Annotated in this window: 53 protein-coding genes; 49 read left to right on the forward strand and 4 right to left on the reverse strand. The window is 44.8% G+C overall.

Going from position 1 to position 50549, the window contains the following annotated elements; translation table 11 throughout:
• Positions 1-29: 29 nt before the first annotated feature.
• The 22 genes from ACHAL6_RS11815 to ACHAL6_RS11920 all read left to right on the forward strand — a co-directional run bounded on the left by ACHAL6_RS11815 (position 30) and on the right by ACHAL6_RS11920 (position 18355).
• Complete coding sequence (locus tag ACHAL6_RS11815) at positions 30-302, forward strand: type II toxin-antitoxin system prevent-host-death family antitoxin (protein WP_395270926.1); 273 nt, start codon at positions 30-32, stop codon at positions 300-302.
• Positions 295-459: a type II toxin-antitoxin system RelE/ParE family toxin gene (locus ACHAL6_RS11820; protein ID WP_395270875.1), complete on the forward strand. Its 165-nt coding sequence runs from the start codon at positions 295-297 to the stop codon at positions 457-459. Before ACHAL6_RS11815 ends, ACHAL6_RS11820 begins: the two co-directional genes overlap by 8 nt.
• Before the next feature lie 647 nt (positions 460-1106).
• Positions 1107-2771, forward strand: a complete 1665-nt coding sequence (locus ACHAL6_RS11825; RefSeq protein WP_395270876.1) for a glycoside hydrolase family 5 protein — start codon at positions 1107-1109, stop codon at positions 2769-2771.
• Between the two features lie 124 nt (positions 2772-2895).
• A complete protein-coding gene (locus tag ACHAL6_RS11830) occupies positions 2896-3624 on the forward strand; it encodes an SDR family NAD(P)-dependent oxidoreductase (protein ID WP_395270877.1) in 729 nt (242 codons plus the stop codon).
• Between the two features lie 294 nt (positions 3625-3918).
• Positions 3919-4539: a TetR/AcrR family transcriptional regulator gene (locus tag ACHAL6_RS11835; RefSeq protein WP_395270878.1), complete on the forward strand. Its 621-nt coding sequence runs from the start codon at positions 3919-3921 to the stop codon at positions 4537-4539.
• 34 nt (positions 4540-4573) lie between these two features.
• Positions 4574-5455: an ATP-binding cassette domain-containing protein gene (locus tag ACHAL6_RS11840; protein WP_395270879.1), complete on the forward strand. Its 882-nt coding sequence runs from the start codon at positions 4574-4576 to the stop codon at positions 5453-5455.
• Positions 5456-5476: 21 nt separating this feature from the next.
• The gene (locus tag ACHAL6_RS11845) at positions 5477-7090 is read left to right on the forward strand and encodes an ABC transporter permease (RefSeq protein ID WP_395270880.1); all 1614 of its coding nucleotides are present in this window, start codon (positions 5477-5479) and stop codon (positions 7088-7090) included.
• Between the two features lie 441 nt (positions 7091-7531).
• Entirely contained in the window at positions 7532-7912 is a 381-nt protein-coding gene (locus ACHAL6_RS11850; RefSeq protein ID WP_395270881.1) for a hypothetical protein, read from the forward strand.
• A gap of 91 nt (positions 7913-8003) precedes the next feature.
• Positions 8004-8801 (forward strand): TspO/MBR family protein, encoded by a 798-nt coding sequence (locus ACHAL6_RS11855; protein ID WP_395270882.1) that lies wholly within the window; start codon positions 8004-8006, stop codon positions 8799-8801.
• A 259-nt stretch (positions 8802-9060) separates the two neighbouring features.
• Entirely contained in the window at positions 9061-9465 is a 405-nt protein-coding gene (locus ACHAL6_RS11860) for a GFA family protein (RefSeq protein WP_395270883.1), read from the forward strand.
• 415 nt (positions 9466-9880) lie between these two features.
• Positions 9881-10447 (forward strand): hypothetical protein, encoded by a 567-nt coding sequence (locus ACHAL6_RS11865; protein ID WP_395270884.1) that lies wholly within the window; start codon positions 9881-9883, stop codon positions 10445-10447.
• Positions 10440-10637: a hypothetical protein gene (locus ACHAL6_RS11870; protein WP_395270885.1), complete on the forward strand. Its 198-nt coding sequence runs from the start codon at positions 10440-10442 to the stop codon at positions 10635-10637. The genes ACHAL6_RS11865 and ACHAL6_RS11870 overlap by 8 nt, the downstream gene beginning before the upstream one ends.
• A 538-nt stretch (positions 10638-11175) precedes the next feature.
• Positions 11176-12129 (forward strand): hypothetical protein, encoded by a 954-nt coding sequence (locus tag ACHAL6_RS11875; protein WP_395270886.1) that lies wholly within the window; start codon positions 11176-11178, stop codon positions 12127-12129.
• Between the two features lie 415 nt (positions 12130-12544).
• Positions 12545-12745, forward strand: a complete 201-nt coding sequence (locus tag ACHAL6_RS11880) for a helix-turn-helix transcriptional regulator (protein WP_395270927.1) — start codon at positions 12545-12547, stop codon at positions 12743-12745.
• Positions 12746-12762: 17 nt separating this feature from the next.
• Positions 12763-13209 carry a hypothetical protein gene (locus ACHAL6_RS11885; RefSeq protein WP_395270887.1) on the forward strand — a complete coding sequence of 149 codons (447 nt, stop codon included), beginning with the start codon at positions 12763-12765 and terminating at the stop codon, positions 13207-13209.
• A gap of 13 nt (positions 13210-13222) precedes the next feature.
• Positions 13223-13411 carry a hypothetical protein gene (locus tag ACHAL6_RS11890; protein WP_395270888.1) on the forward strand — a complete coding sequence of 63 codons (189 nt, stop codon included), beginning with the start codon at positions 13223-13225 and terminating at the stop codon, positions 13409-13411.
• Positions 13412-13439: 28 nt separating this feature from the next.
• Positions 13440-13682 carry a hypothetical protein gene (locus ACHAL6_RS11895; RefSeq protein ID WP_395270889.1) on the forward strand — a complete coding sequence of 81 codons (243 nt, stop codon included), beginning with the start codon at positions 13440-13442 and terminating at the stop codon, positions 13680-13682.
• Positions 13683-13780: 98 nt separating this feature from the next.
• Positions 13781-14200: a YidH family protein gene (locus ACHAL6_RS11900; protein ID WP_395270890.1), complete on the forward strand. Its 420-nt coding sequence runs from the start codon at positions 13781-13783 to the stop codon at positions 14198-14200.
• Positions 14201-14280: 80 nt separating this feature from the next.
• Positions 14281-14646 carry a DUF2188 domain-containing protein gene (locus ACHAL6_RS11905; RefSeq protein ID WP_395270891.1) on the forward strand — a complete coding sequence of 122 codons (366 nt, stop codon included), beginning with the start codon at positions 14281-14283 and terminating at the stop codon, positions 14644-14646.
• A 209-nt stretch (positions 14647-14855) separates the two neighbouring features.
• Entirely contained in the window at positions 14856-16253 is a 1398-nt protein-coding gene (locus tag ACHAL6_RS11910; RefSeq protein ID WP_395270892.1) for an MATE family efflux transporter, read from the forward strand.
• A 215-nt stretch (positions 16254-16468) separates the two neighbouring features.
• Positions 16469-17344 (forward strand): GyrI-like domain-containing protein, encoded by an 876-nt coding sequence (locus tag ACHAL6_RS11915; protein ID WP_395270893.1) that lies wholly within the window; start codon positions 16469-16471, stop codon positions 17342-17344.
• A gap of 219 nt (positions 17345-17563) precedes the next feature.
• On the forward strand, positions 17564-18355 hold the full coding sequence (locus ACHAL6_RS11920; RefSeq protein ID WP_395270894.1) for a formate/nitrite transporter family protein: 792 nt from the start codon (positions 17564-17566) through the stop codon (positions 18353-18355).
• Between the two features lie 40 nt (positions 18356-18395).
• Here ACHAL6_RS11920 and ACHAL6_RS11925 read toward each other — a convergent pair whose 3' ends face one another.
• Positions 18396-19259 (reverse strand): deoxyribonuclease IV, encoded by an 864-nt coding sequence (locus ACHAL6_RS11925; RefSeq protein ID WP_395270895.1) that lies wholly within the window; start codon positions 19257-19259, stop codon positions 18396-18398.
• A gap of 229 nt (positions 19260-19488) precedes the next feature.
• On the opposite strand from ACHAL6_RS11925, the gene ACHAL6_RS11930 reads away from it, so the two are divergent.
• Positions 19489-19887, forward strand: coding sequence for a hypothetical protein (locus tag ACHAL6_RS11930; protein ID WP_395270896.1), 399 nt, complete (start codon positions 19489-19491; stop codon positions 19885-19887).
• A gap of 145 nt (positions 19888-20032) precedes the next feature.
• Here ACHAL6_RS11930 and ACHAL6_RS11935 read toward each other — a convergent pair whose 3' ends face one another.
• Complete coding sequence (locus tag ACHAL6_RS11935; RefSeq protein WP_395270897.1) at positions 20033-20701, reverse strand: aspartate/glutamate racemase family protein; 669 nt, start codon at positions 20699-20701, stop codon at positions 20033-20035.
• Between the two features lie 259 nt (positions 20702-20960).
• Between ACHAL6_RS11935 and ACHAL6_RS11940 the strand changes: the two genes are divergently transcribed.
• The 10 genes from ACHAL6_RS11940 to eutC all read left to right on the forward strand — a co-directional run bounded on the left by ACHAL6_RS11940 (position 20961) and on the right by eutC (position 29478).
• Positions 20961-21575 (forward strand): TetR/AcrR family transcriptional regulator, encoded by a 615-nt coding sequence (locus ACHAL6_RS11940; protein WP_395270898.1) that lies wholly within the window; start codon positions 20961-20963, stop codon positions 21573-21575.
• Positions 21576-21579: 4 nt separating this feature from the next.
• Positions 21580-22845, forward strand: a complete 1266-nt coding sequence (locus tag ACHAL6_RS11945) for a cation:proton antiporter (RefSeq protein ID WP_395270899.1) — start codon at positions 21580-21582, stop codon at positions 22843-22845.
• Between the two features lie 265 nt (positions 22846-23110).
• Positions 23111-23305, forward strand: coding sequence for a YwbE family protein (locus ACHAL6_RS11950; RefSeq protein ID WP_395270900.1), 195 nt, complete (start codon positions 23111-23113; stop codon positions 23303-23305).
• A gap of 35 nt (positions 23306-23340) precedes the next feature.
• Positions 23341-23661, forward strand: a complete 321-nt coding sequence (locus ACHAL6_RS11955; RefSeq protein ID WP_395270901.1) for a hypothetical protein — start codon at positions 23341-23343, stop codon at positions 23659-23661.
• An 11-nt stretch (positions 23662-23672) separates the two neighbouring features.
• Positions 23673-24122, forward strand: coding sequence for a hypothetical protein (locus ACHAL6_RS11960; RefSeq protein ID WP_395270902.1), 450 nt, complete (start codon positions 23673-23675; stop codon positions 24120-24122).
• Positions 24123-24217: 95 nt separating this feature from the next.
• Positions 24218-24937: an SEC-C metal-binding domain-containing protein gene (locus ACHAL6_RS11965; protein ID WP_395270903.1), complete on the forward strand. Its 720-nt coding sequence runs from the start codon at positions 24218-24220 to the stop codon at positions 24935-24937.
• A gap of 45 nt (positions 24938-24982) precedes the next feature.
• Positions 24983-25939, forward strand: coding sequence for a nucleoside hydrolase (locus ACHAL6_RS11970; RefSeq protein WP_395270904.1), 957 nt, complete (start codon positions 24983-24985; stop codon positions 25937-25939).
• A 15-nt stretch (positions 25940-25954) separates the two neighbouring features.
• Complete coding sequence (locus tag ACHAL6_RS11975; protein WP_395270905.1) at positions 25955-26704, forward strand: nitroreductase family protein; 750 nt, start codon at positions 25955-25957, stop codon at positions 26702-26704.
• A 455-nt stretch (positions 26705-27159) separates the two neighbouring features.
• Positions 27160-28524, forward strand: a complete 1365-nt coding sequence (gene eutB / locus ACHAL6_RS11980; RefSeq protein WP_395270906.1) for an ethanolamine ammonia-lyase subunit EutB — start codon at positions 27160-27162, stop codon at positions 28522-28524.
• Between the two features lie 18 nt (positions 28525-28542).
• Positions 28543-29478, forward strand: a complete 936-nt coding sequence (eutC, locus tag ACHAL6_RS11985; RefSeq protein WP_395270907.1) for an ethanolamine ammonia-lyase subunit EutC — start codon at positions 28543-28545, stop codon at positions 29476-29478.
• A gap of 143 nt (positions 29479-29621) precedes the next feature.
• On the opposite strand, the gene ACHAL6_RS11990 is transcribed toward eutC, so the two are convergent.
• Positions 29622-30818 (reverse strand): FAD-dependent oxidoreductase, encoded by a 1197-nt coding sequence (locus ACHAL6_RS11990; protein ID WP_395270908.1) that lies wholly within the window; start codon positions 30816-30818, stop codon positions 29622-29624.
• Between the two features lie 16 nt (positions 30819-30834).
• A complete protein-coding gene (locus tag ACHAL6_RS11995; RefSeq protein ID WP_395270909.1) occupies positions 30835-31824 on the reverse strand; it encodes a helix-turn-helix domain-containing protein in 990 nt (329 codons plus the stop codon).
• Positions 31825-32084: 260 nt separating this feature from the next.
• Here ACHAL6_RS11995 and hypB point away from each other — a divergent pair, with 260 nt between their 5' ends.
• From hypB to ACHAL6_RS12075, 16 genes are all read left to right on the forward strand, one after another.
• Positions 32085-32750, forward strand: a complete 666-nt coding sequence (gene hypB, locus ACHAL6_RS12000; protein WP_395270910.1) for a hydrogenase nickel incorporation protein HypB — start codon at positions 32085-32087, stop codon at positions 32748-32750.
• Complete coding sequence (locus ACHAL6_RS12005; protein WP_395270911.1) at positions 32750-35524, forward strand: FAD-dependent oxidoreductase; 2775 nt, start codon at positions 32750-32752, stop codon at positions 35522-35524. The genes hypB and ACHAL6_RS12005 overlap by 1 nt, the downstream gene beginning before the upstream one ends.
• 16 nt (positions 35525-35540) lie before the next feature.
• Positions 35541-35882, forward strand: coding sequence for a hydrogenase maturation nickel metallochaperone HypA (locus tag ACHAL6_RS12010; protein ID WP_395270912.1), 342 nt, complete (start codon positions 35541-35543; stop codon positions 35880-35882).
• 16 nt (positions 35883-35898) lie between these two features.
• The gene (locus ACHAL6_RS12015; protein ID WP_395270913.1) at positions 35899-36825 is read left to right on the forward strand and encodes a DUF5692 family protein; all 927 of its coding nucleotides are present in this window, start codon (positions 35899-35901) and stop codon (positions 36823-36825) included.
• A 416-nt stretch (positions 36826-37241) separates the two neighbouring features.
• Positions 37242-38366 (forward strand): radical SAM protein, encoded by a 1125-nt coding sequence (locus ACHAL6_RS12020; protein ID WP_395270914.1) that lies wholly within the window; start codon positions 37242-37244, stop codon positions 38364-38366.
• A 424-nt stretch (positions 38367-38790) separates the two neighbouring features.
• Positions 38791-39477, forward strand: coding sequence for a response regulator transcription factor (locus ACHAL6_RS12025; RefSeq protein WP_395270915.1), 687 nt, complete (start codon positions 38791-38793; stop codon positions 39475-39477).
• 2 nt (positions 39478-39479) lie between these two features.
• Positions 39480-41312, forward strand: coding sequence for an ATP-binding protein (locus tag ACHAL6_RS12030; RefSeq protein ID WP_395270916.1), 1833 nt, complete (start codon positions 39480-39482; stop codon positions 41310-41312).
• An 83-nt stretch (positions 41313-41395) separates the two neighbouring features.
• On the forward strand, positions 41396-42121 hold the full coding sequence (locus ACHAL6_RS12035) for a hypothetical protein (protein ID WP_395270917.1): 726 nt from the start codon (positions 41396-41398) through the stop codon (positions 42119-42121).
• Positions 42122-42409: 288 nt separating this feature from the next.
• Complete coding sequence (locus tag ACHAL6_RS12040) at positions 42410-42994, forward strand: sigma-70 family RNA polymerase sigma factor (RefSeq protein WP_395270918.1); 585 nt, start codon at positions 42410-42412, stop codon at positions 42992-42994.
• A 71-nt stretch (positions 42995-43065) separates the two neighbouring features.
• A complete protein-coding gene (locus ACHAL6_RS12045; RefSeq protein ID WP_395270919.1) occupies positions 43066-44025 on the forward strand; it encodes a DUF2703 domain-containing protein in 960 nt (319 codons plus the stop codon).
• A 362-nt stretch (positions 44026-44387) separates the two neighbouring features.
• Positions 44388-45044: a DUF998 domain-containing protein gene (locus ACHAL6_RS12050; RefSeq protein ID WP_395270920.1), complete on the forward strand. Its 657-nt coding sequence runs from the start codon at positions 44388-44390 to the stop codon at positions 45042-45044.
• Between the two features lie 150 nt (positions 45045-45194).
• Positions 45195-45929 carry a CBS domain-containing protein gene (locus ACHAL6_RS12055; protein ID WP_395270921.1) on the forward strand — a complete coding sequence of 245 codons (735 nt, stop codon included), beginning with the start codon at positions 45195-45197 and terminating at the stop codon, positions 45927-45929.
• 288 nt (positions 45930-46217) lie between these two features.
• Positions 46218-47573: a YjiH family protein gene (locus tag ACHAL6_RS12060; RefSeq protein WP_395270922.1), complete on the forward strand. Its 1356-nt coding sequence runs from the start codon at positions 46218-46220 to the stop codon at positions 47571-47573.
• A gap of 305 nt (positions 47574-47878) precedes the next feature.
• Positions 47879-48544 (forward strand): sigma factor, encoded by a 666-nt coding sequence (locus ACHAL6_RS12065; protein ID WP_395270923.1) that lies wholly within the window; start codon positions 47879-47881, stop codon positions 48542-48544.
• On the forward strand, positions 48541-49662 hold the full coding sequence (locus ACHAL6_RS12070; protein WP_395270924.1) for a hypothetical protein: 1122 nt from the start codon (positions 48541-48543) through the stop codon (positions 49660-49662). Before ACHAL6_RS12065 ends, ACHAL6_RS12070 begins: the two co-directional genes overlap by 4 nt.
• A 311-nt stretch (positions 49663-49973) precedes the next feature.
• Positions 49974-50480, forward strand: a complete 507-nt coding sequence (locus tag ACHAL6_RS12075; protein ID WP_395270925.1) for a GNAT family N-acetyltransferase — start codon at positions 49974-49976, stop codon at positions 50478-50480.
• The last annotated feature ends 69 nt before the right edge of the window (positions 50481-50549 follow it).

Below are 50549 nucleotides of genomic sequence, written 5' to 3' on the forward strand. Positions count from 1 at the left end.
TTCTTTAGATAAATGAGGAGGGATTGATGATGCCTAATATCAAGTCCAGTACAGACTTACGTAACAATTACAATGAAATCTCAAGTTTTTGTCATGAAACTCAAGAGCCTGTATTTATTACGAAGAATGGTCGAGGTGACTTAGCGGTAATGAGTATCGAAACCTTTGAGCTGCTTAGTGGTAAAGTTGAACTATACCAACTGCTTGATGAGGGTAGAACTGCTGTGAAAGAAGGAAAGAAACGCTGGATGCATGAGGTGATGAAGGATATTAAAGCGAGTATAACTGACGATCATGTATAGATTGGATGTTTCAGAACCTGCTGAAAAAGATCTTCTGGACATCGTCAAATATATCGCATTCCGGCTTTCATTGCTCATGTCTGCGGCGCAGATGATGGAGATATTCGAAGAGGCCATTCTTAGTCTGGCTGAATCAACTGAGAGATATCCTCTATAGCAGATGTTCCATTGACACATTTGAAATATAAAAAACTGATCGTAAAGAACTATATCATTTTCTTTTCAACTAATGAAAAGAGAGAGTAGTGGATATTGAAAGAATTCTATATGCAAGACGTAGCTGGAAAAGATTCATCTAAGTCTTCTAAAGCTAAGATTGAGAAAGGATAAGCTGGAGAGATTGAACACATCATTATAAGGTTGGTTTCAGGATCTATACATATTACCGTCACCGTTCTAGAAGTTGGTAGAGAACTTAAGGAACAGGGTGTCGGTATTTTTTCGTAGAACAAAATATCAACATGTTATAAGGGGCGGTGAGAGGATGCTTACTGTCTTCACTTCTTTTGTCTGCGTGATACTGTCTTACGCTGGAAAAAATCAGATTGATATAACCCTGGAAATGAGCTGCAGAAGCTCTTTCCTGAGTTTATTAAACGTTTTCTCAAGATTTACACGTATTACTATCACCGTTTCAAAAGATTCGAGAGAGTTTTAGAAAGTATTATTGATAGCTTATTTTGGAAAACGGTCCAGAGCCGTGGAATCAAAATGATAAAGAAACCGGTTTCGTGAATGTGTGAATTGTGATATCATTGTAAATGAGAAGCTCTGAATAGTATGCCAGAAAGCGAGTGATACGTAATGAAACCTATAGCAGTAAAAATTAAATCCCAGTTGGAAATAAATGAGAAAACGAGTAAAAGTCAGGTCTGTGGGTATCTCAAGGCAAATGGTACATCCATTGTGAATGGAAATGGCGATGAGATTTTGCTGACCGGCTGGGGACTAGGAAACTGGTTTCTCAATGAAGGCTATATGTGGAAGTCCTTTCATAACAGCCGTTTTGATCGACCAAGACGAATTGAACGGGTTATAGAAGAATTGACCGGTAAGGCTTACACGCAGCATTTTTTTGAAGTGTTCAGAAGTACTTACATTACAGAAGCGGAAATAAGAGATCTGGCAGAATTAGGGTATAATTCAGTGCGCATCCCTATTCATTGGCGCTTGCTTATGGAAGAGGATGAGGAAATCACATTTATTGAATCGGGTTTCAAGCTCATTGATCAATGCCTGGATTGGTGTGAAAAATATTCGCTCTATGCTTTTATTGATATGCATGGAGCACCAGGCGGGCAGACTGGTGCGAATATTGATGACAGTATAGATGATGCCCCCAGACTGTTTATCGATGAACATAGCTATCGGCAGTGTATAGAACTCTGGAAGGAAATAGCCAGAAGGTACAAAGACCGAACCATCGTTGGTGGGTATGATCTTCTGAACGAGCCCATCCGACCAGAAAGCTCAGGAATAAAGAATTACGATCATCTGCTGCCTCAACTGATTGCATTCTATGAGGACGTTATTCATGAAATAAGAAAAATTGATGATAAACATATGTTTTCCATTGAAGGCCACCATTGGTCGACCAGCACTAAAGTGTTTGATCGGGTGTATGATCCAAACATGGTCATTCATTTCCACCGCTATGGCTGTAATCCTGATTATCAGGCATTTGAAGAGTTTGTGGATTTGTCCTTGAAAATGAATTTACCATTATGGCTTGGTGAAACCGGAGAGAACATACTGGAGTGGTTTTCTGCCATGTATCCTCTGGCCCTTGAACTGAACATCGGTTACAACTTATGGCCAGCAAAGAAAATGGAAGCAATAAATTCACCGTATTCGATCAAAGAGCCAGAAGGTTGGCATGAGATCTTATCCTATCTGGAAGGTGGTAAGCATCCAGGTTACCAGAAGGCCAGAACAATCTTTGAGGAGCTGCTTCATAACATCAGATTTGAGAACTGTGTAAAGAATACACATGTTACTGATGCAGTGTTCAGACAGTCAGGCACTAGAGTCATGGGAATTGATTTCGACGAATTTCCAGGAAGTGGAGATTCCTACTTGAGTAATTGCTATCATGAAAATGAACATTCGCATAGATGCAATACTGGCATGAAACTTATACCGCATACAAGGCCCGTCCAGTCCAAAATCGGTTTTTATAATCAGTGGGATTTCAATGCGCTCGCCTTGGAAAAAGGAGAGTTTGCCTGCTACACTTTCGCCGGAAATAAAAGTGATTGTGAATGGAAAGTAAGTATACGAGGTTTGGAAAATGGTGAACTGATTGTATATGAGAACGATGAAGTGATCGAAAAAATCCAGTTTGTGAAAGAACCTGATTATAGGACCATTTCCATTTCTGGTGTAAAACAGGATCGACGAGGTGTCCGGAGACTGAAAATAGAAGTAATGCGTGGTGAAGCTGCAGTAGATTGGGTTCAACTTACTTAAGGAATTGATGAATTCAACACATGGTTGGTCATGCGAGAATGATTATGTCTTATAGATTCTTGAATATAATAATAACGACACGATCATCTACTGATAGGAATTTTGTTAAGAAAGGTGAGGGAATATGAATAACTTGAAAGATAAATGGGTATTGGTCACGGGTGCCAGCAGGGGATTGGGACAACTGATATCTGCTTTTATGGCTGAGCAGGGATGCAACATGATACTTCATGGGAGAAACCTGAAGAACCTGGAGCAGACCGCGGAAATGGTCAAAAAACAAAACGTGAAAGTCCACATGGTTACGTGCGAACTATCAGACCTACACGCTATCGATGGTATGCTTCAAGCAATCGACATACTAGGGGTTGATGTGGATCTGGTATTCAACAATGCAGGCTTTCAGATAGGCTATCATGAAGACTACTATAAAACGCCAGATGATGATTTTTTGATCAGTTACAAGGTTAATACAGTGGCTCCGATAAAAATATGCTATCATTTTCTGCCCAAAATGATTGAAAAGGGGTTTGGGAGAATCATCAATACAACAAGCGACATTGCCAATGAACCTCAGCAGGCAGGATACTCTGCAAGTAAAGCCGCTTTAGACAAACTAACGGTTGACCTTGCGGGAAAACTTACAGGAACAGGAGTAACATTAAACCTGGTCAATCCAAGCTGGTGCCAGACTGATCTGGGCGGTCCTCATGCACCCAACACACCTGAAAGTGCCTTGCCAGGATTGGTTCTTCCTGCATTTTCCAGTGATGAGATAAATGGACAACTGATCAACGCTCAGGACTTTAGAAATAGGAGTCTTTCTGATGCTTTGCTGAAGCTAGAAAATTAGCATTGATTAGAATGACGAATAGGACATCATATTCATAAACATTATTTATCTGCGGTTTAGACACAGGTGGAGATAGGATGTCTGCTGACAATAGAATAGTTGTAGAAACCCTTGAGAATGACGTATGTACGTTATTCTCAAGGGTTTCTATTTTGTGATGGAGATTAAAAGCATAGATATTCCGTATGATGACTTGAGCGGAATTTTCTGACATTTATATCTTGACCAGAATGGTCAAAAGAGGTATTCTTTAATTGACCAAGTTGGTCATCATCGAGTAAAGAAGGTGAAATCATGTATACAAACTTTCATAAACTGGCAGATGAGAAGCAAAGGCAGATCATCAACGTCGCTATGCAGGAGTTCATTCAATACGGGTTCGAGAAAGCATCCACCAATGCCATTACCAGCAATGCGAAAATTTCAAAGGGTGCACTATTTCATTATTTCAACACCAAGAAAGAGCTCTATCTGTATTTACTGGAGTATAGTACAGAAGTGATTGAAAAGCTTTATGCGCAAATAGATCTGAGTGAAACAGACCTGTTTGCAAGACTGGAAAATATCGGGTTACAGAAGATGAAAATTCAGCAGAAATATCCTCGTGTATTTGATTTTCTCACCTCCACAAAAGACGAGAAATCGGCCGAAGTGAAGGAAGTCATCATGGAGAAGAAGGACCGTGTCTTTCAGAAAGGGATCGCGAAAATATACGATAAGATAGATTATTCTCCATTCAGAGAGGATCTTGATATCGAAAAAGCAGTTGAAATATTAAATTGGACCATGTTCGGTTTCAGCGAGAAAGCCGTTCGACAGATTGACAGCTTTGAGAACAGTGAACAGATGGGCGAGGAGTTTTTCAGACAATGGAAGAGTTACTCTGAAATCCTGAAAAAAAGTTTTTACAAGTAATCCAATAAAGAAAGAAAGGAAGAGGTGTTCAGTCATGACAAAAATTCTAGAAGTGGAAGGTCTGAAAAAAGCGTTTGGTAAAGTTCAGGCACTAAAAGGTGTGAAATTTACGGTTGATGCAGGAGAAGTGGTTGGGTTTATCGGCCCCAATGGGGCTGGGAAATCTACAACAGTCCGTACTTTACTTGGCATCATAAAAGGTGACGAAGGTCATGCCAGGATCTTCGGAAAGGACGTCTGGAAAGACAGTTTCGAGATCCATAAACGAATTTCCTATGTTCCTGGAGAAGTGGCTCTGTGGGGCGGGCTGACTGGAGGAGAAATCATAGATCTGTTCATGAAACTGCATGGAGGAGGCAATCAGAAGAAAAGAGAGGAGCTCATCAAGCGCTTTGAATTGGACCCCAAGAAAAAAGCCAAGAGCTATTCTAAGGGAAACCGTCAGAAGGTGGGACTGATTTCTGCCCTGTCGGTGGATTCAGATCTATATATTTTCGATGAACCCACTTCCGGTCTGGACCCTCTGATGGAAGCGATTTTTCAGGATGAGATCAGCAAGATCAAAGAAGAAGGAAAATCGATTCTTCTCTCCTCTCATATTTTAAGCGAAGTGGAACGACTGGCCGACAAGGTTGTCATCATCCGACAGGGAGAAATTGTAGAATCCGGCACGTTGGATGAATTACGACACTTGACCCGTTCTACAGTGACCATGGCTGCAGAAGGGAATCTGCTTGAAATGGCTGATGTGAACGGTGTGCATGATTTTAAGCTGAAGGACAATCAGGCCGTCTTCTTTGCGGACAACCAGCATCTTGGTGATATCCTGGCAAAAGCAAGTACCCTTGGCGTTTTGAAGTTCGAAGCGGTTCCACCAACACTGGAAGATCTGTTCATGCGACACTATGAAGGCTAAAGCGAGAGGAGGGGAAACGTCATGAAGGAAAAGATTGCGCGCTGGGGTCTGCTTTTTGCAGAGTATCTGAAACGAGACTGGAAAAAAACGATTCTTTGGATTTTGGGTGTGGGCTTGTTTTCAGCCGCTTATGTACCAGCCTTTGTAGAAATATCAAAAGGGGAAGGACTCCTTGGCATGTATGAGGTCATGCAGAATCCCGCCATGATTTCCATGGTCGGACCCACTCCAGTGGAAGTGGGCAGTGCATATACCATCGGTGCAATGTATGCCCATACCATGACACTGTTCTGCGGGTTGTTCGCCATGACAGTCTCCATCCTGCATGTGGTTGGTCATACGAGAGAAGAAGAAGAGGCAGGCCTTACAGAACTTGTCCGTTCTTTTCAGATCGGTCGTCAGGCCAATTCGCTTGCAGTGACTGTGCAGACTGCACTCATCAATATTCTGCTGGCTGTTTTCATTGGTGTAGTCATGATCAGTTTCAGGGTGGAAGCCATTCCTGCTGAAGGTTCATTTCTGTTTGGTGCATCCATTAGCTTGGCTGGAATGATCGGTGCAGCCATTGCGCTTTTCATGGCTCAAATCATGCCGACTTCATCAGGTGCGAAAGGTGCATCTTTAGGAATAATGGGACTTTTGTACATCATCAGAGGAGTAACGGATGTTTCGAACGTGAAATTATCCATGCTCAATCCTATGGGATGGACTTACTTGACCAATCCTTTTACGGAAAACTACTGGCTGCCCCTGGTTTTCGGACTGGTTTTCTGCTTCGCACTGGTAATGACTGCCTTCACTCTGGAAGGTGCTCGTGACATGGGCGCAGGCTATCTGCCGGAGAGAGAAGGACGCTCCAATGCAAAGAAATCTTTACTGTCGGTTTCTGGACTGTTCATGAAGATCAACAAAGGAATCATCCTAGGCTGGCTGCTCGCTTTTGTTCTGATGGGCATCGCTTATGGATCGATCTATGGAGATATGCATACCTTTATTGAAAGCAATGAACTGGTTTCCCAGATGTTTACCCATGCAGGTGTGACTTTGGAGGAATCTTTCACTGGAACGATCATGATGGTGATGATCGCCCTGGTAGCCATCCTGCCGATTGCAGTTGTAAACAGACTTTATGCCGCGGAAAGCCGCATGTTCTTAAGTCAGCTTTATGCCACGAAGGTCACGCGGAGCAAGTTTTATTGGACAAGCGTCGGATTGGCGATTCTTGCAGGAATAGTCGGCATCTTTGCGGCAGCAGGTGGTCTTGGTGCTACAGCAATTGCTGTGACCGATGGCAGCGGACCCATGCAGCTTCTGGACTTTTTTGCTGCTGGATTTAATTTTCTGCCGGCGGTACTGTTTTTCATAGGTTTGTCTGCACTGGTCTTGGGATGGTTTCCGAAATTGGGAAAAGCAGTCTATCTCTACCTGGGATATTCATTTCTATTAAATTACATCAAAGGTATTGTAGAGCTGCCGGAGTGGATTCTAAAAACTGCCGTACAAAGCTGGATTCCACGGATGCCTATGGAAGCGTTTGATGTCGTCGCTTTCACAGTGATCACGATTATTAGCATCGTACTGATCATCGCGGGGCATATTGGGTATACGAGACGAGATATGGATGAGAAGGCATAAACAAGGGCAATCTTCTGAGATATTTGCTCATCTGGCTCCTTACTTGGACCTCTGATAAGAATCAGCGATACCTATACGATAAGCCCTCTGAACCATAAAACCGTTCAGAGGGCTTGATTTTGTGTCATGTTTTCATGAATTGCAGATGGTGTATTTCAAACATTAAATGAGTGGATACTTCAAAATAAAAACTACTCTGTTTAAATTTCTGATGTATACCATGCTGAATAAAATACCACAGATAAACATTCCATTGCACAGAGGTTGAAACTGAAAATATCCTATCGTATGGACACGCAAATACACTTATGATAATCTCAGTCTCATTGCCATCTAATCCCATATCCATATGGTAAAATAAATATATAAGTTTAAAGTGCATTGAAGATGAATCATGTTGTGCTCGTCAAATTTAGTGTCATATTGCAAGGAGGAATTGTTATGGATCGTAGAAGGAAATCATTGTTCTATATTATTCTTCTGATAATCACTCTATCTGCAGTCGTTGCAGGATGCACCAGTCATTCAGAGGATAAAGACGATACGGATCAGAAATGGGATTACAGGCCTATGATTTCAAAGGAAAACTTTGTCTACGGCGATACAGGCAAAACAGAACAAGCGTTACCTGAAGGGTGTATACTTTTGGGGAAAACAGAAGTTAGAGTTTCTCAGACAGCACCTATGGTAAAAGGAAGAACCTATTTTGTTTCGAATTCACTGCCCGTGGAGACCGATCTATATGGAGATGAACAGTCAGGAGAAATCATCTATGCGGATATCAATGGTTCTTTCATGCTGTATGAACTGATTGAGAAATAGAACCTGAAGAGCAATCACAAATCTTATTACGGATATATTCAGACCACTGTCACTGCCAAGAAGTAAATAAAAGTGAAATGGAGGAATATCAATGGATCGAAAAACAAAATCCTGGATCAATGCAGCGCTGCTGGTGGCAACCCTCATCGTCAATGCTCTGGGTGCAACAGGCATCATCAATGGTCTTTCTCAAAAGGAGATTTCGGACAGGTATCAGACCCTGATCACACCAGCTCCTTCGACTTTCAGCATCTGGAGCGTCATCTACACCTTCCTGATCATTTCCATTGTGGTCCTGGTCATCAAGGCCAAAGACAACTACTATGGGAAAGTCCTGGACGAGATCAGCCCTCTCTTCTGGGCATCCTGTGCCTTGAACATCGTATGGATCATCACATTCTCCTATGAACTCATCGGGCTGTCGACCATCTTCATCTTCGCGTTTCTGATTGTCATGGTTCTTATTGTCAAGCGATTAGGCGGAATTCAGGAGAAAAACCGTTTCTTATTGCCAGTTGCCTTCGGACTTTACGCAGGATGGCTTTTCATCGCCACTGTGGTGAATATTGCTGCCTGGCTTGTGAAGATCCAGTGGGGAAGGTTCGGGATTTCGGAAGAGATCTGGAGCATTGTGATTCTTCTGGTTGCAGTAGGCTTGACACTTCTGGTGCTTCTGGATACGAAAAATGCGATCTTACCGCTTCCCATTGCCTGGGCTTATTTCGGAATCTATAATTTCCTGGGTTCACCGGAAGGCTTTGACGGAGCGTATACCATGCTCCAGAATGTAGCCCTCCTAGGTATGGCGCTTCTGATCGGACTGGCAGCGATTCAGTTCTACAAGAACAAATACAGGATCATGCCGAAGAGTTCTGAAAGTATAATCTGAGGCAGCAAGGATACAATAGTGTGAGTAGTCATGTAGAGTGCTCCTTGATGAAAGCTCTACAGCAGAACAACCGCAGCGTTTCCGGACTTCTGAGTGCCAGCTTGGCACAAGGAAGGAACAGAAGACGTAATGCGGTTGTTTTTCATGGTAATAAAAGATATACTTTTTTCAAGAATGAGTAGTCAAAACAGGGGAGCAGGCGCAGTGAAAGCATTGCTGGCCTGGGTCCTTTGAAATAAAAAAGAGGAGGAGAATGTGTATGAGACATGAGGGTTCCTGTCTGTGCGGACAGGTAAAATTTATTGTGGAAGGAGACTTTGAGCAGTTTTACCTGTGTCATTGTGAGCGTTGCCGTAAGGATACAGGGTCTGCTCATGCAGCCAATCTCTTTTCCTCCACAGCCAGACTGGTCTGGCTCTCCGGAGAAGACTTGCTGAGGACGTATAACTTCCGAGGTGAAGGCCACATTAAGAGCTTCTGCACCCATTGCGGATCCGCTCTGCCCAATCTTCAGATGGAAGGAAAGCTCTTGGTGGTTCCTGCAGGAAGCCTTGACAGTGATATTCCTATAAGACCCCAGGGCCATATCTTTACTGCTCGGAAAGCAAACTGGGATGAGCACCTTGAAGGCATAACAGCCTTTGATGAACTGCCAGTTGAATAAGAGATCGGGCCGGACACTACACGGATAAAAGTGATCGTATGAATGAATGGAGAAGCATAAAAAAGCGCCTGATCATCTGAGTGAATGAGATGCCGTAGGCATAACCTTCGTCGAGTGTCATGATCAGTAGAGCAGTTCCGGATAGTATGTTCCAGAAACGTATTGGATTCATTTTGGAATTTTCATTATCGGTGCTCCTTCATACTAGGTATACGCTTATTATGACCATATACAAAGAATCAGCATTGATTTAAGTCAATGTCTTTTATTTTCTTCTCCATTATGTTCATAATCCCGAAGAAGTTCGGGGTTTCTTGCATGAATTGCATGATATGATAGGTTCATGGATATTGAAAGAATAGAAGTTTATAATAACATAGAACAGCAAAATGAATATTCTTAGAAGGAGCAGTGCATGAAGAAGTATATTCCCGCAGCGATCTTCCTGGTTCTTTTCTTGCTCACATCATTACTCTATACACCGATGCTTTATGATAAGTATCTAGCCATGACAAAAGAACTGACCATGATTTTTGAAATCGATCAATACATGAAGGATCCTGAGGTGCTGGTTCCAACATATGACATGGCTCCACACAATCCCTATCTGCATGTGGCAGGTCAAGCCATATCTCTGGAAAGGAGCAGGCAGTTTGGAAAGTGGGATGGTTATTACATTTACATCACTCCGAACAAGTTATCTGATTCAGAATTTTTCAGTATTTCATTATCATGCAGAAGTTCAGATCAGAATGTACCTACTGAACTGACATGGGAGAAGAAAAATGTAACATCAGATTTCATTTCAGGAGAAAACTATCCGGATGGAGCTTACACGAGCTATATCGGAACATTCCTGAAGGATGGGTATGCTTATGAGATTACAGGGTTTGTTTTTGGGGCAGTTGATAATCTTAGAGACAAGATGATCCTTGAAGAGCTGGAATACATCATTGATGGAATGGAGGTGCAACGTGATTAAATTCAAATCAATATTTTATCTGGTTCTGGCTATAGGAACAGGTGCACTCATGCAGGCTTCATTTTTCCCTGAAAAACCTGCAGCAGACTTTGTTAAAGATGTCATTCTCATGATTCTGTTTTTTGTGTTTCTTCATCTAGCAACAAAGGGCAAGAGAAAGAATTCTCCTTTAAGCACATTCAAGGATTGATAAGCCGCTGCTTATTATTGGTATCCTATCAGCTTTCACTGCAGCAGGTGTATTGCTTCAGTTGATGTTGTTCTGGTAATTGAAGAAGGATGACGCTTTGGATAGAAATTCAAGGCAGGTCAGATTCTGAGACATAGCGACTCTTTCCGCATGGAAAGGTCGCTTTTAAATATGCTGAAAAAAAGAGAAGATATTATATTAATGCAAAATTTCTGGTGAGTAATCTTGAATATTGAATCGATTCATTCGTCTTAATCTGGCACAACATAATTAGATTTTAGAAATTGGACTTTTTGAATAGTACACCTTGTAAATCCCTATAATAAAGACACACACTACAAAGGAAGTAAGAAACAGGGAATTGACGCTCAAATGTTTTTGTGCTATAAATTATAAATAATATATCGAAATTATATTATTTAGCTTAAAATATCAATTAAGGTTCATTCATTATCATTTACTTGATATGCATGTCAAATAAATGCTATAATTAAATTGATTAAAAATTCAGTTAATTAATAAAGAGGGGAGAATTATTATGAAAAAAATCTCTGTGTTTGCTTTGTTGATGATGATTCTATTCGGTTTCACTGCATGTAGTAGTTCGATGGGAGATATAAATGATAAACAGATCAAGGATGAGGTAAGTCGTACTGATGAAAGCAGTACTGACGAAGTGACCGAAATCACGAATGAAACTATCGATGATGAAGCAATTGTAGATGATGAAGTAATTCTGGATGATGATATATCCATTGGTGAACAAGTGATCTATGAGGGGAATGACATCAGAGTGACTGCACTAGGTTTTGATAGTGAAGATTTCTTTGGCCCGGCTATAAAAGTACTTATTGAAAACAATTCAACTAAAGACATTACTGTTCAATCTAGAAATTCTTCAGTTAATGGATTAATGGTTGATGCAATTTTTTCATCGGACGTTGCGGCTGGCAAGAAAGCAAATGATTCAATAGTCTTTTTCTCCAGTGACTTGGATATTTCTGGAATTACAACAATTAAAGATATTGAATTTTCGCTTCATGTGATTGATGCCGATTCATGGGATAGTATTGTGGATACCGATACAATTGTTATTCGAACTTCTGCAGATGAATCATTTGTACAGGAATATGATGATTCAGGATTCATTGCTTACGATAGTGATGGTATTAAAGTTGTAACAAAAAAGTTGAATAGTTCAGATAGCTTCTGGGGATCTGACTTATATTTATATATTGAAAATAATACTGACAAACATATCACAGTGCAAACGAGAGACGTATCGATTAATGGATTTATGGTTGATCCAATATTTTCATGTGATATTATGTCAGGAAAAAAAGCATTCGATGCGATTACATTTATGGAGTCCGATTTGACGGATAATGGGATAACTGATATCACTGAACTTGAACTTAAATTCCATATTTACGATATGACTTCATGGGATACAATAAAAGACACCGATATAGTGTACATTTCATTCGAATAATTACTCAGTTGATTAATATGACTAATTCGTAAAATATGTATATGTTGTCACCTCGATGGCATCATAATATACCACTTTAAGACACTTCAAATGAGGTGTCTTTTTTGCTGAAGAAGATGCTTCAATTTTTCAAAGTAGGTGAGTCAACGTATCTTCGGTTCTTATAGACTTTAGCCGTATGAATAAAATAGAAGATTAAAAATCTCAAGAATCCTCTTGCTACGGGAATGGAAAGAGCATTCTGTAGACTGAGAGGAGTAAGTCTTTGAAATATGTATAATGATTAACCTAGCTTATATTCAGTTCACTATGAATTGATCATGTAATAATTGCAAAGCATACTTGACAATTTGCGCAAAGCTTACTATACTAAAATTGCAAAGCAAACTATGCGGATATATAGAAGGTGATTAAAATCAAAACGAGAATAAGAGAATTAAGAAAAGAAAAGAAATTGTCACAGGAAGAACTTGCCTTGGAAGTTGGTACAACAAGACAGACCATCACTTCTATTGAAGTGGAGAAGTATACAGCTTCACTTGTACTGGCATATAAAATCGCACATTATTTCAATCTGACCATTGAAGAAGTCTTTGATTTTTCGGATATTGAATAGTAAAAGGGGGAAAGGCAATGGAAACATACAAAATGATTGTGAAAAGGAAAATGGTCTTATTAGCAGTTTTCTTTATCTTCATATCAATTCTTGGGGCATACGGTTTTCTGACGGGGAATGCAGAGAAAGCAGACCTATCTAGTGGGATTGTTAAGGGATTTCAGTCAGGACTGATATTCGGGATAGGGATCCTGGTTCTGGTGGACCTGATCAAGCTCAGTTCAGTTGTGAAAGATGATAAGAAGCTGAAGATAGCATACAACAGGGAAAATGACGAAAGAATGAAATCAATACGTGAGAAAGCTGGTATGCCGATGCTTCAGATCACCTCAGTCATGATGCTGCTGGCTGCAGTGACAGCAGGATATTTCAATACAACAGTATTTTATGCATTGGCTGTCGCGGCAATAGGACAGCTTTTAGTAGGAGTCATTGTGAAGATTTATTATATGAAAACTATGTAGGAGGGGGATTTTTATGAACAATAGAGTATTATATCGGATATCCTTAGGAATAATGGTTGCTGCACTACTTATTATGGGTATGAACTGGCTACTTCTTCCTTTGCCGGATTCGGTTGTCAGAGTGATTGGGGTTGGTATGATGACTGATTTAGTGTTTTTATCCTACTTAACTGCTAAGAACAAGAAGAAGAGTATGGTGTGAGAAAATAGATATCGGGAGGTTTCAGATTATGGGAAATACGAGAAAAGAACTAAAAAATGCGGTGATGTTTTTCGCGCTTTTTCAGGTTGTGAATTTCATTTCCATACAAACGGGTAGAGAGATACGGGCATTACATTTCTTGCTGGGCATAATTGCAGGATTGGCATTTTCTGAGTTGATGATAGGACTTCTTTCTGATTCTGTGTATCACAGAATCAGGAGTTTCAAGAAGAACATCAAGCTATGGATTTCTTTGAAACAGAACGTCTGAAGAGTTATTCACTGAATAGAAGAAGACAATTCATAGTGTTGTTAAAAAGTACTGCTAAAATGAAAGGTGTACAAAAAGAACACCACAAGGAGATTGCTATGGAAGAAGATGCGGGAAAGAAAGGCAGAAGATTTACAGTAGATACGAATCATATGGCGGAAGTGCGGACCTCCCTGGCGAGCAGCCGAACGTATCTGGCGGCGGAAAGAACGTTCGCTGCCTGGATTCGGACAGGATTCAATATTTCAGGCGTTGGCGTGACCGTGGGGACTGCACTGAAAGATACCCAGTCCAGGTGGATCTCCTGGACCATTGCTGTTGCTCTGATCTCTGTTGGCATCTTTTCATTCATCTATGGATGGTATCAGTATAAAAGCGTCTATACCTATATCATGACCCACTACACAGGGAAAAATCTTTCCGCACAGTCCTTTTCATTCAATTATCATGCTATGACAATTATTACAGTGATTCTTGTACTGGCATCCTTGATGGGCTTTTTCCTGATGTTCTACTAAGTAAAAGTCAGACATAATAGAGAAAAGTGATCTGAATTATAAGTTGTGATGCACACCGCACGAAGAAAGCAGCAGGATGTATGGCCTGGAATAAAAATGATTATCCGGAATCCATGAAGAATCTGGATGAATCTGTTAGAAACAAAGCGATCGAGATTGCAAACAGTCTCATGGAAGAAGACTATGAGGAAGGTCGGGCTCTATCCATTGCAATCGCTCAGGCGAAAGAGTGGTATGAAAACAGGGGAGAAGAAACCGCGTCCGATATCACACACCATCTTGTATCGGAAGGTGACAAATGGATTCTGAAGTCTGCTGACAGCGAGGAGCAGAAAAAATTCAGCACCAAAGAGGAAGCCATGAAGGAAATCGAGAAGCTGAAGAAAGAAAAAACTATGAAAGTCATGGTGCATGATGCAGATGGAAAATTTCAGAAAGTAATCTGAATGGTTTCCAGAAAGAAGCAGAAAGGGTAAGAAAATCCTATAGACAAGACCGTTCATCAGCGGATAGGGGTGAAGGGTCTTGTCTTTCTGTTTTCGGGGAATGAAGTGGATTCTAAAAACAGTACAGAATCAGTACACCGAATTTCTGTATCTCTTGAAGGCAAAATCAATCGATACAGATGGTATACTAAATAGGTGGGAGGAATTTTATGGCAAGTGAGAATTATGAAAAGCGAAGAAAATACTTATTAAACAACAAAAATCTATATAAAACCGCACTTTACTTAGCCTGGCCGGTGATCATACAGTCCCTGCTTCAGGTGTCTGTCGGGACCATCGACATGAAGATGGTAGGCACCCTCGGGGTGGATGCCATTTCTGCAGTAGGCACCAGTCGAAACATCATCATGGTGTTCATGGTGCTGGTCATAGCGATTTCAACAGGGACTACTGCCATGGTGGCAAGATTTGTGGGTAGAGGGGACCGGGAAGGTGCCAGCATTGCCGCAGGACAGGCCTTCATGCTGTCACTGCTGCTTTCGGCGTTTATTGTTCCGCTTGGCCTTCTGACCAACGAGTTCAGTCTGAAGATCCTGGGTGTGCATGATGGCGTGCTCAGCTATGCCATGGAGTATATGGAGGTCTTCTTTCTGGCGGTACCTTTCTTTCTTCTGCACTTCATGGCCAGGTCCATCTTCCAGGGGGCAGGGGATACCAAGACGCCTCTCTTCATCGACATCATGATGAACATCATCAATGTCATCGGAAATTATATATTCATATTCGGCATGTTCGGCGTTCCCGCCTATGGGGTAGCGGGAGCTGCCATGGGAACAGCCCTTTCCCGGTTCATCAGCGTACTGGTGTCCTGGGGACTGCTCCTAAGTGGAAAGTTTGATGTGAAAGTGAGACTCACTCATATGTTCAAGCCCGTCTGGGAGGCATCCAGACAGATCATGGACATCGGGATCCCTTCAGGGCTTCAGGGACTGTCCAGAAATGCCACGACCTTTGTGATGTTCGCCATTCTGGCAAGAACGCTGGATGCGGAATTTGCCGTGCCTGCATTTGTCATAGGGACCAATCTCAATCAGTACGCACTGATGCCGGGGCTCGCCATCGGAACAGCTGCAGCCACGCTTTCAGGCATGAACCTTGGCGCAAAGCAGTATGACAGAGCGGAAGCCAGCGGAAAGGCCACAGCGATTCTTGGCGCTCTGTTGATGTTCGCCATATCGCTGGTGTTTATACTGTTCTCAAGGTCTTTCATCAATTTCTTCCTTGAGGATGCCAATCAGTCAGTGGTAAGGATCGGGACGATGTTTCTCATCATCATCGGCATCTCGGAACCGCTTCATGCAGCATCCATTATTCTGTCAAGAACCATGCAGGGAGCCGGATACACGAAGAAACCATTTCAGATCACTTTTGTAAGCTGGGTTATCATACGAGTCTTTCTGGCTCTTGTACTAGGACTACTATTGGGATTCGACTCCACAGGTGTCTGGATCGCCATCAGTGCCACCAATATCATTTCAGGTATATGGTCCTATGCAGTGTTTAAAAGAGGAAAATGGAAAAATGTGAGTATTTATGGTGTAAGCTAAGGGAACGGAACCTTGTGAGATCCAGCTCGTTTTTCCGACGCTGATAGAAGCATGGAAGATCGCTTGCATCATCAATCAGAAAAGAGATTGTGAGAAGGAATACTCCGGTCATGATGTTCTGATTCTTAAGGCTGAAGAACCGATGAATCTGTGCACAGATTATCGGATGCACTGAAGGCCTCTCTGGTAATATGGAGGCTGAAAGGAGGCGTTTTATGGATTCGCTACATAGTATGAATCAGGCCATGGATTACATTGAAAAAAACATCACTGAGGAAATTGACTACAGTGCGGTTTCGAAAATTGCACTCTGTTCCGAGTATCATTTCAAGCGAATGTTCTCTTACCTGGCAGGTCTGAGTCTGTCGGAATACATACGAAAAAGAAGGATGACTCTGGCAGCAGTGGATCTGAGAGAATCAGATTTAAGAATCCTGGATGTGGCAGTGAAATACGGATATCATTCAGCTGATGCTTTCTCACGTGCTTTTCAGACCATGCACGGTATCCTTCCTTCTGAAGCGAGAAGCGAACAGGCTGTGATGAAGGCTTTTCCTAAAATGACCTTTCAGTTATCAATAGGAGGAGGATATGAAATGAAGTATCGAATTGTAGAAAAAGAGACGTTTCAGATCGTGGGTTTGAAGAAGAGAGTACCTATGGTTTTTAAAGGCGTCAATCCGGAGATTGCTGAAATGACGAGGCTGCTGACACCGGATATCATCAGAGAACTGAAATCCATGTCGGATGTGGAGCCCAGAGGCGTCATCAGTGCTTCCACCAGTTTTTCAGAAGGAAGAATGGAAGAAAAAGGGGAACTGGATCATTATCTGGGTGTAGCAAGTACAAACAAGGGGAACCACAATTTTGAGGAGCTTCGGGTCAGTGCGGGCACCTGGGCTGTATTCGAAGCAGTAGGACCATTTCCGGAAACCCTTCAGAATATATGGGGAAGAATCTACGCAGAGTGGTTTCCATCATCTGGATACGAAGCAGCAGAAGGTCCGGAAATTCTCTGGAATGAAAGTCCGGATACACAGAATCCGAATTACAGAAGTGAAATCTGGATTCCGGTCAGTAAGAAGAAGTAGAGAAAGACTTAAGATGTATACATTGACAGAAAAGGCAGAAAAACAAATCAGACATACCAGACAGGAAAGAGAATCTCATGCGGATTCTCTTTCTATTTTGGGGTATTTTACGTTCTTCCTGGCAGTGAAAGAAAATCGATTCAATTCCTGATTGTACATTGCGTGAAATTATGATATCATAGCGTTTGGCAATTATAAGACATTATATTGGAGGAACAAATGAAAACGTATAACGAAATCATTGACTACATAACCGCAGCAGGAAAAAGCAAGACGGAAAGAAATGAAAGAGCTCTGATCATTCAGGGCGTACTGGCAGGCATGTTCATTGCCATGGGTGCCATAGCCTACTTCAGACTGATGGCCTATACGGCAGATCCAGGCATCGGCAAGTTTCTGGGCGCGCTGATCTTTCCAGCTGGCATCATGGCGATCCTTCTCGTTGGCGCAGAGCTTTTCACCAGTGACTGCATGGGTATCATGAGTGTGTTCAGGAACAGAGTGAAGCTGGGCAGTTTCATGAGAATGCTGACCATCGTATTATTATCCAATCTGGCAGGTGCTGTAATCATGGCCCTTTTAAGCACTGGAGCAGGCATTTTCAGTGCCGGCATGATCGAAGCCGTAACAGGCAGTGCAGTGGCTAAAACAGCCATGCCCATCAGTCAGATGCTCATCAGCGCAGTTCTTTGTAACATCATCGTATGCAGTGGGGTCATGATGGCCTATAGCGCAAAGACCGTTGCCGGAAAGCTCATAGCAGTCTGGTTCCCCATTGCGGTATTTGTATTAAGCGGTACGGAGCATATCGTGGCCAACATGTTCTATCTTGTCATGGGCTACATCAATGGAGCGGAAATCACCATCGCTGCCATTCTTGTGAGTTTTGTGGTGGTCACCATCGGTAACTTCATCGGTGGAGCACTCATTGTCACAGGAGCGCATTACTTCATAGAAAAAGATATGAACGCAGCAGAAAAGAAAATCAGTGATCAGGGAAGAGCAGCTTAGCTCAGACCCTGGTCACTGATTTTTTTCATATGAAGAAGTGTTATAGAATGCTGTCGCCTCGCAGGAAGGCGATTTCTTCTTTATAGAGATTCGTTTTCTTGTCCAGCCACGGCGTTTCCAGAATGATGGGTCTGTCTTTCACCGCCTCATGATGCACGATGTATTTCAGTGCATCGGCACCGATCTGATCCCGACCTCTGGGGTTGTCCTCTTTCGCACCGATGTTCGCGTGACGATCCTTCTTTGCGCCTCTGGGGTTTAAGGATCCATTCACATGGATGACCTTCAAACGGTCCAGACCGATGATGGTATCGAATTCCCTGATGACACCGTCAAAATCATGGATGATGTCATATCCGCTGTCATGGGTATGGCAGGTATCAAAACAGATCCCTATTTTTTCTTTGTGGTCCACCATTTCAATGATTGCCGCCAGTTCTTCAAAGCTTCTTCCGATTTCCGTTCCTTTTCCGGCCATGGTCTCCAGGCACACGAAGGGACGGGTGCTATCCTCCAGAACCATATTGAGACCTTCTGCGATACGCTTCATGCCATAATCCGCATCCTTGTCTGTAAAGGCCCCTGGATGAAGGACCAGGTACTCTGACCCCAGAGCAGTGGTGCGATCCAGTTCGACTTTCAGAAAGTCCGTTGCCAGATTGAAGATTTCAGGCTTGTAGGAAGCCAGGTTTATGATATAGGGTGCATGAACGACAAAGTCTGTTAGACCATGCTCCTCCATATACTTCTGTCCTTCCTCTATTTTCATGCTTTCTATGGGAGAGCGCCTTGTATTCTGAGGGGCTCCTGTATAAATCATAAAAGTGCTGCTGCCGTAAGTATGGGATTCTTTTGCGGCGCCGAGCAGTCCATCTTTGATGGAGACATGTGATCCGATTTTCATTGTAAATTTCCTCCTGTAAATTTTGTGCTTCTTCCATTATACACGGAAGCGCGAACTTTGTAACAGGTGAACCGTCCGGAGGAGATGTCCGTGGTAAAGCCAAGTGATGAAAAGAATGATTCTTCATCGTGATGGAAGCAGATTCAGAAATATGATTTCTCTTGGCAATCCTTTCTGAAAATGGTATGAATAGTAGAGAGAAAAAATTATGTATGAAAGAAGGGAAGAAATGGAAGGAAAATATGCTGGAATTACTGGACATATACCCAGCCTGGAAGATCATGGATATCTATATATGTATTACGGTCTTCCTCATTCTGATGATTGTTATGTCTATGGTGACGGGGAGGATAATGAATACCTGATACAGTCCTATGAAGGAGATGATTTCTGCAGAAGGGTCGCAGAAACCTTTGAATATGAGTATAAGTGGCTGGATGTCCTGGATGAACATAATATTGAACTAAGCAGAATATTTGACGTGGATGTGGAATCATTGGATCTGGATGTCACAGCCTCTCTGCTGCTTTATCTTGTGACCAGTATCACCTATGAAGATATTTTTATCGATGCCATTGAGAATGGATATCTTCTTAGACTGGTAAAAAGACTTCAGCACTGGAATTAAGTGCAGGTATAATCAGGGAAGAGGATTCTAAGAAGAAGAGAATGTGATGTCACTTTCAGATAGCGTCTTGATCAAGACGTGAAGAATATTTATCCAACATAAAACGCTGAACCTGTAATAAAGTCGGTTCAGCGTTTTAACTTCGTCAAAGAAGATTGATGGCAGGAGTCTTATACTGTTCTCCGATTTTTTTCAGCATGGCTTCAGCGGGGTCCACCAGAGGAAGGGGACTCTTCTCTGAAAGCGCTTTATGAAAATAGGAGAAGTGGGTACAGCCGAGAATCACAGCTTCACAGCCTGCATTCCTGTAGAACTCGAGAAGATCTACAAGCCTGAATTTATGGATGATCTCTTCAGGAGACAGTCCTTCCTCCACTGCATCCACCAGCTTCAGCATTCCGGTGCCGATGACATGAACATCCTCATTATGCTTCTGTATGGATCGTTCAATACCATGGGTGCTCTGGTTGTTGGCAGCCAGTACGCCAAGGCATGTTGACCTGCTGCCCATTTCCACATAGATCATGAGAGGCGTGATGATCTGCAGGGAAAGTTCACTGGCAAGGCTTTCCAGATCCACTGCAGCGGCAATGGAGTTGCAGTAGACAAATACTGTGTCCATTCCCTCTTCTCGTACTTCCATGAGAATTTCCTTCACCATCTGAACCAGTTTTTCAGGGTAGACCACCTGAAGCAGGCTCTGCTCTTTCGGTGTGTCCGATATGTTGTATCCTTTGGATGCCAGTCCGTTCTTCTCTAGATACGCTACCCCCATGGCTGTATCGATAGGGGTTCCAGCCAATACTGCAATCATACGCTGCACCTTCTTTCGTTTTAAAATAATAGTTCTATTTTACACCAGATCAGCATAAAAGCCATAGTAAAAATGAAAAGATGCAGTGGTAATGCAGTTCCATCAGGAGAAAAAAGAAATCGTATGGCGGGTGGCTGGCCTGGAAATGACGCTCCTCAGAAGTGTGCCTGGTAAACATCTGTATTATTGACCGATCGGTCAATTCATGGTAGAATCGTATTATTGACCAGGCGGTCTAAAAAATGGAGGGGGTGAGACCATGAACCGGGAAGAGAAGAACAGACTAACCAGGGAGCAGATCGTAAGTGCTGCAGTGGAGGAATTCGGCATGCACAGCTACAGTGAAGCCTCTTTAAACGAAATCTCGAAAAGAGGCGGTCTATCCAAAGGGATCATCTATCACTACTTCAAAGACAAGGATGAACTCTATCTTGTATGCGCAAGAGCATGCTTTACCAGTCTCCTGGATTTTCTTGGCGGCATGGAGTTCACTTTTTCTCGTGTGGAGGAAAGCATGGAGAAATACCTGTCATCACGGCAGGAGTTCTTCAAGGAAAATCCTTACTATAGCACGATTTTCACCAATGCTCTGCTGCAGCCCCCGAAACATCTAAGAGATGAGATCAGGGACATAACAGGGGAACTGGAGAACTTCAATATGGCATTCTATGAACGGATTCTGGATCATGTGGAACTGAAGAAAGACGTTACGCGTCAGGAGGCAGTGGAATACTTCATGCTCTTTCAGGAGTCCTTCAACCACCACTTTCGAAACAAGGAGTATGAAGACGTTGGACAGCTGTTTCAGGAGCATGAACTTAAGCTGAAGAGGCTTCTGAAACTGATGTTTTATGGAATCGTGAAGGAGGACTAGATTAATGACAAACCTTATACTACGACTTCTCTTGGGAGCCATCCTAGCGTATTTTTCCGGGAAGCTGATTTCGAAACTAAGGCTTCCCGCTATTTTGGGATGGCTTCTGGTAGGCATGATTTTAGGTCCCCATGCCTTTGGCCTTTTAAGCGGAGAACTTCTTCATGCCAGATGGTATCATACGGTCCTGAGTGTTCTGGAATGCGGTATGGGCCTGATGATCGGCAGTGAGCTGGTTCTGAAGAATCTCAAGCAGTCCGGAAAACAGATTATAGTGACCACTGTTTTTCAGTCTCTCTCCACATTTTCCGTGGTGACTCTGTTTTTCGGAGTCATCTTCTATTTTTCAGGGATCCCTCTATATCTTGCACTGATTTTCGGTGGAATCGCCTTGGCCACAGCACCAGCACCGGCCTTATCCATAGTCAGGGAATTTCGAACAGAAGGTCCTGTGACCAGAACCCTTATTCCCATGGCTGCACTGGATGACATTGTGGCCATCATCGTGTTCTTCAGCATCAATTCTCTGATCACCGCAGCCAATGCGGGTAATGGAGCACCACTGTACACAACGCTGGCACTGATGATTCTACTGCCCATAGCCATCGGTATGACGGCTGGATTCTTCGGCGGAATGGTACTGAAAAAAGAAGCATCCAGAAACCGGACGCGGATCAGCACAATGGCCCTGATTCTTATGGCAGCAGGCATGGGGTTTTTCTTTAACAATGTGATCCTTGATGAGCCTGCTCTGAATTTCATGCTCATCGGAATGGCATTCTCCGCCACTTTTGCGAATAGGGTTACTGAAAAGAGACTGGCTGAGATCATGACTGCGTTCAATCCCTTGCTGATGCTCTCTCTCATGGTGGTCATTCTGAATCTGGGTGCTCCACTGGACTACCGCCTGATTCTGGATGGGGGGATCTTCACGGCGGTCTACATCGGATCCAGAGCGCTGGGCAAGTACTCCGGTTCTTATCTTGGGGCAAAGAGAACAGGTTTGCCGGAAACCGTGAAGAAATATCTTGGCCTGACACTGCTTCCCCATTCCGGGGTCTCACTGGTGTTCACCGCCATTGCAGCCACTACGCTGAATACCTTTGATCCTGAATCCGCAGTGATTCTTCAGGGAACCATCGCTGCGGCCGCCCTCATCAATGAGGTCCTAGCCGTCATCATTGCGAAGAAAGCCTTCGAATGGGCAGGAGAGCTTGAGAAACAGCCCTCAGGGAAGACTTCTGAAGCGCTGGGCTTGAGTTCCAGCTGAAGCATCGGTTTTTGGAAATTCCATCAACTCGAAAAGTATAGGAGCAAAATCAATACTGTATCTGAGAAGGCTGAATGTACTGTTTGCAGTATGTATCAGTCTTTCTTCATTCTGCAATGAAATTTCCTGAGGCAGCGTTTCGTTATGCACAAAATAAAAAGGGTTCTTTCATGGAGCGTGGCGGCAACTGGTGAAAAGATGATAGAATAAGTAAGAAAGAGACGATAGAAATGAATCTGGCAATGAGAACAAAGGAGATCAGTATATGAGTGGGACAGTAAGAAATGATATTGCAATCGGAAAAAAAGTGAAGGTTGTGCAGAAGCAGGATCAGAAATCAGGAAAACTGACGGAAGGCGTGGTCATGAAGATCCTCACCAATTCTGCCTCTCATCCTCATGGCATCAAAGTCATGCTGGAAGGGGGCATAGTAGGAAGAGTGAAGGAAGTCATAGAATAGTTGATACCAATCATGGAAGGAGTGTAGTTGAATATATGGGACACTACTGCAGAATATGCGGGAGAACAAGATCCAATGAAAAGTTCTCCGGCAAAGGACATAAAAAGCACATTTGTAAGGACTGTTCTGGAAAAGCGGGAAGGAAGAAGAGGAAGAGCCAGGAGTTTTCGGATGAGTTTGATCCGGATTTTGATTTTCTTTTAGGGGATGAGTTCGAATCCGATGAGACGGAGGATGATTTCAGCTGGCTGTTTCATGATGCACCAGAGCAGATGGAAATGGAGATGGAGCTGGAGACGGATCTCTCTTTTGAAGTGCATGAAGTGGAAATCGATGATTCGGATATTCCCTTTTAGAGGAGCAAGATATGGGAGAGAAGAAAGAGAAAAAACTGAACAAGGATATCCAGAGAATGCTAAAAGGCATGATGGCGCAGGAAGAGGTACGCAGGAAGAAAGCGGAAGTTGAGTTATGGAAGAGGGCAGGAGCGCCATGCCTCTTCTTTGAAGCATTGTCAAGGCTTACCAAACATGAACTGGATGAAATCCGAAAGGCCTCTGGAATTCCTGGCATGAGCGCGCTGAAGAAGGCAGACCTGGCCAAAGAACTGTCAGAGTTCATACCGATGATTGTGAGGACGCTTCTTTACAGATGGGATGAAGAAAGATATCAGGTGCTTGGCAAAGTCCTTTTCCATGGCGGAATCGTTCCTTATGAGAAGATGACGCCAAGAGAAATGGGAACACTTTCCAGGTATGGACTTCTTTTCATGGCATCCATGAAGAAAAGAAAGTTCTTTTCATACCAGAAGACCTAGCTGCTTCTCTAAGAGCCATTGATGGAGAGGAGCTGTCTGAAATTCTGAAGCGTAATTCTGACTGGGTGCTTCTGACCCAAGGGCTGCTTTACTACATGGGAGTGGATGAATACTGGAATGTGATGACAAGGATTTCCGACCTAACCGGTGAGAAAGTGGATCCGATGGAATATTCTGCTGTCATTGGTGAGGCAGCAGGTTACTATGGGGAAATTGAAAAGAGCGGAGCCTTGATTTTCCGTAAAGATGTTCTTAATCTTTCAAAGGTGATGATGGAGCAGAACAAGAGGAAGGATGTTCCACCCTATCCGTTCACCAAAGCAAAACTGAGAAAAGCGGGTAAGCCGGGATACATAGACAAGTCCCCCGAGATGAGCGCATTTCTTCAGACCATCCGGGATGCGTATGCAACGACTTCCTCTCAGGCAGAAGAAATCGGGCGAGAAGTGATTCGAATCATCAATCAGACAGGAGATCCTACACAAGTGATGAAGCATCTGGAAAAGAGGCTTGTGATTCCTGACTCTAGCTGGTTTCAGATGATTTCAAAGCTTGTCATGGACCTGTACAATCATGCATCCCAATGGGAACTGCGTGGCTATGCACCTGTGGAACTATCTGGAAAAAAGAAGGAGACAGGAAATTCTTTCAGTGTTCACTTTCCAGTCAGCTCTGTACCCGTCATGGGTTCAAAAGAGAAACATAAAAACAGCAAAACTGGAAGAAATGATCCCTGTCCCTGCGGAAGCGGGAAGAAACATAAAAACTGCTGTGAAAGAAAAATCAAGGAGATCAATTCAAATCAGGTCCAATAGAGATCATAGAATGTTATTTATCATAATTGCAAGGAGGTAATGACGTTGAAGAAATATCCGCTTATTCTGGACTGCGACCCAGGGGTCGATGATGTGTTTGCGATTCTTCTGGCCCATAGCACACCGGAAATCGACCTGAAAGTCATCTGCAGCGTTTCAGGCAATGCAGGTATCGAAAAGACCACATATAATGCGCAGCTGATCGCGGGACTTCTTGGGGCAAAGACCATCATCGCAGAAGGCGCATCCAGGCCTCTGATCAAAGAAGCGCCTCCTATAGGAACAGTTCATGGTACCGATGGACTGGGTGGATATGCCAAGGGATTCGGGGAGGACAGACTGGCTCCTATAAGCTCCATGAAGGCGCTGGATGTCTATAGAAAGATCCTTCTGGAAAGCGAAGAGCCCGTATATATCGCAGCTGTGGGGCCGCTCACGAATCTGGCGATTCTGTTTCTTGCCTATCCGGAAGTGAAATCAAAGATCGCCGCAGTGAGCATCATGGGCGGCGGAATCAGAAGGGGAAACATCACGCCCTACAGTGAGTATAACTTCTACAAGGATCCGGAGGCTGCAGACATCGTCATGAAAAGCGGGGTGAAGCTTCTTCTGTGCGGACTTGACGTGACTCAGAAAGCGACCCTGTCTGAAAAGGAGATGAAGTCCTTGAAAGAATCTCAGAACGAGTTCTCTGATTTCAGTGTGAAAATTCTTTCTTCCTACATTGCGAAGGATGCAGCCATCCATGATCCCTGTGCGATCCTTGCACTGACGAACCCGGAAAAGTTCATCTATGAGGATCAGTATGTGGAAATCGATACTAGAGAAGGCATCACCCGGGGGATGAGCTATGTGGACAACAGAAAGAATCAGGAAAAGAAACCCAACTGCAGGGTATTTTACGATATGGACCTGGACTTCTTCAGAAAGTCCATGCTGGATGCCCTGGAACATGAAGCATCAAAAAAACCAGATGAGAATAAAAGTCCTAATGATCAATGAAATGGGGGAAATGGAATGAATCAGATCTATGAATCACTCTTAAGCCGTAAATCCGTAAGAGTCTTTGAAAAGAGAAGCGTAGAGGACTCCATCAAGGAAGCAGTGCTGCATGCCGCCTTTCAGGCGCCTACAGCGGGGAATCAGATGCTCTACAGCATCATTGACGTGACAGATGAAGAGCTGAAGAAGAAGCTTTCAATCACCTGCGACAATCAGAGGTTCATTGCAGAAGCGCCTCTAGTTTTCATCTTTCTTGCAGATTCAAGAAGGTGGATGGATGCCTATGAGGAAGCAGGTCTTACAGCAAGAAAGCCAGGAGCCGGAGATCTTCTTCTATCCATTCAGGATGCGGTGATCGCAGCGCAGAATGCGGTCACAGCAGCAGAGTCCTTTGGCCTTGGGTCCTGTTACATCGGAGACATCCTGGAGAATGTGGAAGAGGTCAGAAAACTGCTTGATCTGGATGCTTATGTTGTGCCCATCACCATGCTGGTTCTGGGCTATCCCGAAGCGAAGCAGAAGGAAAGGGGAAAACCTGTAAGGTTTGAGAAGGAGTACATTGTTCATGAAAATCACTATAGAAGGCTGACACCTGTGGAGCATAGAGAAATGTTTGCGAAGCGATCAGGAAGTGAAACGTTTGACTACGATGAATACATGAGAAAGTTCTGTGAGCGGAAATACATGTCCGAATTTTCTCTGGAGATGACGCGTTCCAGTGCGGTCTATCTGAAGGCGTTTCTGGATGAATCCGAAGAAGAATAATATCCGATGGTAGGCGTGACGGGAGAATCTTCCACCTGGATTTTTCATGCCGTAGTATAGGATGGTATTCTCCCTCGGAAATAGATGAATACCTTTACATATTAATTGACAGAAAATTCAACAATTGATACAATGATGTCACATAGTATAGGAAATGACATATTTGTACTAAGCAGCTCATAGAATATTGATTCTATGAGTTTTTTTTGAGATTCTTTCCTTGCTAAACCAAGGGGAAATATCATGCAAGTGGAGACTGAAAGTATCATTAGGACATATTTCATGTTCAGAAAAAGAAGAGGGGGGGTTCACAGGTGCATAAGAGGAATGGATGGAGTATGCACGGTTCTAGGCAATGCGTTCCGTTTGAGAGGATGCGGATGCTGATGAGACTGGTCAGTCAAATGTGATGATAGAAAGCAGTCAGATTGAATACATCATACAAGGAGTAGCTTATGAAACTGAAAACAGTCATTAATGGAAATGTTCACCAATTCAGAGATATCAAGGATGTACTTGCCAAAGCCAACGAACCGAAGTCTGGAGACCGTCTTCAGAAAATCGCCGCCAATGATGAAACCGAAAGAGTTGCGGCGAAAATCGTTCTGTCTGAAATGACCATAGGAGACCTGGTGGAAAACCCCACAGTGCCCTATGAGAAAGATGAAGTCACCAGAGTGAATCTGGACGGCATGAACAAGAAGACCTACGAGCGTATAAGAAACACCACCATCGGAGAACTCAGAGAATATATTCTGGATCACAGAACCACCAATGAAGATCTGAAAAGAATGTCCCGAGGCATCAGTGGTGAGGTGGCCGCTGCGGTGGCTAAAATCATGAGCAGCATGGACCTGGTCTATGGTGCAAGCAAGATTCATAAGATCACCCGCTGCAACACGGAGATCGGACATCCGGGGACCCTTTCCTTCCGAATTCAGGCAAACAGCACCACGGACAATCCGGAAACCATCATCATGGGGGTCATGGAGGGCATCTCCTTCGGCTCCGGAGATGCGTGCATCGGCATCAATCCGGTGGAAGACAACTATGAGAGTACCAATCGTATTGCCCAGAAGCTCTACGAATTTGTCATGAAACATGAAATTCCTACCCAGATTACCGTTCTTTCCCATATCACCACCCAAATGGCGGCTATGAGAAAAGGAACACCGTTGTCCATGATTTTCCAGTCCATTGCGGGCACGGAAAAGACCAACGACAATTTCGGTGTCACGAAGAAACTGATTCACGAAGCCTATCAGGTAGCCTATGAGAATGGAATCAGTTCGGGTCCGAATCTGCTCTATTTCGAGACCGGACAAGGATCAGAGGTATCGGTCAATGCGGACGAAGGCGTGGATGAGATGACGCTGGAGGCCAGAACCTATGGTTTCGCCAGATATTTCGATCCTTTCATGGTCAATAATGTCACCGGATTCATCGGTCCCGAGACCATTTATGATGGAAAGGAAATGATCCGAGGCAACCTGGAAGACCACTTCATGGGGAAACTCATGGGACTGCCCATGGGAATGGCTCCCTGCTTTACGAACCATACACCGATCAATATGGACGATCAGCAGATCGGAACCATGCTACTGACCATGGCAGGTGCGAATTTCTTCATGGGCATTCCCCAGGGGGATGATGTGATGCTTGCGTATCAGGACACCAGTTTTCATGATGATGCCTGTCTGCGTGAGCTGATGAACAGAAAACCTGCGCCGGAATTTCATAAATGGATGATGAAGAAGGGACTCATGGATGAGAACGGAAAGCTGACGCCATTGGCCGGTGACGGATCCATTTTCTTATAAGCATAGGGGGAAATCAGAATGAATGATGAACAGATCAGAGTGATCATTGAGCGGGTTTTAAGTTCGATCAAGGAAAGCGACGATAATAATGTTGAAAACAAAGAGAAAACTGCAGGTAAAGAAAACGGAAGTCTGAAAGAGAGCAGAAAACAAGAAAACACCAGTCATGGAAAAGTTTCATCGGATGAGGATATGATTCCGGATATCAGGCAGGATGACTACAGACTGTATCTTGGCATTGAGAATCCGGCAAACGCGGCTGAGTTTCTTCGCATCAAGAAGAAAACGGATGCAAGAATGGGTTTGGGCAGAAGCGGCCCCAGATATAAGACAAGTGCTTATCTGAGGATGCTGGTGGATCATGCCGGAGCATACGATGCGGCGCTTTCTGAGGCGCCAGAGGATCTGGCGGAAGAAAACGGTATGTTCATGACTCAGACACGATGTATCGATAAGGATGAATATCTGTCCAGACCAGATCTAGGCAGACTCTTCACCGATGAGATGAAGAAGAAGATCGCGGACAACTGCAAGAAGAATGCGGATGTGCAGATCATACTATCAGAGGGATTATCCAGTACCGCTATGGCCTATAATACAAATGATCTCTTTGCGTCTCTCATGCAGGGCCTCAAGATAGAAGGTCTTTCAGCGGGTACACCGATCTACGTCAAATATGCGAGAGTCCCCTCCATGGACGTGATCACAGAGATTCTTGACCCGAAGGTCACAATCATGCTCATAGGGGAAAGGCCCGGACTGTCCACGTATACTTCTATGAGTGCATATATGACTTATAAGGGAAAAGTGGGGATGTCAGAAGCAGGAAGAAATGTGATATCCAATATCCACGAAAACGGCATCAATCCTTCTGAAGCTGGGGCACATCTTGCAAGTGTGGCAAAGAAGATGTTTGATCAGAAGATCTCCGGTACGGAGTTCAGCATGACCTGATCCACGTAAAAAGGACAGAATTATTGATGTTGTCCTGATTTTGAAAAAGCTATGAAAAACATAGGGCTCCTGAAACTGGTTCATGAATCAGTTTCAGGAGCCTTATTTGCTGTCGATGCAGAATGGAGTTTCTATGGACTTTCTTAAAATGTTTCGTTCACGAATTTCTTCACTGAAGCATACAGACTGGAGAGAGCCGGCTTCGACACGAGGGATCCGATGAAGTGGATATCCGATGTCTTCTGGTATGCTTTCAGTTCTCCATACAGATCTTCCTTCTGATGCTGCGGACTGATGTGCGGGAAGATCTGCCACTGTCTGGCGGTGATCAGGTGCCGGATCTTCACACCTGATTTTCGGATGTCTTCGGTGATGCCTTTGATCAGCGCATCATGAAGATTCCCGTAGGCATAGGCCACAATCACGGTCTTATCTTTCTCTTTATGAGTATGAAAGAACTGAATCCGTTCTTTTTCATCGAAGTTGCACCGGTAGTAGGTGGTGGCGATGTTTCGATCTGCCACTTCATAGGCACAGCTCACATAGGGATTGCACTCCAGTTTATTCATGAAGTCGCTGAGAAAACCGTCTTTCAGGATGTCAGGCGGAAGCATTGCCGCAAGAAGCACTTTGTCATAGTCCGTCTCCTCATAGGCAGTGGTGATCTTTACTTTTCCGTTCCCGGGCAGAATCTCTCTGACATCCGCATTGTAGCGGATGTCACTGATCTGCTCGCTGAGTTTTCGGATGATCTCTGATACCCCCTCATTTATGAAGAGGAGCTTGTCTCCCCTGATGAAGGAATGGATGGTGGTAAGATTCAGTATGTTGAAAGCGTAATATGCCATGATTTCTTCACTGTTTCCGAAGCCGTAGGAAGAAAGATAGGGCGTCATGACCGCGCTTATGTACTTCAGGTTATGATTTCTAAGAAATTCCCCCAGAGGAATCATCAGCTCTTTCGATATGAAATAATCCGTGCTTTCTGCTGGGATGAAGTAGGACGCCAGGATGCTTTTCAGCCGCTCAAGCTCTTCCAGAAGCAGTGGAACCTCCATAGGGGAAAGGTGTTCTGTCTTCTGATGGTTCTCATCCAGGAAATGACGATAGGTGAACCGCTCTGTATAAGGAACATTCAGGGAAAGGAGCAGCTCCTGGATCGATTCGCTGAAACAGAAAGCGGTACCCATCTCCACAGGGAGGGCTTTCTGTTTTACTGTCTGACAGTGTCCACCAAGGCTGGCTTCCTTTTCATAGACTGTCACACTGATTCCTTTCTTCTCCAGAAGATAGGCAGCTGTAAGGCCGCTGAATCCTCCTCCGATGATGGCTACATGCATACTCGTTTACCTCCCCTTAATAGATCCGGTCAATGTAGGCCCAAAGTGGCAGAATCCGGCTGCTGCCTGTGACATGACTGTGATATTCCGTGGGCGACATCACAAGCCCTTCATAGCTTATTTTCAGTTGAATGTTGTAGCTTCTGATTCTTCTCTGCAGATGGAGCTTGATCTGGTCAAGGGGTTCATCTGAAAGAAAGAGCGGCATCATGGAAGCCAGACATACTCTGTAATACTCATTTTTAAGCGTCTTGAAATCCGAATTCAGAAGATCATCCTCTTCCAGAAAGAAAAGCGTCATATCAAATCCGCTGGACTGGAGTATTTCATGAATTCCGCTTGAGAAGTCATGGCGGTTCTTTTCGTACAGCGCCTTTCCTTCAGAAAAGCAAAGATACTTTGGACGGAGATCCAGGCTGTGGGCCACAGGAACTGCAGCTGCGGTGAGAAGATCGATGAAACAGGAGACGGAAAGTTCAGTGTATAATCTTGTGCAGGCGATTCTGCTTTTATAATCCATGAGTGTATAAGCATAGACCATGCCGGTCTCCTTGTGGCTGGCGCAGGGTGTCAGAAAGAATAGAAGACACTCACCGCTTTTCAGTGAATGAAGAGGGGGCAGACTGAAAAGAAGCGGACCGGATTTCTTCTTCGCGAAGCGCAAGCGTTTTTCTCTGGTGGAGAGTCCATGTCTTCTCATGATGTTATAGACACAGGATTCACTGATCTTCTTTCCGTAGTCCTCCAGAAGGTAGCAGATTTCTCTTGGTCCATAGGAAGGGTAGCTTCTGATGAGGCCAAGAACCTGATCTGATGTCTCTTCATCGGTGAGGTTGGCGGGAGCCTTGGCCATTCTGCCTGTCTGAAGACCTTTCATGCCGTTAGCTTTATAGCGGCTAAGCCATCGGTAATAGAGCGTTCTTGATATGCCGTATGTGCGGCATGTGAGAGAAACGCCTTCCTTCTGACCTTCTGTGAGAATTTCGTATTTCTTCTTTGCATCCATTTTCATCACCTGCCATTTCTTATCATGCGAATATAATTAAAATTTTAACATACAGGTGTAGGTATTACAATTGATGAAAAATATTTTACTTTGGCAAACTGTTTACATCTCCCTCTGGAGCGGCCTGATGAAAGAAACAGAGAGAGGGTGTACACACTTCGCTAAAGTATTTTTTGTGTTAAATTTCAGACAATCCGCTCTATTGTGGCACCTGAAAGGCATTGATATAATCAACCTGAAATAAGGATAGGGGTGAGTTTATGAATGAACTGAAAGTGTTCTCCATCAGGAAGAATATTCATGAAGACAATAAGATGGTGGCGGATGAAACAAGAGCGGCGCTTCGGGAGAAGAAGGCATACATGATCAATGTCATGTCTTCACCAGGCAGCGGAAAGACCACTACACTGGTTGCAACCATAAAGGCGCTGAAAGACGAGATGAACATCGGTGTCATCGAAGCGGATGTGGATTCCGATGTGGATGCAAGAACCGTTCAGAATGCCGGAGCAAAGGCGGTGCAGATGCATACAGGGGGCTTATGCCACATTGATGCCACCATGGCCAGGGCAGGCGTAGATGAAATCGGCATAGAAGATCTGGATCTGCTGTTTCTGGAGAACATAGGGAATCTCATCTGTCCGGTGGGATACGATACGGGGGCCATGAGAAACATCGCCATTCTGAGCGTACCAGAAGGGGATGACAAGCCGCTGAAGTATCCTATGATCTTCGCCAAGGTGGATGCGCTGCTCATCAGCAAAATCGATACCATGCCCTATTTCGACTTCGATCTGTCCGTGCTGGAGACAAGGGTGCGGGAACTGAATCCGGATATCAGGATCTTTCCCATCTCATCAAAGACCGGTGAAGGCATAAAGGAATGGACAACCTGGGTGAAGCAGCAGATGAAAGGAGAAAACTGATGACGAAAAAGACGGAAAAGACAAACTTCAACAAATCAGAACGGTTCCAGTTCGCCCTGAACTGGGCGGATGTGGACGGCAGAGCCTACAGACAGGAAATACTGGATCTGGCCAACAAAATCGGTAGAACCAAAGCGGGAACCAGCCGCGAGGCCATTCCCTTCGGACCGGAGTACTATGCCCTGGCATCGATTCTGACGCCGTTTCAGGCGGAAGTGGCCATGCATGTGTCCTTCAGGGAGAAAAAGAGTGCGCAGGACATTGCAGCCTCCTGCGGGCACCCCCTCGAGAACGTGAAGGAAGCGCTGAAGCATCTGGCCTGGACCGGTGTCACGTTCTGGAATACGGTGGATGGAACCGATGTTTACTGGCATGATATTTTTGTTCCTGGACATCTGGAAATGATCAACAACAACAGGGAGATCGTGGCAAAGCATCCGGAAGTTGCAGAAGCATTCTACTACTTCGGCAGTAAAAAAGGACCCATGGCTGCAGGCATCATGCCTGTGGGGGGTGGACCCATGAGAGTGGTGCCCATCGAACGCTCCATAGACGGAAACACGAAAAGAGCCACCTATGAGGAAATCTCCAGGTATCTGGAGGAAGCCCATATGTTTTCCGTATCGGACTGCTCCTGCAGAACTTCCCGTGAAGCCATGCATGAGGGCTGCGGACATCTGAAAGAAGACATGTGCATTCAGCTGGACCATGCGGCGGAGTACTACATCAAGACAGGACGAGGGCGGGAAATCACCAGGGAAGAGGCTTTTGAGATCATCCGAAAAGCGGAGGACAACGGACTCATGCATTCTCTGCCGAACCTTGATTCTCCAGGGCATACCCATGCCATCTGCAACTGCTGCGGATGCGGATGCTATGCCATGAGACTGGCCAATGAGTACCTGAACAACGACATCGTCAGGTCCAATTACAGATCCGTCATCGATGAAAGCAGATGTGTAGCCTGCGGAGAATGCGTGGATGTCTGTCCGACAAACGCACTGCGTCTGGGACAGAAGCTTTGTTCCAAGACACCGATTGATGAAGTGATCACAAAAGTGACCCCGAGAAACACCGAATGGAAGGAAGACAAGTGGAACAGTGATTACAGAATCAACCGGAAAAACACACTGGATTCAGGGACTGCACCCTGCATCACCAAATGTCCAGCCCATATTCCTGTACAGGGGTACATCAAGCTGGCTTCACAGGGGAAATACACCGAAGCGCTGGAGCTCATCAAAAAGCACAATCCTCTGCCTGCGGTGTGCGGACGCATCTGTCCGAGACTCTGTGAGGAGGACTGCACAAGAGGGGACTTCGATGAGGCGGTGGCCGTGGATGACATCAAGAAGTTCATCGCGGAAAAGGATCTAAGCGCTGACACGAGATTTGTTCCTGGGAAGAGACATGATTACAGCGACAAGAAAATCGCCATCATCGGTTCGGGTCCTTCCGGACTCACCTGCGCCTACGACCTTGCGCTGGACGGCTACGATGTCACTGTATTCGAGAAGGAGAAGAGACTCGGCGGGATGCTGACTTTAGGCATTCCTTCCTACAGGCTGGAAAAAGATGTGCTGGAGGCGGAAATCGACGTCATTCGTGAAATGGGAGTCCGATTTGAGACAGGTGTCGAAGTCGGAAAAGACATCAGCATAGAAGAGCTGAGACGCAGAGGATTCCATGCTTTCTTCATAGCCATCGGCGCGTCATCGGGCAGAATGCTGGGCATTCCGGGAGAAGAAGCCGAAGAAGTCATGAGCGGAGTGGATTTTCTGAGAAAAACCAATCTGTCTCAGGAAACCGGCCTGAAGGGAAAAGTTGTGGTCATCGGGGGCGGAAATGTAGCCATCGATGTGGCAAGAAGCTCTGTACGACTGAAGGAAGTGAGCGAAGTGGAGCTGTTCTGCCTTGAAAGCAGAAAAGAGATGCCTGCACATGAAGAAGAAGTGGAAGAAGCACTCTCCGAAGAGATTCAGATCAGCAACTCCTGGGGACCCACCCGGATTCTTCACGAAAACGGAAAAGTCACGGGCGTTGAATTCAAGCGATGCACAAGCACCTTCGACGACCAGGGAAGATTCCATCCTCAGTTTGATGAAGAGGAGACGCTTTATGTGTCCTGCGATCATGTGCTCCTGTCCGTGGGTCAGACCTATCATTATGGGCATCTCTTCGAAGGAGAAGATGTGAAGCTGACGGGCAGAAATACCATTATGGTGGATCCGACCACGCTGCAGTCCTCACAGCCGGACATCTTTGCGGGAGGGGATGTGGCCAGCGGACCTAGACTTGCCATCGATGCCATCGCAGCTGGAAAGGAAGCGGCGGTATCCATCCATCGCTTTGTTCAGAAAGGACAGTCTCTGGTCTTTGGTCGCGACAATCACTCCTATATCATGCTGAACAAGAAGAACCTGGAGGAAGGCATGGATTACGATGGTACCGAGCGTCAGAGAACCCTTCATGTGGATGGTAGAATTTCTAAAACCACCTTCAAGGATCTGAGAGGTGTGCTCACCGAAGAACAGATCCGGAAAGAGACGGCAAGATGTCTCGGCTGCGGAGCAACCAAGGTGGATCCGTATCTGTGTGTGGGCTGCGGTGCCTGTACACTCCGATGCAGATTCGATGCCATCAGTCTTGAAAGGGTGTATGACGTCAAAGGCTTTGAAATCGATGATCTGCCGAAAGCGGTGCTGAAAAACGCAGTGAAACGAAAAGTGAAAATCACACTGAACAGAATCAATCCCTTCGTGGAAACAAGGTAGCAGGTGAGGTGCATCCATGCATGAATTAGGAATCGTATATGAGGTGATCAGAGTGGTGGACCGGTTTGCGGTTGAAAACAGGCTGACGAAAGTGGATAAGATCGTGCTTGAAATCGGGCAGCTGTCCCAGGCCATACCCAGGTTTATTGAGGAATGCTATCCTGCAGCGGTCAGTGAAACGGACTACGAAGAGACGAAACTTGAAATCCTGACACTGCCTGCCATGGGAAAATGCCGTGTCTGCCAGGAAGAATACAATGTGGTGGAACAGAGAAGAATATGTCCTTCCTGCGGATCAGATGGGTTTCATCTGATCTCAGGACAGGAATTCAACATCAAAGAAATCGTCGCTTACTGAAAAAGGGGGAATTTTAATGGGTTTTTTGTATGAAGGAATGGGTCTGGACGGATTTGCAGCGCTGGTCGGGTTTATCGGTGTGTTTCTCCTGCTGAACGAAATCGCAAGAAGATCGAAAATGATGTCTGTGGTGCTTTTCTGCGCATTGCCGGTGGTGCTTGCGGTGCTGGTGTTCTACGGACCCTTGGGCTCACCCACGGGCAATACCTGGTTCGGATGGGTGAAGGTGGTCTCTGCGCTCATCGGCGTCTACGGCTTTCTTCTGATCCGATTCACAAAGCTCGGAGAGAAGAAGTTCGCTGCCTATTTCCCGGCAGCCATCCTGTCCATCAACATAGCGGAAGCGGTCTATCGTGAGTTTCAGGTCTATGCCACGTATAAGACATTGACGGTGGATGAAGGGGGAATTCTGGTTCTTGGAGGAACCTGGAACATACTCAATGCCCTGGCTGGAATACTCACCATCGTGACCCTTACAGGGTTTGTGGGAATCAGAGTATCCAAGGACCGCTCCAGAGACATGATCTGGCCGGACATGACCTGGATGTATGTCATCGGCTACACCCTATGGAACTTCGCCTATGTGTACAACTGCATTTCCACCCGGTCTCTCTATGCGGGGTTCGGGATCCTCATTGCAGCCATCATTGCGGAATATGTGTTCAAAAGAGGTGCGTGGCTGCAGCATAGAGCGCAGATCCTATCCCTCTATGCCATGTTCAGTCTGTCCGTTGATTTCCAGGCGGCATCCTATTTCAAGGTTCTGCCCACCTATACGGAAGCGGGTCTTATGGCTTTAAGTGTCACATCCTTTGTGTTCAACCTGGGTGTCTTCGCCTATATGCTCTACACGGTGAGAAAGAGGAAAAGCAATCCCATCACGCAGGAGATCTACGGGCATACGGCTTCCTACAGAAAGACAGTGCTGGTCAACAGCTTATAAGGAAAGAAGGGACAGGAAGTGCAGCTGCATTTCCTGTCTCTTTTCATGATTCAGATGATTGTAAACTAGATAGGAGAATAGGACCGGGACTGCGCCTCAGGGTTTGATTCCCGCAAAGGAAGAAAAGAATGGGTGCGAAAAGAGGAAGTGGATTTTCTGGCAGAAAAATAACGGAGTGCACAGAAAGTGACAAGGAAAAAATAATTAGTTTGATATTTTCTCCGATACTCCTTACAATCAGTATAGACTTCGGATGACGAGGGAACGAATGAAGGATCCACATGAAATTCTGGATACCGGATTCTTCCTGAACAAGAATCATGCATATCGGATCATCCAGAGCGTAAAATGAAAAACTGGAAACAGATAGAATGAAGATGAGTACACATTTTCAGTATCAGTAATGGGAGGACCAGATGAAAATATCAAAGAAAGATGCGCTGCAGTGGTTTGAATTTTTCGCCATGCTGCCAGGAGAAGAAGAGCTTATGATCCGGCAGCAGGAGATCGTCTATGCGACCTTCGCGCAGATCGAGGAAGCCATAGAAGAAAGAAACAACAGGCTCATGGATGAGATTCCAGGTCTCAAGAATCTTGCGAAAAGGACGCTCTATGTGGGAGAGGATGAAAAGTTTCCTAAGGGATGCAAATCCTGTCTTCTGGGCACTGGCCTCAGTGCCATCAGAAAGACCAACAGGTGCAACATCGAGTGCAAGTTCTGTTATAACTACGGAGAACTGGACAACATTCCTCCGGTGGGAGAAGGCATGTGGGAAATTGGCGGAACCAAGTTCTACGAGAAGGATATCGACCTTCTTCTTTCCACATACAGAAAACCTACAGGAGTCTGCTATGTCTACCTGGAGCCTTTCATGGAAATCGAGAAGTATTATTCCATAGTAGGTAGATTCAAAGAAGCGAAGATCTATCAGCATCTCTACACCAACGGTACCCTGGCGACGGAAGAGAATCTGAAAGCCCTTGGAGAAGCGGGACTTGATGAAATCAGGTTCAATCTGGGTGCAGCAGCCTGTTCCGACAAGGTCATCGAGAACATCAGAATCGCAAAGAAGTACATAAAGAATGTGGGGATTGAAACACCTATGACACCGGAGTTCTTTGATGCCTTCATGAAGAAGAAGGATAGAATTCTGGATACGAAACTGGACTTCATCAACTGTGCAGAGCTCCACCTTAATGAAAACAACATCGGCAACTATGAAGGTGAGAACATGTACATCGCAAGACATGGCTATATTTCTCCCATCTGGAGCAGAGAACTGACTCTGAAGTTCATGAAGACCGCGGATGAGGAAGGCTGGGATCTTGCTGTCCATGACTGCTCCAACCATACGAAGTTTGCGAGAAATCTCAATCTCAGCAGCAAGGAAGGCAAGTGGTTCGGTGCAAGCGATTATGTCAGCGAGTTTGCAAGAACACCATTTGAAGCGTTTCTGCCGATCCTTAGAGATGACAGCGTTCAGTTTCTAAGTGAGGAAGAACTGCCGGAAGGATATAAGGCAGGAGAGATGTTCTTCTAGCCTATTGAAAATCTACACAAAGAACATCGCAGGGATGAAGATGTAAAGCTGCATCTCAGAATGAAAGAGGAACATGAAACAGGAACCCTTGAAAGAAGCGGATGAGGTTACGCTTTTTCAGGAGTTCCTGTTTTTTTCGTGAGGTTCATCCCCTCTAGAATAGAAGACGTCGGATCTGGTCAGTGGCATCCCAGACAGCGCCTGATGGAAGAGTGCGTAATCGGGCATTTAATTTTCAGTTCCAGTCATACATCCCGCATGAATATAAATCTTCTGAAATATTTCTCGTTCACATCAAGTTCCTTGTTTTCACACAGTATCATCACATTTCTGACCTATGATGAAAATGTGAAATAATGCAATGCTTTACGTAGAGGGAAGATTCAGCTGATGCTCGGCATCAGATCAGGTGGGAGGGGAGACTATGGACGCACAGGAGATACTCCTGGTGGAAGATGACCTGGATATTATGGATATTGTGCAAGAGTACCTTGGCGCTGCCGGATTGGAGGTGACGGGTGCAGTCAATGGGGAGGAAGCGCTGAAACTGTTCTCCGAGAAACACTTCCATCTTGTGATTCTTGATATCATGCTGCCCAAAGTGGATGGGTGGAAGGTGCTGAGAGAAATAAGAAGAATCTCAACGATTCCTGTAATCATTCTATCCGCCATGAGCGCTGAAGAGGACAGATTGAAAGGGTTCGATTTAGGTGTGGACGATTATGTGGTAAAGCCTTTCAGCCCCAAAGAACTTCTTGCTAGAGTGAGAGTAGGTTTACGCAGAAATGAGGAGATGGATGCAAAAACCCAGCTATCCGGATTCATGCATAAAGGATTTTCCGTGGATTTCGCGTCAAGAAATGTCGCAGTCGATGGAGAAAAGGTGAAACTTACAAGAAAGGAATATGAATTACTGGAGTATATGATCCTAAACAAAGGAGTTGTACTCAGCCGAGAGATGATTCTTGAGGCTGTATGGGGCTACGATTATCTGGGGGATACCAGAACAGTGGATACCCATATCAAAATGCTCAGAGAAAGCATTGGGCCCTACAGGGATTTACTGGTTACTGTATGGGGGACTGGATATAAGTTTCTGGTGGAGGGATAGCCATGAAGAAGATTTCACATAAAATATGGATCGGTATCATGTCTGTGGTCTTATTGCTTTGTTTTCTGATCCTTGGATTCCAGATGTTTCTTCTGGAAGATCTGTATCTTAAGAGACTCACCGAATCCATAACCGGTGATGTGCTTCAGATAGCGGAGGGATTTGATGAAGAGCAGGCAGAAGAGCTCTATTTCAGGATGGATGGTTTAGCCTACAGGAGAAACCTCAGTATGGAGCTTGTGAACAAGGATGGGAAAACCATATATGTGACAGGCGAGAATACAGGAACCCAGTATGAGAGTATGGATGTCATGAGTGATTACGAGGTGACATTCATGAAAAACCTGGGAGATAACAGAGAAGTGATACAGCCGCTCCAAGGGGAAGATGGGCTGGGAATCACAAAAGAAACAGATGGAAATACAGTTGAAGCATTGCAGGGCGCACCTATCGAAGATTCAGGTGCAGGAGCTGGTCAAGGTGAGGAACTGCAAGGTGAAGACAAGGGGCAGAAAGAACCGGCTGAGAGCAGTCAGAATGAAGATGCGCATCAGGGAGACGTGGAAGGCCAAGGTGAAGGAGCGCTTGAAGGATCAGTAGAAGAGAACAGACAGCAGGATAAGGAAATCCCCGAGGATATACCCGTTACAGACGAGGAAACAGAGGGAGACAAACCGGAAAGTACTCAAGAGCCATTGATAAATGAGGAAAATTTCGATGAATTTCAGTTCATTCCGGAAGGAGAAATCAGGGAAACCATGATGGAAGATGTCGATGATGGTGACCCGACAATTGTGGAGACACTGCACCCGAAGTACGGATTCAGACTGCTGATCTTCTCAGTGCCATTCACTTCCATGCAGAACAATTCCTATAAAGCGATGGTTGCGCTTCCACTGGCGGAAATTGATAATATCGTGGATCTTATTTCTCTTGTCATCTTCCTCTCCATTCTCTTCATCCTGTTTGTGGCAGGAGTCGCATCATCTGCTGTCGCCGTGACAGTTTCAAGACCTCTGCGGAATCTCAGTGAAGCGGCTGAAGCCATTGGTGCAGGAGACCTTGATACTAGAGTGGTGATGAAAAGCAGAGATGAAGTGGGGAATGTGGGCAGGACATTCAACGTCATGGCTGAAAAGCTGGAAAAAGCCGAGAAGATGAAAAAGGAGTTTGTGGAGAATGTCTCTCATGAACTTCGGACGCCCATCTCTGTCATAAGGGGATATGCGGAGATCATTCGAGATGTCACGGGAGATAACAAGGAGAAAAGAGAGAAGCAGCTTGAAGTGATTTCCAGTGAGGCAGACAGATTAGGCTTCATGGTGAATGATATACTGGATTATTCGAGAATGACCTCTGAAGGCGTTCTTCCTGAATTTACGGAATTTGACTTTGCTGAACTGCTTCAGAAACTGGTGAATAAGTATCAGCTGCTTGTTAAAGAGAGCAATATCAGAATCGAATATGATCTGCCTGGTCCCTTACAGGGCAGAGCCGATTATGGACTTATGCAGCAGGCAGTGGAGAATCTGCTGCGAAATGCGATCAATTATTCGCCAGAAGGCGGAACCGTGAAAATCATGGCAATGAAAAATGAAGGTGTGATTCAGATTGAAATCAGTGATCAGGGGATGGGCATTCCGGAAAATGAGCTTCCGATGATCTGGGAGAGATATTACCGGACCAAAGGAATCAAGAAAAGAAAGATACTGGGTTCAGGACTGGGTCTATCCATTGTGAAGAGCATTTTTGAGGCACACCATGCGACTTATGGGGTAAGAAGCAGACAAGGAGAAGGAACTGTTTTCTGGTTCCAGATCAATGATAATAGATGAGTTAACAATTCCTTGCTGTTTCTATCACATTTCTATCACAACTCAATTCTATGATGAAAGCGAAGAAAGGAGAAGTGATAGAAATGAAAAAAAGAATCATAATACCCATGGCAACAGCAGCGATATTCATCGTCTCTTCGCTTACAGCAGTTGCAGCCACTTCTGAGCGAGCCAGAGTAGAGAACACCAGTGGTGTGGAAATGCAGACAGAACTGAAAAACATGGAGATGCTGAAGACAGAAGCGAAAGAAATGATGCTGTCAGATACTGAGGAACCTGCACTTGATAGGGAAAGACTGCAAGACAGAGACAGACTGCTGGACTGTGACCCCGATCAAGAAAAATATCAGGTGCGGGACCAGGACAGAAATAATGACTGCGATCCCGACTATGAAAAAGATCAGGCAAGAGAGAGAGACAGGAATGAAGAATGTGAGCCTGATTACGAAAAAGATCAGCTTAGGGAGAGGGATAGAGCAGAAGACTGCGCGCCTGACTGTGAGGGGCAGCAGGTGAAAGAAGGGGAAATGCTTCAGAATCAAGAGACTTCTATCACAGCAGTACAGCAGCAGACAACAACGCAGATGAAAAATGAAGAACAGAATCAGATAATGGTGAAAAATAACGAAGAATCTGATGGAAAGGATGCTGGATCGGAGAACCAGGAACAGGAAGCAATCCAGAACCAGAACCAGACACAGATGCAGCAAAACGAACAGGAGAAACCGGAGGAGCCGATTGGAAATCAGGAACAGACGCAAAGCTATGAAGAGAAACAGCAGTCACGCAATCAGAAGAACGGTGGATGATTTCACTGAAACCGGGCAATGGTAAGACAGCAGGATTTTTGTCCTGCTGTCTTTATGAGTGCATGAAACGAAATTCAGAGGAGAAGTTGCAATCTCTCCTTTTAACTGAACTCCATGATGATCGCAGCAGGTTCATAGAAACTTGTACCTGTTGACATGGACGAGCCGAATCATTAGAATTGTACTAATCAGAAGACTCCGGATTGTCGGAAAATAGACATGAATGATGCTCGAACTTAAGCGCAGCTGACGAGTATGGATTATTCAGAGTCATCTGTCCTTTAGGAGGTGATTGTTCTGTTACAGGAAGAATTATGGGGACTATATGATACAAAGATCAGGAAATACATCAGAAGTAGAGTGTCAGACGCATTTGAAGCGGAAGATCTCTTTCAGGAAGTGGGTTTCAGGATTATTCAATCTGAAGCAAAGATTGCAGGAGTCGAAAATATGGAAAGCTGGCTGTATCGCATTGCGACCAACGTGATTTATGATTTCTACCGGAGAAAAGACAGCGTGACCTATCTGGAAGATATGGAAACAGCCTTAAGTAAACTGGATCCGGTTTCTGAAGAAACCAACTACAACCGTGAGACAGCAGCCTGCCTTCTTGAAATGGCTGAACTTCTGCCGGATACGTACAAGGATGCCCTTATTCAGAGTGACTTCAGAGGCGTTCCCCAGAATGATCTGGGAGAAAAATGGGGTCTGAGTTATTCCGGAGCAAAAAACAGAGTGCAGCGAGCGCGAAGAAAGCTCAAGAAAACCATGCTGGAATGCTGCGAAGTCCAAACGGACCACCAGGGCAATATCATAGAGCTTGTGAAGAAGGACAGTCAGAAGGAAAAATATATCTGCAGAAAATGTGATTGATGCGGGTCTTTTTCTGAACTTCCCCGTCTTATAGTATAGAAGTTTGAACAGACGGCTTAGGGAGGTATAAAATGAAGACTTTGAATATTGAATGGAGACACCTTGATGTTGACGGGGAGACCTGTGATCGATGCTATGATACCGGAGAGAATCTCCATGCGGAAGTGAAACGGCTGAACAGGAAACTGGAGTCAGAAGGTGTGAAGATCGAATGGACGGACACGAAATTAAATGGCAGTGCCCTCATGCACTCCAATACCATCCTGTTTGATGGGATGCCCATGGAAGAAATACTGGATATCAGTGTATCGGAGAATTACTGTGCTTCCTGTTCTACACTGCTGAAGCAGGAATCCTACTGCAGAAGTGTATTCTATGACGGAGCAGAGTATGAAGATATTCCAGCCAAGGCTATCCGTGAAGCGGTCTATAAGGTTCTGGGCCTTGAGGAACAGGTAGCCACCGAGATGCTCCTTCCAGGGAGTAACGGGGGATGCGGCTGTAAACCTGGCTGCTGCGGGGAAGAAGAAGTTTCAGCGCCTCAGGAGAATGTGATTGCCATAGAGCTTCTCTATCTTGATCTGAGCGTCTGCACAAGATGTCAGGGAACAGAGGAAGTCCTTGATGCGGCGTTCTATGATGTTTCAAAAGTGCTGGAAGCATCTGGGAAAAAAGTGCTTGTCAGTAAAGTGCATGTACGAAATGAGGAGCTGGCAAGAAAATATCAGTTCCTGAGTTCTCCCACCATTCGGGTCAATGGTCATGACATTCAGATGGAAGTGAAGGAGAGCTATTGCGAGTCCTGTGGAGATCTGTGCGGGGATGAGGTGGATTGTCGTTTATGGGACTATAATGGGCAGGAATATACGGTACCACCCAAATCGATGATCGTGGATGCCATCCTGAAAGAGGTATATGGTGCTGCGCCTTATAAAGAGGAAGTGAAGGAATATGTTCTTCCTGAAAACCTGAAGCGATTCTACCGCACCATGAAAGAGAAAAGCGGGAAGTCTCATTCAAGCTGCTGTTAGCAGGCGGAGAAAAGCCCAGACAGACGCAGTGCACAATGCCTGAAAAGAATGCTGATAACACGGGAATCAGCAGAAATAGTGAAATGGAAAAGCTTCTTTCCGGAAGGATTCTTGAAATGCGTGAAATTTCAGGTCCTGTCCGCAGAGAAGCTTTTATGATGCTTCAAAGTCCGATTCCGGTACGGTAGGGGAAGATAGCGAAAAAAATTCTGAAATGTCAGTAAATTATATTTACTGGAATAAAGCAATTGATTATAATGTAGAGGGTAAATGCTAGATAAATGATAGTATGTCTTCTTTGCATGAGATGATTGTGAGCAGAGGACTGCATCATGAAATGAAATTTGATAGGGGTGAGGAAAATGAGAAATGAGAAAGAAGACAGGTTCAGGCAGATCATATCACTGACAGGAGCGGCAGGTGTCCTTTTCTATACGGCACATGTGATCCTTGGAGGGTTACTTTGGGAAGGTTATAGTCACATCACTCAGACCATCAGCGAGCTGACAGCGAAGGGGTCTCCTAATGCGGAGATTCCGAGGGTACTCTCGACGATTTACGCAGTGCTTTTGATTGTTTTCTCCTTCTACCTGTTCAGCTTCATGAGAAGAAGAAGCCTCCATAAGGCGGCGGTGATGGGATCCTTTTTTTTCATCCTCATGCAGATCACTTCCTTTATCGGATATTCCCTGTTTCCACTGGATCTTTCAGAGTCCATCTCAGATTTTACGAATGTGATGCACCTGGTGGTGACTTTCATTGTGGTTCTCTGCACCCTTCTTTCCAGTTTTTCCTTAGGGTATGGACTTCGGAAAGAGAAGAAGCATCGAAAAATCGGTAAATTCATACTCTTATGCGCTGTGATCATCACCTTATCAGGAGCACTCACACCCCTATCCATGGCGAAGGGGATTGAAGTCTCTGGACTCTTGGAACGGATCAATATATTCACCCTGCTGTCGTGGGTTTTCGTGTTGTCTGTGTATCTCTTCAGAGAAGAGAGAAGAAGCATGAAGTGAATGATTTCATAAAGATGATCAGGAGTGCTTCCTGAAATATTCATCGGGCTGATGATGCATTGCCTCCAGTACCAGGGAGATTCCGATGCTCATTGTCTGAAGTTCTATGTTATGATAAAGAAAAGAATCGAATTGAAAGAGGTGCAGAAAATGAGTGAAGCCAGATCCAATGCAGACCGGTTCATCTCCTCGTATAATCAGCTGGATGAGTATATGAGACAGAATCTTGGAAATGATAGCCGGAATACCACATATTATCATCGTGTGCACGGAATGGCAGAAAGAAACGCCACATTCCGGAAACACAAAGAACTGCTCCATTCCTTTGGAGAGCTGCGAAACGCCATTGTGCATGATTTCGGTAGAAATGGCATGGAGATCATTGCGGAGCCTCATCTGGAACAGGTGAAGATATATGAGAAGATTCTCATGGAAGTGATGAATCCGCCTAAAGCACTGGATAAGCTGGCGGTGAAGACCGGAGACCTTTATACACTGGAACCTGGATATGATGTACTGAAAGCCATCAGAATCATGGCCAAGGAGAATTACAATTATGCTCCGGTACTCTACAACGATCTACTGGTAGGAGTGTTCACAGAAGAGAGCATCTTCGATTATCTTAAAGATCATGGCTCCGTGGATCTGACCAAAGGGCTTATCATGAAGGATATTGAAGAATACACCAAGCTTGAAGCCCATCGCAGTGAGGTGTTTCAGTTTGCATCCCGCCATGAGACGGTGGCGGATCTGGAAGAAAGGCTGAAAGCGACCCGAGACCGCAACAAGAGAATGGAAGTGGTGTTCATCACGGAAAAAGGAAAGCCTTTTGAAAAGCTTCTGGGCATGGTCACCATCTGGGATCTGGCCAGTGAAATGGTTTAAGGAAAAGAACAGTATAGAATGGATCCAAGTGCTGCAGCTGAAATTGAAAATCAGCTGCAGCGCTTTTCGCATCCGGAGGATTTCAAGAACCTTCAGTGAAAATTCACATCCTTGTAATCAGCCTGAAGTAGTATGAAAGCGGATCCTTGCAAGTAGTGTTCGCAAAAGCAGGCGCAGTGGGGTGTGTCGGAATAATTATACAAAGTATCAGAGAAATATGCAGAAATCTATTGCATCGCTTTTCAGGATGTGTTATTTTATAATCTGCTTAAGAAATGGAGGTTAGTAATGATTAATAAATTGAAGTTCATCTTGTTGTCCATCTTCGGATTCATATTCTTTCTGATGCCTTTTTCCATCAATGGAGAAAGTAAAATTGCCATATCCCATATCGTGAATTTCGTCACGGGGAACATTCTTGATCCCTTCATGACATTCACAGTGGTCGTGGCCTGGATCGTACTCCTTGCGACGCTGCTTTTCATGTTTTATACATCCAGCAGCAACTTTCTCAATTCAGTGTTCAAGGCATCCCCACTGAATGTCGTGCTGCGCGTGGCTGGATCCTTTCTGTATCTGATGGTCGTCAACAGATGGTTTGAAGGCTTCGGCTTTTCCGGCATGATTCTGGATGGGAATACCGGAGGACTCATGGCGGGAGAAGGTGGTCTTCTGACCACGCTATACATCACATTCTTTGTGGGCATCCTTGCACTGCCTTTACTGACTCATTTCGGAATCGTGGAATTCATCGGAATTCTTCTGGGACCTGCAGTGGTCAAGCTGTTCAGAGTACCAGGTTATTCCACCATTGATGCCATAGCCTCCTTTGTAGGCGATGGAACCATCGGCATCGTGGTGACGGACAATCAGTATCAGAGAGGCTATTACAACAGAAGGGAAGCCTATATCATTGCCACTTCCTTCTCCATTGTGGGCATCGCCTTTGCCTCTGCAGTGGCGGAAGAACTCGGGTTTGGTCATATCTTCCCGGTGTTTTATGGCTCCATTGCCCTGATCACAGTCATACTGGCCTTCATCACATCCAGAATGCCGCTGAAGAAGTTTGCACCTGAGTACTACGAAGGGGCTAAACCCGTATCCGTGGACATTCCGGAAGGCAAGACCCTGTTTCAGCACGCATATGATTCTGCCATTCAGCAGGCTGGTTATACCAATATATTTGATGTCCTGGTGGAATCACTGAAGAATATCGTGAACATCTATGTGGGCTTTCTTCCCGTCATCATGGCAGTGGGTACGCTGTCACTGGTCATCGCGGAATACACCCCGTTTTTCAGTGTCATCAGTGCGCCGCTGGTGGTTCTCTATGAACTCATAGGATACAGCAGGGAAGTGGCACAATCCATGGCACCAGCTTCTCTTGCAGGCTTTGCGGACATGTATCTGCCTGCACTGTTCATCAGCGAATCCGTATCTGAAGCATCCAGATTCTTCATCGGGGTACTGGCATTCACACAGCTGGTGTTCATGTCGGAAACGGGAATGATTCTGGTGAAGACGAAAATCGGTCTCAGCTTCTGGGATGTCATAAAAGTGTTCCTGTTCAGAACGCTTCTATCCATACCGCTGCTGATCCTCCTTACAAACATTCTGGCAGCCTTCGGGGTACTGTCCTTCTAGTGAAAAATTCACAGTTATGAAGTCACGCTAAAAGAGTGCAGAATCGATGGGCATGAAGCGGGATGCGTGAATTAATGGAAACTTATGAGACTCTAAATAGAATGACCTTCGACCGTACTGGGTGGAGGTCATTTTTTGCAGATGTTTTCATCTTTCTCTCCTACAGATTCGTCTATCTGAAGGTCAGGAAGGGGGGAGAAACTAAGTAAATCACGCTATAATTCCACCTGAAACAGCCGATAGCTTTAACAGAAGATAATACTTTGCTTTTTATCTGAATACAGATCCAGGTGGGGGGAATAACAGTGAGAGAAATCGATCAGATGGCTGTAGAAGCTGTAGAAGATGAGCACATGTTTTCAAACTTAATAGAAAGACAGGAGCGGTTCATACTGAAAACATCTTCGAAGATCGCCAGACGATATGTGACCAAGAACGATGATGAATGGTCTGTAGCAATAGGTGCATTTTCCCAGGCTGTACAGAAATACGACTATAACCAGGGCAGCTTCCTTTTCTTTGCCGAACGGATCATCCGTCAGAGAATGGTGGATCATTATCGAGCAAATGGAAGGTTCAGTGTGGAGATTCCGGTTGACTTCATCGAGGAGGAAGCCATAGTAGAAGAAAATGACCAGACACTGAAGCTGGAGATTGAAGCGGTGACGGAGGTCTTAGAAGCGTATGGATTCTCTTTCATGGATCTTCTCGACTGCTCGCCGAAAGCGAAAAAGACCCGAAGCGCCTGCGCCGCAGCAGTGAACTATCTGATGAATCAGCCTATACTGCTCAGGGAAATGCGTGCTTCTAAACAACTTCCATTAAAAGAAATTGTGAAAAATACAGGGGTACCCCGAAAAATACTCGAGCGTCATCGTAAATACTTAATAGCAGCGGTAGAGATACTTTATGGAGAGTATCCCTTTCTCTCAGAATACCTGAAATACTTAAAAGAGGAGCGCGCATTATGAAAGCGACAGTAGTGGAAATTCAAAATAAAACAGCTGTACTGCTGCAGGAAGACGGAATATTCGTGAAGATGCATTCCGGACTATATAAAGTGGGAGATGTGGTGAACATGAGTGAAGTGAAAACAGTAAGAAGAGAAAGACGAAGGCTTGGTTCCATGGCAGCAGCAGCTGCAGTGGCGCTTCTTATGGGGAGTGGGGTCTATGTCTATGCGGATCCATCATACTATGTGAGTGTGGATGTGAATCCAGGGATCAATCTGGAAGTCAACCGGTTTGATCGTGTCATAGGTGTTGAAGCTGCCAATGAAGATGGCGAGGAAGTGCTTGAAGGAATCAGCCTGAAAAACAGAAATGTGGAAGAAGCGCTTACACAAACTGTAAACCGGATCAGTGAATTGGGTTACTTTGAAGAAGAAGGAGGAGAAGTGCTGATTTCGACCATATCGGAAGACGAAGAAGCGGCAGAGGCTGCTGCACAAAATCTGGATCAGGCAGTGGAAGAGGAAATGGAAGAGAATGGAATCGAGGCGGAAGTCACTTCGAAAATCGTCGGCTATGAAATGGTTCAGGCTGCAAAAGAAATCGAAGGAATGACGCCTGGCAAATACAATATCATCGTGAACCTGCTTGGAATCGCTCCTGAATATGCAAAGGACTATGCACAGATTTCCATCAAAGAGATCATGAAGGAAATCAAGGCTGGAAGGGATGCGGAAGAACCCGAGAACGAAGAAGAAACGGAACCTGTTGACCAGGAAGAGACAATGGAAGAAACATCCGAGAATCAGGAAGAAGAATCCTGGGACCAGGAAGAAAAGCGTGCTGAAAAAGCTGAAGACAAGGTTCAGAAGGAATCCGAGAAAGCTGAAAGAAAAGAACTGAAAGAAGCAGAGAAAGCGGAGCGTAAAGACAGCGCTAAAAAAGATCTGGAAAATGACGAAGAAAGTATAGAAGAGAAAGAAGAGAAAGAAACCGCTGATGCGGAAAACAGGATACAGAATCAGGGCGATCTAAGCGGGTCGGAGGAGAATGAGCAGGAGAAGACTCCTGATATGCCAGAAGAAGCACAGCGTGAGGTTCCGGGACAGTCCGGCAGCAAGGGTAAAGGCGGCAGATAGAAAACCCGACTGATATCTTAGAGAATCATAATAGCAAAAACACTCCATTGCAACAGCAGGTTCTACTCGAATCTGCTGCATCACAAAAGCTGATGCAAGAAAGTCTGATGGCTGAAATAGAGAAGGTTCTTTCCTTTGTAGAGGACAGAACGAACCTAAAGCAGGACCTGAAACATCGAGAACTGTTTTTACTGTAAATGCGTCCCCATGGAAACACAGATCTGATATAATTGGTGCAGAGCTGTTTCTATGGGGATTTTCTATGCCTCATAGGAAGACGGGAAAAGATATGGTAACAAAGAGGGGTAGATATGAGCATTACGAAAACGAAAAGACTGGAGCTTCGGACCTTGTCATTGAACGATCTGGATGCGCTCATGGATATATGGGGGAATGAGGAGGTGATGAGATACTGCGGAGGAGCCGGCACAAGAGAGCAGGAGCATCGCAGTCTGCAGTACTATATCACCATGCAGAAAGAGAAGGGTTTTTCTCCTTATCTTGTGCTGCGCAGAGAAACGCAGGAGGTGCTAGGTGTCTGCGGATTTAATCCACCGCAGGAAGAGTATGATGCGGAGCTGATGTACCACTTTGCCAAAGCGCATTGGGGAAAAGGATACGGGCTAGAGGCTGCAGATGCCTGTATAAGATATGCCAGAGAATCTCTGAACATGAAGAAAATAGGTGCAGTAGTGGATCCGGATAATATTCCGTCTCAGAGAATTCTAGAAAGAATCGGATTCAGACCCATCGGAAAGAAATGGTTCAAGGATACACAAAAGGAAGAATTCTGCTATGAACTGGAACTTCACACGTGATAAGATGAAGTGATGCTCCAGAGGTGCACAGAACCAGGCTGAGATCATTTTGCTGATCGCACAGCCTGT

The sequence above is a fragment of the Proteiniclasticum sp. C24MP genome, assembly GCF_043951855.1.
In the GTDB taxonomy this organism is placed as follows: domain Bacteria; phylum Bacillota; class Clostridia; order Clostridiales; family Clostridiaceae; genus Proteiniclasticum.

Bases quoted from the DNA above. Each gene is read 5' to 3' on its own strand.
- ACHAL6_RS11815 (WP_395270926.1), top strand. From the start codon at position 30: ATGCCTAATATCAAGTCCAGTACAGACTTACGTAACAATTACAATGAA.
- ACHAL6_RS11820 (WP_395270875.1), top strand. From the start codon at position 295: ATGTATAGATTGGATGTTTCAGAACCTGCTGAAAAAGATCTTCTGGAC.
- ACHAL6_RS11825 (WP_395270876.1), top strand. From the start codon at position 1,107: ATGAAACCTATAGCAGTAAAAATTAAATCCCAGTTGGAAATAAATGAG.
- ACHAL6_RS11830 (WP_395270877.1), top strand. From the start codon at position 2,896: ATGAATAACTTGAAAGATAAATGGGTATTGGTCACGGGTGCCAGCAGG.
- ACHAL6_RS11835 (WP_395270878.1), top strand. From the start codon at position 3,919: ATGTATACAAACTTTCATAAACTGGCAGATGAGAAGCAAAGGCAGATC.
- ACHAL6_RS11840 (WP_395270879.1), top strand. From the start codon at position 4,574: ATGACAAAAATTCTAGAAGTGGAAGGTCTGAAAAAAGCGTTTGGTAAA.
- ACHAL6_RS11845 (WP_395270880.1), top strand. From the start codon at position 5,477: ATGAAGGAAAAGATTGCGCGCTGGGGTCTGCTTTTTGCAGAGTATCTG.
- ACHAL6_RS11850 (WP_395270881.1), top strand. From the start codon at position 7,532: ATGGATCGTAGAAGGAAATCATTGTTCTATATTATTCTTCTGATAATC.
- ACHAL6_RS11855 (WP_395270882.1), top strand. From the start codon at position 8,004: ATGGATCGAAAAACAAAATCCTGGATCAATGCAGCGCTGCTGGTGGCA.
- ACHAL6_RS11860 (WP_395270883.1), top strand. From the start codon at position 9,061: ATGAGACATGAGGGTTCCTGTCTGTGCGGACAGGTAAAATTTATTGTG.
- ACHAL6_RS11865 (WP_395270884.1), top strand. From the start codon at position 9,881: ATGAAGAAGTATATTCCCGCAGCGATCTTCCTGGTTCTTTTCTTGCTC.
- ACHAL6_RS11875 (WP_395270886.1), top strand. From the start codon at position 11,176: ATGAAAAAAATCTCTGTGTTTGCTTTGTTGATGATGATTCTATTCGGT.
- ACHAL6_RS11885 (WP_395270887.1), top strand. From the start codon at position 12,763: ATGGAAACATACAAAATGATTGTGAAAAGGAAAATGGTCTTATTAGCA.
- ACHAL6_RS11890 (WP_395270888.1), top strand. From the start codon at position 13,223: ATGAACAATAGAGTATTATATCGGATATCCTTAGGAATAATGGTTGCT.
- ACHAL6_RS11895 (WP_395270889.1), top strand. From the start codon at position 13,440: ATGGGAAATACGAGAAAAGAACTAAAAAATGCGGTGATGTTTTTCGCG.
- ACHAL6_RS11900 (WP_395270890.1), top strand. From the start codon at position 13,781: ATGGAAGAAGATGCGGGAAAGAAAGGCAGAAGATTTACAGTAGATACG.
- ACHAL6_RS11905 (WP_395270891.1), top strand. From the start codon at position 14,281: ATGGCCTGGAATAAAAATGATTATCCGGAATCCATGAAGAATCTGGAT.
- ACHAL6_RS11910 (WP_395270892.1), top strand. From the start codon at position 14,856: ATGGCAAGTGAGAATTATGAAAAGCGAAGAAAATACTTATTAAACAAC.
- ACHAL6_RS11915 (WP_395270893.1), top strand. From the start codon at position 16,469: ATGGATTCGCTACATAGTATGAATCAGGCCATGGATTACATTGAAAAA.
- ACHAL6_RS11920 (WP_395270894.1), top strand. From the start codon at position 17,564: ATGAAAACGTATAACGAAATCATTGACTACATAACCGCAGCAGGAAAA.
- ACHAL6_RS11925 (WP_395270895.1), bottom strand. From the start codon at position 19,259: ATGAAAATCGGATCACATGTCTCCATCAAAGATGGACTGCTCGGCGCC.
- ACHAL6_RS11930 (WP_395270896.1), top strand. From the start codon at position 19,489: ATGGAAGGAAAATATGCTGGAATTACTGGACATATACCCAGCCTGGAA.
- ACHAL6_RS11935 (WP_395270897.1), bottom strand. From the start codon at position 20,701: ATGATTGCAGTATTGGCTGGAACCCCTATCGATACAGCCATGGGGGTA.
- ACHAL6_RS11940 (WP_395270898.1), top strand. From the start codon at position 20,961: ATGAACCGGGAAGAGAAGAACAGACTAACCAGGGAGCAGATCGTAAGT.
- ACHAL6_RS11945 (WP_395270899.1), top strand. From the start codon at position 21,580: ATGACAAACCTTATACTACGACTTCTCTTGGGAGCCATCCTAGCGTAT.
- ACHAL6_RS11950 (WP_395270900.1), top strand. From the start codon at position 23,111: ATGAGTGGGACAGTAAGAAATGATATTGCAATCGGAAAAAAAGTGAAG.
- ACHAL6_RS11955 (WP_395270901.1), top strand. From the start codon at position 23,341: ATGGGACACTACTGCAGAATATGCGGGAGAACAAGATCCAATGAAAAG.
- ACHAL6_RS11960 (WP_395270902.1), top strand. From the start codon at position 23,673: ATGGGAGAGAAGAAAGAGAAAAAACTGAACAAGGATATCCAGAGAATG.
- ACHAL6_RS11965 (WP_395270903.1), top strand. From the start codon at position 24,218: ATGGGAGTGGATGAATACTGGAATGTGATGACAAGGATTTCCGACCTA.
- ACHAL6_RS11975 (WP_395270905.1), top strand. From the start codon at position 25,955: ATGAATCAGATCTATGAATCACTCTTAAGCCGTAAATCCGTAAGAGTC.
- eutB (WP_395270906.1), top strand. From the start codon at position 27,160: ATGAAACTGAAAACAGTCATTAATGGAAATGTTCACCAATTCAGAGAT.
- eutC (WP_395270907.1), top strand. From the start codon at position 28,543: ATGAATGATGAACAGATCAGAGTGATCATTGAGCGGGTTTTAAGTTCG.
- ACHAL6_RS11990 (WP_395270908.1), bottom strand. From the start codon at position 30,818: ATGCATGTAGCCATCATCGGAGGAGGATTCAGCGGCCTTACAGCTGCC.
- ACHAL6_RS11995 (WP_395270909.1), bottom strand. From the start codon at position 31,824: ATGGATGCAAAGAAGAAATACGAAATTCTCACAGAAGGTCAGAAGGAA.
- hypB (WP_395270910.1), top strand. From the start codon at position 32,085: ATGAATGAACTGAAAGTGTTCTCCATCAGGAAGAATATTCATGAAGAC.
- ACHAL6_RS12005 (WP_395270911.1), top strand. From the start codon at position 32,750: ATGACGAAAAAGACGGAAAAGACAAACTTCAACAAATCAGAACGGTTC.
- ACHAL6_RS12010 (WP_395270912.1), top strand. From the start codon at position 35,541: ATGCATGAATTAGGAATCGTATATGAGGTGATCAGAGTGGTGGACCGG.
- ACHAL6_RS12015 (WP_395270913.1), top strand. From the start codon at position 35,899: ATGGGTTTTTTGTATGAAGGAATGGGTCTGGACGGATTTGCAGCGCTG.
- ACHAL6_RS12020 (WP_395270914.1), top strand. From the start codon at position 37,242: ATGAAAATATCAAAGAAAGATGCGCTGCAGTGGTTTGAATTTTTCGCC.
- ACHAL6_RS12025 (WP_395270915.1), top strand. From the start codon at position 38,791: ATGGACGCACAGGAGATACTCCTGGTGGAAGATGACCTGGATATTATG.
- ACHAL6_RS12030 (WP_395270916.1), top strand. From the start codon at position 39,480: ATGAAGAAGATTTCACATAAAATATGGATCGGTATCATGTCTGTGGTC.
- ACHAL6_RS12035 (WP_395270917.1), top strand. From the start codon at position 41,396: ATGAAAAAAAGAATCATAATACCCATGGCAACAGCAGCGATATTCATC.
- ACHAL6_RS12045 (WP_395270919.1), top strand. From the start codon at position 43,066: ATGAAGACTTTGAATATTGAATGGAGACACCTTGATGTTGACGGGGAG.
- ACHAL6_RS12050 (WP_395270920.1), top strand. From the start codon at position 44,388: ATGAGAAATGAGAAAGAAGACAGGTTCAGGCAGATCATATCACTGACA.
- ACHAL6_RS12055 (WP_395270921.1), top strand. From the start codon at position 45,195: ATGAGTGAAGCCAGATCCAATGCAGACCGGTTCATCTCCTCGTATAAT.
- ACHAL6_RS12060 (WP_395270922.1), top strand. From the start codon at position 46,218: ATGATTAATAAATTGAAGTTCATCTTGTTGTCCATCTTCGGATTCATA.
- ACHAL6_RS12070 (WP_395270924.1), top strand. From the start codon at position 48,541: ATGAAAGCGACAGTAGTGGAAATTCAAAATAAAACAGCTGTACTGCTG.
- ACHAL6_RS12075 (WP_395270925.1), top strand. From the start codon at position 49,974: ATGAGCATTACGAAAACGAAAAGACTGGAGCTTCGGACCTTGTCATTG.